Origin of the sequence: Aeromonas sp. FDAARGOS 1410, assembly GCF_019048745.1 — a bacterium.
Classification (GTDB): domain Bacteria; phylum Pseudomonadota; class Gammaproteobacteria; order Enterobacterales; family Aeromonadaceae; genus Aeromonas; species Aeromonas jandaei.
This window is the reverse complement of record NZ_CP077401.1, coordinates 4381581-4437220: the sequence shown is the minus strand read 5'-3', so window position 1 is coordinate 4437220 and position 55640 is coordinate 4381581. Positions and strand designations below refer to the sequence as shown.

Here is a 55640-nt window from a genome sequence, read left to right as displayed (position 1 = left end):
CGCAAGGGTCTTCCAGATACTCGATGCGGTTCGGGTCGAGATGGCCGCAGAAGGTCCATGCCTCCTCGCGGGTCCAGCCCTGGTTGGCATCCAGCACCAGTTTGAGGGAAGGCACCCGATCGCACAGCAGGCGGATCAGTGCCAGCTCGTCACGCATCGGATAGCGGGCTACCTTCAGCTTGGCCTTGCTGGGGGTGCTGTGGAGCCACTCTTTCCAATTTTTCAGCAGCTCTTGCGGCGAGCCCTGAATAAGGGGGTAAGGCGCGGGCAGCGGGTTGCTCTGCTCCGGCCATTTGCGGCGTGCGCAGTCGAGGCCAAATTGCACCGACGGCAGCACGGGATTCGGGGTATCTCCGGCGGCCAGGGCCGCCAGAGCGGCGAGCGCTTCCTGCTCCGCCTGTTGCAGGCTCTCTTGCGAGAAGCCGGGCAGGGGGGCAATTTCCCCCCAGCCGTCGTTGATGCGCACCAACAGCCCCTCTCGCGCCACCTCCACCTTGCCGTGAAAGGTCAGTGGCTGGGTAAAAGGCAGTTGATAGCGATAGAGGGCTAGTGTCATCAGGGGTTCCGCTTGTATTTGGAGAAGTCGGGACGGCGTTTTTCGTTGAACGCGTTGCGCCCTTCCTGACCCTCTTCGGTCATGTAGAACAGCATGGTGGCATTGCCAGCCAGCTCCTGCAACCCTGCCTGACCGTCACAGTCGGCATTGAGGGCCGCCTTCAGGCAACGCAGCGCCATCGGGCTGTTTTGCAGCATCTCGCGGCACCAGCGCACGGTTTCGCGCTCCAGATCCGCCAGCGGCACGACGGTGTTGACCAGACCCATGTCGAGGGCTTGCCGGGCATCGTACATGCGGCAGAGGAACCAGATCTCGCGGGCTTTCTTCTGGCCGACGATGCGGGCCATGTAGGAGGCGCCCCAACCGCCGTCGAAGGAACCTACTTTCGGGCCGGTCTGGCCAAACTGGGCGTTGTCGGCGGCGATGGTCAGGTCACACATCATGTGCAGCACGTGGCCGCCACCGACCGCATAGCCGGCCACCATGGCCACCACCGGTTTCGGGCAGGTGCGGATGTCGCGCTGGAAGTCGAGCACGTTGAGGTGATGAGTCCCCTCGTCATCGCGATAGCCACCGTAGTCGCCGCGGATCTTCTGGTCGCCGCCGGCGCAGAAGGCCTTCTCGCCGAAACCGGTCAGGATGATGGTACCGACCTGATCGTCATAACGGGCATCGGCCAGCGCCTGCAGCATCTCTTTGACGGTGCGGGGACGGAAGGCGTTGCGTACCTGGGGGCGGTTGATAGTGATCTTGGCAATGCCATCGCCGGACTTGTGATAGAGGATGTCCTCGTAACCGGCGGAGCAATCACGCCACTCGACAGGTGCGTAGAGTTCCGCTTCAGTCATTGCTTCAATCATGACTCTTCTCTTCTTGTTGTTGGTTGACCCACTCCGCAAGGAGTCGGGCAAAAGCCTCGGGCTGGTGGGCATGCAGGTTATGGCCGCCATCCAGCTCCAAGTGGTTGATTTTGCGATGCTGACTCGCCATGAGGCAAGCCAGCTGATGGAATTTGTGATCCCGCTTGCCGCTGACATAAGTGACAGGCAACTCGCCTTGCGCCAGCCAGGAAGCGAGAGCCGGCTGCTGGCCAAGGGAGGTGGCGCGCAGCATGGCGGCCACGTCCTTGCCGTCGTTGCCAAGGCGGCGAGCGATCTGGCGAGCACGGGCTGCCTCATCGAGATCGGCAAACACCCCCTGCCGATACCAGTCGGCCAGCACATCAGCCAGGGGCTCGCGCTCGAAGCGCTCTGCCCAGCTCTCATCGTGGGCGATGCGGGCGGCTCGCTCACCGGCTGGCAGCCCCGGGTGGCAGTTCTCCAGCAGCAGTCCCGATAGCCCCGCCGGCTCACGGCTGGCGTGGTAGAGGGCCAGTCGTCCGCCCAGCGAGTAGCCGACCAGCAGGTAGCGCGCGATACCGCGACTGGCTAGCTCGCGGCACAGCCACTGGTGACTCTGCTCGAAGTCGTTGACCCGCAGCTCGTGATGCTGGCCGTGACCCGGCAGGTCGAGGGCAATGCAGTGGTGGCCGGGCAGGCGGTCAATGACCGGTTGCCAGTCGTTTCCATCGCCGAGCAGACCGTGCAGCAGAACCAGCGGTGTGTCGTTACAGCTCACGGATGGTGGCTCCCAATGCCTTGAGATCATCGGCCACCTGCTCGCTCGGTACCCTGATCTCGATCAGGGTAACGCCACCCTTGAGGGCCAAACCGTACTCCTGCTCGAACCCGGCCAGGGTCGTCGGCGCGCGGTAGGCGATGCCAAACATGGCGGCGGCATGTCCAAAGCCGAGGCCATGGGGCAGCCGGTAGTAGCTCTCCAGCAGCTCCCCTTCGGTGGGCACCGGCAACATGCGAAAGATGCTGCCGCCATCGTTGTTGAGCAGGAGCACCACCAGCGGCTGGCTCGCCTTGCTGAGCAGGGCCAGGCTGTTGAGATCGTGCAGGGCGCTCAGATCGCCGATCAGCAGGGTGGTGGGTTGGTTGCTGCTTTGTGCAAATCCGTAAGCGGTGGCGATGAGACCATCGATGCCGGAGGCGCCGCGGTTGGTCATCACCCGGCTCGGCCCCTTGCCCGTTTCGCCGAGCATGTCCATTAACCGGGCCGGCATGCTGTTGCCGACAAAGAGCTGCCCCTCGATAAGGCTATTGATGCGATGGCAGACTCCGAGCTCTGAGAAGCGATCGCAGGCGGCGGCTATCGCCTGACCGACCGGCTGCAGCAGCGCGGGCAGCCGATGCCAAGGGGCCTTGCTGGCGGTGACCGGATGGGCAGAGGCAAAGGTGCCGGCACTGCAGAGCAGGCGGTTGCGCAGCCGGTAGTCGGGATCGAGCCGCGCCGGCTGCGGGTCCACCAGCCAGTAGTCGTGCCACGCCTGCTGCTTGATGAACTGGCCAAGGCGCTTGGAGACCAGTCGGGCGCCAAATTGCAGCAGCACCTCGGCACGGCCCAGCTCGGCGGCCACGGCTGCATTGTTGAGGGCGAGGTCCAGCTCGATCAGATTGCGGCGATCGAAGCGCAGCTGGCTCTGGATATCGGCCAGCAGCGGCCAGCCAAGCCGCTCCGCCAGCTCGGCGGCAGCCTCTGCTTGCTGCGGGTCGGTAATGCGACCGGCAACAACGACGCCGCGTTTTTGCCGAAAGTTTTCCCACTCTGCCTGAGGGGGGCAGGTCGCTTCGCTCTGCTGCCACGGGCTCCAGGGGGTCTGCGAGCTGAGCCAGTCACCGAGGGGGGCCAGATAGTCGGAGAAATCCTGATAGTGTTCGCCCGGGTAGAGGGGCTCCGGGTACATGCAGTTGAAGTGCACCACCCCGGGGGTGAGCGCCTGCCTGGCCAAGGCTTGATCTACCGAACTCAGCACAAACGCCGCCGGAATGGTCGGGGTGGGGCTTGGCAGGTTCTGCTGATAGACGGGGTAGCGGCCGAAGATCCCCTGCTGGTCGATCGCCTGATTGGCGCCGTTGTCGATAAGCTCGTGGGGACGATCGGCGGAGAGAATAATCAGCGGCACACCGGTGAGCTGGGCCTCGGCCACCGCAGGCCAGAGGTTGGCCACCGCGGTGCCCGAGGTCATGATCACCGCCACCGGGCGATTGCTCCCCTTGGCCAGCCCGAGCGCCATAAAGCCGAGGCCACGCTCGTCAAAGTGCAGGTGGCGGCGAAAGCCCTGATGTGCCGCTGCAGCCATGGTCAGCGGCGCGGAGCGGGAGCCGGGAGCCAGCACCAGATCGCGCACGCCAAGGCGAAAGAGCTCCTCCAGCAACAGGGAGGACCAGACGTGGTTGAAGGTGGCGTGCTGATTTGAAAACGGGCGGCAGGCAAACACTTCGCTGGCTGGCTCTTTACGGGTGGGCATAGGGGCTCTCGTAGCGTGAAAAGGGTGAATGACTATCCCAGCAGGGAGAGCACATTGGCGATCTTGTTGTCGAGCTCGGCCCACTCGGCGGCAGGCTCGGAACCGGCGACGATGCCGGCACCGGCAAACAGGGTGACGCTGCCGGGCTGGATGCGGGCACTGCGGATGGCGACCGAAAACTCCGAGGTCTCCCGGCTCAGCATGCCGCAGGCGCCGGCATACCAGCCGCGCTCGTAGGGTTCGAACTCGCGGATAAAGGCGAGCGCCGCCTCGCGCGGGGCACCGCCCACCGCCGGAGTCGGGTGGAGGGCGTCGAGCAGTTGCCAGTCACAGACGCCGGGTTTTAGCTCGGCTTCGATATCGCACTTGAGGTGTTGCAGCAGCCGCAGTTTGAGAATGCGGGGCTCGGTCAGGGTGGCATCGTGGGCCAGTGGGGCCAGTCGGCTCAGGATGTCGGCGTGAACCAGCCGGTTCTCCAGCCGGTTTTTACTGTCGGTGAGCAGCTCGGTGGCCAGCGCTTCATCGGTCGCCTCGTCGCCGGAGCGGCGAATGGTGCCCGCCAGCGCCTCGGTAAAGAGGTGGCGCTCCTCGCGGCGGTAGAGCCGCTCGGGGGAGCAGGCGATAAAGGCCTGTTCGGGGGAGAATTGAAAACCGAAGTGGAAGCAGTCCTGTGCGTGGTTGGCCCACTGATCCAGCATGGCCCAGGGATTGATCTGGCCGGCGTCATGCTGGCTGGTCAGCACGCTTTCGCGCGATAGCACCACCTTGGGGGTGCTGGCCTGAAAGTCGGGGGTGGTGACTCGCTCCACCAGTGTCTGCCAGCGCTTGGGGCCGGGGCAGTCGTGACGATGCCAGCGCTGTTTTTGTAGCGGAGGCAGCGGCGCTTCCGGTTGCAGCGCATCGAGGGCGGTTTCGGCCGCGTGCAGCTCCTGCTCCAGATTGGCGCCGGTCAACCAGAGGTTGAGGCAGAGGCTGACGCACTCGCCGCGGCGTACCAGCTCGATGCGGGGCAGCACGAAACGGCAGGCGCCAAAGCCCTGCCATCCCGGCTGGGTCGGGTCGAACGCCAGACCGCCATAGTAGCGGGGACTATCATCATGGGGCTCTGCCGTGTTGCTGCACACCTGACGGATATCTTCCGGCGCAGTCAGCTCCTGAATGGCGCCCAGCGCGACATATTCGGGGCTGCTCTGGCCACGGGCATGCCAATAGATACGCGGATAGAGGGTTTGCGCCGCGAGCCAGCCCAGAAAAGAGCGGATCTCGAACGTCACGCGCAGCCGCACGAAGCCGCTGGCCTTGCTGTGACGCAGGGCGTCCAGTTGTTGCTTGATATGGGTCTGAGCCAACATGGATTCTTGTCTGAGCCGGATAGTAACGGCCGATCCCGCAGCGGGATGCCGTAGGTTTATGCCAAAGGCGATGATTTCCTATATATTATCTGCCCATTCGTCCATGTAAATCGCCCGAGGGTGCTGCACTCTCAGGGGCCAAGTATACCCAAATCCGGTTCGATAACCCTTAATCCGATCAATATCCGATAGTTTGGCCATCACAATATGACAAATAACGTATCTGTTTGGTTGCTGGCGGCGCGTTTGCGCACCTTGCCGCTCGCCTGCTCCTCCATCCTGCTGGGCTCCGGGCTGGCTGCCAGCCGCGGTGCCTTCGATGGCACCATCATGGCGCTCTCCCTGCTGACCGCCATCCTGCTGCAGATCCTCTCCAATCTGGCCAACGACTATGGCGATGCGGTCTCCGGTGCCGACAACGGTGAGCGGATCGGGCCACAACGGGCAGTCGTTTCCGGCCTGATCACCCGCAAGCAGATGTGCGTGGCGATGGCGCTGACCGCGCTGGCGGCGGTGGCCAGCGGCCTGCTGCTGCTCGGTTGCGCCTTTGGTGGCCAGTGGTTGCAGATCCTCACCTTCGTGGTGCTGGGTGGTGCGGCCATTGTCGCGGCAGTGACCTATACCGTGGGCAAGACTCCTTACGGCTACCGCGGTTTTGGCGACATCTCTGTGTTCCTCTTCTTTGGCCTGCTCGGGGTGCTCGGCTCCTACTACCTCTTTACCAAGACGCTGGAGCTGGATCTGTTGCTCCCTGCGACAGCCTGTGGCCTGCTGGCGACCGCGGTGCTCAACATCAACAATGTGCGCGATATCGAGACCGATGCCGCCAGCGGCAAGATCACTCTGGCAGTTCGCCTTGGCCGCAATCGTGCCATCGCCTATCACTGGGTGCTGCTGGGGGCGGCGCTGCTGGCGACCATCGCCTTTATCCTGACCCAGCCCGCCAGCTTCTGGCCGTGGATCTTCCTGCCTGCCATGAAGCCGCTCACCGATGCTGCCAGAACCCTGCGCGAAAGCTTCGATGGCGAGGTGCTGACCGGTGCCCTCAAGAAGACCGCCATCAGCGCATTTCTGTTCAGCCTGCTGCTCTCCATCGGGTTGGCGCTATCCTGACCTGCTGGATGGAACTGCGATAAATGAAAAGGGCTCCCGAACGGGAGCCCTTTTTGATCGTTATCGAGGCAGCTCAGCTGGCCTTGGCCAGCGCCGGAGTCCGGCGGGAGAAGAGCAGGGTATCCAGCAGCCAGATGGCGACCAGCGAGGCGCCCACCAGCGGGAAGGCAATGCCCAGCAGGATCAGCAGGGCGATGGCGCCACGCATCGGCGGAAGTTTGGCGGGCAGCGGCGGTGCGGCGAGACGACCCTGCGGGCGGCGGCACCACCAGATCCACAGACCGCTCACGGCGCTGGCCAGCACCATCAGGCAGATGAGCAGCATGGCGAGCTGGTGGGGCCAGCCGTAGAGCTTGCCCATGTGCAGCATGACGCCACTCTCCACCGTTTTGGCGACCGGGCCGTAATCCTGCCAGCGCACATCGGCCAGCACCTTGCCACTGTATTGATCGATATGCAGGGTAGCGTCGTTGCGCGGATCATCGGCAAAGATCGCGATGGTATAGACACCGGCGGTGCCGACCGGTGGGGTGATGCTGTACCCCGGACTCACCTTCCGGGCTGTGGCGATATCCACCACCTGTTGCAGCGGGATCCGCTGGCTGGCCATCACCATTCCCTCGTGCTCGCCGTGGTTCATGGCGCTGTGATCGTGCCCCTCATCAACCGGCTGCGAGCTGGGCATGGGGGTGTTTTCCACCGCCCAGGGGACGGTCTGCTCGTGGGCCTGATTCAGGCTGCGGGCCAGCGGTGCCGATTTGGGTACCTCGTTCCACATGGCGGCCGGGAAGCGGTTCCAGACTGCGGCAAACTGGTCGCCCCAGAAGCCGGTCCAGGTCATGCCGCTCAAGAGCAGCAGCAACAGGAAACCTGCACCCCAGAAGCCGATAACGGCGTGCAGATCGCGCCACCAGAGGCGGCCACGCTGGCTGACTCTGGGCCAGAGAATACCGCCCACGCCGGGACCCTTGCGCGGCCACCAGAGATAGAGTCCGCTCAACAGCAACACTATCCCCCAGCCGGCAGCCAGCTCGATCAGCCGATCTCCGGTGGTACCGAGCAGCAGCTCGGCGTGCAGAGCGCGAGCGACTGCCTGCAGATTCCACTTGTTATCCATGGTACCGAGCAGGGCGCCGCTGGCGGGATCGAGGAACAGGGTCAGTTCGCGATCCCCCTGATTGACGATGAACTGGGCGCTGGCATCCGGGCTGGCGGGCGGCAGATATTTGCGCAGGCTGGCGTCCGGCATGGCGATCATCGCCTTGGCCAGCAGCTGGTCGGCACTCAGGGTTTGACTGGCGGGGGCAACCTTCATCAGCTCGGGATACATCAGGTTGTCGAGCTGGGGTTTGAACAGATAGACGATCCCGGTCAGTGACAGCAGGATCAGAAAGGGGGCGACAAAGAGCCCTGCATAGAAGTGCCAGCGCCAGATCCGCTGGTAATGGTTAGAATCCCTGCTTTTCATTGCCCGTCCTTGTTGAGTGTTCAAACATTTCTGTAGGTGGAAGGTTTGTGGTGGCGCGGATAATAGCAGCAACGTTTCGTTAACTGCAATCACACATTCTGGCTATTCATCTGACCATGCGAGACGGTGCCGCCAGCGGGATATTCGAGGCATAACCTGCTCTGGAAGGGCTGGAGGGAGACCGGATTTATCTGGACTTTTTCATATGAATTATTACGTTATGGTAACAATCAGATTTCTGATGCCAATAAAAAGAGGGACGCAAGGATGCAGCCGCACGGTCAATTCGAGATGGAGCGCAGGGGACAGATGATGATCTGTCGGCCGAGCGGCCCCTTCAATCTGGCAGGGGCCGCCGCCTATGAAGCGCACTTTGCCCGTGAGTTGACCGGGTTGGTGGCCCATCCCTGGGGAATCGTCGAAGTGGCGACCGAGTTTGAAGCGGCCGGGCCCGAGGTTTTGACCCGTTTTCGCCGCCAGTTTGGCTGGTGCGCCGAGAACGGTTGTCTCTTTCTGGCGGTTGTGCTGTCGGGGGGATTCAAGCGCTATCTGGCCGATCAAGTTTTCAGCGGCTTGCCGTTTCGGGCGGTGCGCTATTTCGAGCAGGAGGGGGCCGCCATCCGCTGGCTGGAGCAGGAGCTATCGCTCTGCGAAGTGTGAGCAGCCGATCCACTCACGTCAGCTGAGGTTGATAAACCACTTGTCCCGCTCGTCGATGCAGTCGGGTTCCCCCATCTCGAAATCGCGGCAGATCAGCGGCCTGACTTCATAGATGCGGCACATCATGGTGTTGCGGTCGAGCGCCGCGCACCAGCCATCTTCCAGCCGATGCATAACCGGCACCTCGCCTTCCCGCTCCTCGATATAGCGATCCGGCACGCCGGTATCGGTAATGATCATCACTTCGAGACGGCAGCAGCAGGCTTCGCAATTCTGGCAGCTGACGGCTGGCTGGGTTGTCCGGGGCATGTTGTCTCTCTGGCCGGATAGCGGCATTGATGGATATGAAACAGGCGCCGTGACGGCGCCTGTGTCCGGGCAGGATGAACCTTAGCCCAGTTTGCGGGCGCGGTAGCTGCGGCCCTTGATCTTGCCTTCCTGCAGCCGCTTGAGTGCAGCCTTGGCCACGCTCTGTTTGACCGCGACGTAGGAGTACTGCTCGGAGATCTGGATCTTGCCGACGTCGGCGCCGGCAATGCCGCCTTCACCGGTCAGGGCACCCAGGATATCGCCAGCGCGCACCTTGGTCTTGCGGCCCGCATCGATGGAGAGGGTCACCATCTGCGGCGCCAGCGGCTTGATGGCACGGCCGATGGCATCGAGATCCCCCAGCGGCATAGGTGCCTGCTGGTACTCCTCGATGAGGTTTACCCGCTGCGCTTCATTCGGCTGATAGAGGCTCAGGGCCAGACCCTGCTGACCGGCGCGGCCGGTACGACCGATGCGGTGTACGTGCACTTCCGGGTCATAGGTGAGCTCGTAGTTGATGACGGCGCCCAGCTCCTTGATGTCGAGGCCGCGAGCCGCCACGTCGGTGGCGACCAGAATGGTGGCGCTGCCGTTGGCAAAACGCACCAGCACCTGATCCCGCTCGCGCTGCTCCAGATCGCCGTTCAGCGCCAGTGCCGAGAAGCCCTTGGCGGCCAGGTGATCGGCCACGTCATTGCAGGCCCGCTTGGTGTTGCAGAACACCACGCAGGAGCTTGGCTGATAGTGGCTCAGCAGCCAGGTGAGCGCGTCGAGGCGCTGACCGGCCGGTACTTCATAGAGCTTCTGTTCGATGGCGCTCTCTTCATGGAGTGCCTCTACGCTTACCTCGACCGGATTGCGCTGCACGCCGCGGCTCATCTGGGCAATCCCCTCTGGATAGGTGGCGGAGAAGAGCAGAGTCTGACGGTCGCGCGGGGCATGGCTGATGACCCGGTTGATATCTTCGCCAAAGCCCATGTCCAGCATGCGGTCTGCTTCGTCCAGTACCAGCGTCTTCAGACTGTCCAGCTCGAGCGTGCCCTGCTCCAGATGTTTGAGAATTCGACCCGGGGTGCCGACGGCGATGTGGGCGCCAAAGCTCAGGGTGGCCGATTGCGGTGCGGTCGGGGTGCCGCCGCACAGGGTCACCAGCTTGACGTTGGGCAGGGTGCGGGCGAGACGACGGATCTCGGTCGCCACCTGATCCGCCAGTTCGCGAGTCGGGCAGAGCACCAGCGCCTGTACCTCGAGCCGGTTGACGTCGAGGCTGGAGAGCAGGCCGAGGCCGAAGGCTGCGGTCTTGCCGCTGCCGGTTTTTGCCTTGGCGATCAAGTCTTTGCCGTCGAGTACCAGAGGCAGGCTCTGAGCCTGGATCGGGGTCATCTGCAGATAACCCAGAGTGGTGAGGTTCTCGAGCAGGGCGGGGGAGAGGTTCAGGCTGCTAAATTCGCTGTTGTTCACAAAAAGGCTCTATTTCGGAGAAAAACGGGCAGCGCCATGGCGCCAGGGGCGCGCATCATACCAGAATCCGGCGCAGGATGTGGCGGAAATTTGAACGACTGGTCCGCATCGGGTCATCTCGGGGTCATTTGTCGCCAAAGTAACAAACACGAGAGACCGGGAATAAATAGCCGGCATTTTTTAAACGTGTTTTTAATTATTCATCGCAGATAAACGTTTTTCGCTTGGGTTGATTAAATTATCGGGTGAAAAAACGGCGCAAATGGGGGTAGAGCAATTAACTGGCTGTTATGAAAATGATATGAAAATATCGGGTGGTATCGTTGCTTACATCCGTTTATTTTCTATCATTATGTTTTATATGAAGTTTGTTGGTGGTGATGTTGCATGATTAATATGCTTTTATTGCTTAATTAATTTAAAAACGTTTGTATTATCTGGCATGCATATTATTGAGCAGGATTGTGATGGCTATCTGATTTTTAAATATGCAAATGTCTATGATGGCGCCGTCAAAAAATACAATTTACTCAGGTGCTACTGGTATGGAATACGTTCACTTTGTGCTCGGACTGGTAATGGTCCTTGCCCTCTCTCTGCTGGCTAACCGCCACAACTGGAAACAGATCAAGCTGCGTTATATCGGCCAACTGCTGGTGGTCGAACTGGCGCTGGCCTGGTTCATGCTGAACTCCGAAGTGGGTCTGGCAGTAGTGGGTGGCTTTGCCGCCGGCTTTACCAAGTTGATGGAGTTTGCCAAACAGGGTACCGACTTCGTGTTCGGTGGTCTGGTCAACGAAGGGGCCTTCTCCTTCTTCCTGATGGTGCTGATGCCTATCGTCTTCATCTCCGTGCTGATCGGTATTCTGCAGTACATCCGTCTGCTGCCGCTGGTGATCCGTGGCATCGGTACCGTGCTGGCCAAGATCAACGGCATGGGCAAGCTGGAGTCCTTCAACGCCATCAGCTCCATGATCGTCGGCCAGTCCGAGAACTTCATCGCGCTCAAGAACATCCTGCCGCACCTGAACGAGAAGCAGATGTACACCCTGGCCGCCACTGCCATGTCCACCGTCTCCATGTCCATCGTCGGTGCCTACATGCAGCTGATCGAGCCGCGCTACGTGGTCGCCGCGCTGGTGCTCAACATGTTCAGTACCTTCATCGTGCTGTCGCTGATCAACCCCTACGAGCCGGACAATACCGTGACTGACGCCAAGGCGCTGGCCGAGGGTGACGAGCACCATACTCCGAAGAAAGAGAACTTCTTCGAGATGCTGGGCGAGTACATCATGGCCGGTTTCTCCGTTGCCGTTATCGTGGCTGCCATGCTGGTCGGTTTCATCGCCCTGATCGCACTGGTCAACTACCTGTTCGAGATGGCGTTTGGCGTCAACTTCCAGTACGTCATGGGTTACATCTTCTATCCGATCGCCTGGATCCTGGGTATCCCGAGTGGTGAAGCGCTGCAAGCGGGCTCCATCATGGCGACCAAGCTGGTGACCAACGAGTTCGTGGCCATGATGGATCTGGGCAAGGTTGCTGCTCAGCTCTCTCCGCGCACCGTCGGCATCCTCTCCATCTTCATGGTCTCCTTCGCCAACTTCAGCTCCATCGGCATCATCGCCGGTGCGGTAAAAGCGCTGAACGAAGAGAAGGGCAACATGGTCTCCCGCTTCGGTCTGAAGCTGGTATACGGTTCTACGCTGGTCAGCCTGCTCTCCGCAGTTATCGCAGGCATCATGCTCTGATCCTCTAGTGGCACTTGCCACTGTTTAGGCCCCTGATTTCGGTCAGGGGCCTTTTTTGTTTCTGGCTTACAGGTGCCAGCCACACCACCAGCCCGCGACCAGCAGGGTGAGGGTGCAAAAGCCGGTCTCGATGGCGCCACCGCTTTTGAGCGGCCAGCCCGGCAGGCGGTAGCGGCGCTTGATGGGCCAGAAGAGCGGAATGCCCGCCGGGGTGAGCCAATCCCCCAGCAGATGACTCAAGTAGCCGACGATCAGGGCATCCTTGACCCCGACCGGCAAGGTATCGGGCGGCAGCTGCTGGTTGAGCCCCCAGATGGCGGCTGCGACCGCCAGCAGGCTGTGGGTGAAGCCGCGATGGCCAAAGAGGCGCGACAGGGGTTTGGAGATCCACGGCAGTTGCTGCCCCAGCAGCGACTTGGGGTGGTCGAGATCCGGCAGCAGGGCGCTGGCCAGCGCGATCGGGATACTCTGCCACAGGCTGGCATCGGCCAGGGCCGGCGTCAGCTGCAGTTTGTGGGCGATCAGGGTACAGGTAACGGAGAAGAGCAGGTGCCCTTGGGCGGTCATGGTGGCTACAACATGGGAAAATGGCGGCGCATCTTACCAGTGTTGTAGCCCGTTGCAGCAAAAAAGCGGGGCTGGCGGGGGCAACCAGCTCAATCGTTGCGCGGGTCTTCCACTCTGGCGTCGGCAGGCACCCGTTTTTTGCCCACTATCATGGCGTGCAGCAGGTCGCTGCGAGTGAGGCGGTCGGTCAGGATCACTACGGCGGCGTGGACGCCGACGGCTGCCAGCAGGGTGTTGGCGATGGTGCCGTGCAGCTCTTCCAGCCAATCTTCGCCCCAGAAGGCATCCCAGGTGGTGAGCCAGCCGGTTGTGATGGTGCTCACCAGCAGCAGGATCAGCAGCCAGATCATCAGGGCTCCCATCGGGTTGTGGCCCAGATAGTAGGGGTGACGGCCTTTTAGAAGCTGCTGGAGGTAGCTTCGCACCTTGCCCGGGGTTGGCCACCACTGGCCGAAGCGGGCGTAGTAGGAGCCGGCAAAGCCCCATACCACTCTCACCAGCAGCAGCAGGGTCAAGGTATAACCGACATAGCGGTGGGGCTTGCTCCCCTCTTCCAGCACGAAGAAGTTGAGCAGGCAGAGGGTGACGGTGGCCCAGTGAAACAGCCGGATGAGGGGATCCCACACTTTCACTTCAGATGAGGTTGTCATGGCAAAACTCCATGGAGGGGCCGCCAGCGCGGCCCGTTACTGCGCTATTCGTCGATCTCTTCCTTCACTTTCTTCAGGTCGGTCGGATCAAAGTAGATTTCGACTTTGCGCTTCTCCTTGTCCCAGCCATAGATCTCGTAGCAGTTGGTCTTGGTGACCTTGAACTTCTTGATGTCGTAGCCCATCGCCTTGATCTGTTGTTGGGCATCGGCCTCGCTCAGCCATTTGCTCTTGTCGGTCCGGGTACATTGGGGATCGGCCAGGGCTGCGCCGCTCAACAGGGGGATCAGTAACAACAGGGGGTCAGTTTCATTGCTTGCTCCTTGCGGTTGATGTTGCAACAGCGACAAGGTTAGGCGGCAAGACTTAAGAGAGCGTTAAGAGGGGGAGGATATTTTCCCCGGCTTGCACCGGGGCGGCGCTTATTCCAGCTTGCCCTTGACCAGCCACTTGTCGAGGGCATTGGCAAAACGCTGCTTGTCGGCGGCGTTGAAGGGGGCTGGGCCGCCGGTTTGTACTCCGGCTGAGCGCAGCTCTTCCATGAAGTTGCGCATGCCAAGACGCGCCTTGATGGTCTCGCGGGTGTAGATCTCGCCGCGGGGATTGAGCGCCTCGCCGCCGGCATCGATCACCCAGGAGGCGAGAGGGATGTCGCCGGTGATCACCAGATCGCCGGGTTTGACCTGCTGGGCGATGACATGATCTGCCACATCGAATCCCTTCTCCACCTGCTGGGTTTTGATGAAAGGCGATGGAGGCACCCGCAGTCCCTGATTGGCCACCAGGGTGGTCACCACCTGGGCGCGGTGGGCGGCGCGGTAGAGGATCTCCTTGACCGGAATGGGGCAGGCATCGGCATCAACCCAGATAGGCATGGCATGGTTTCCTGTAGTCAAACGGACGACAAAATGGCAGTGCGCATGGTAGCACAATCCTCCCGAGGCTGGCTCGGGGCTGAGTCGGCCCCGCCTTTCGTGTAAGCTGGGGGCAGCATGTGACACGAGAAGGAGACGAGATGGATCGGGTGCCCAGTGATGTAATTTATGCCCTGACCCTGGATGGCAAGGGCGGCATGACGCCGCTGGCGGCGGGAAGCGAGATTCCGGAGAAGCAGCCGGGCTGGCTGCATCTGGACTACGGCAATCCAGAGGCGGCACGCTGGCTGCTGCAGACGCCGCTACTCAACGAGGCAGCAAAAGAGTCGCTGCTCGGCCAGAGCAATCGACCCAAGCTGGTCCGGATGGGGGAGACAGTGCTGCTGATCCTGCGCGGCATCAACCGCAACAAGGATCACCGGCCGGAAGAGATGGTGGCGCTGCGCATCTACATCACCCCGGATCTCATCATCAGCAGCCGACGCCGGCCGCTGCTCTCCGAACAGGATGTCTTCAATCAGCTCAAGCTGGGCGGCGGCGCAGATAGCCCGGCCGACTGGCTGGTGGAGATCTGCGATGCCCTGACCGATCGCGCCGGTGAATTTGTCGAGGAGCTGCACGACCAGATCCTCGAACTGGAAGAGATGGTGCTGATGCGTGACATGCCAGCCAATGGCCGACTGGCGCTAATCCGCAAGCAGCTCATCATGATCCGCCGCTACCTCTCGCCCCAGCGGGATCTGGTGGCGCGCCTCGCCAACGAGAAGATCAGCTGGCTGGATGAGGATGACCGCCGTCGTCTGCTCGACATCGCCGACCGCTTGCGGCGCTGGCTCGACGACCTCGATGCCGGGGTAGCGCGTACTGCCGTGCTGGCGGACGAGATCAACAACCTGATGGCAGAGGCGACCAACCGCCGTGCCTACCAGATGTCGGTGATGGCGCTGCTGTTTCTGCCCGCCAGCTTCCTGACCGGCCTGTTTGGCATCAACCTGGGGGGAATGCCGGGGGCCGAGAGCCCGACCGCCTTCTGGGTCTTCTGCGGATCATTGGTGGTGATGGCGGTGGGGCTGGCGTTCTGGCTCAAACATCGACGCTGGTGGTAGGGAGGAGCGAACCATGTGGCAATCCATCGGTTTGACCCTGCTGCTGTTGCTGGGTCATACCCTGATCCGGCGACTCATCCACAAGAGCCTGATGGCCCTTGGCCAGAGTCGGCAAGTGAGCGAGAACCGGGTCATTTACGTGGCCCACGTTTTCCACTTCCTGCTCGGCTGTGCCACCCTGCTGGTACTGGCCGGGGTGTGGGGGCTCGACTTCTCGCGGCTGGTGGTGCTCGCCTCCTCCTTCTTCGCGGTATTGGGCGTGGCCATGGTGGCGCAGTGGTCGATCCTCTCCAACATCACCGCCAGCATCACCATCTTCTTCGCCTTTCCCTACAAGATTGGCGACCGGATCCGCATCCTCGACAAGGATGATTCGGTCACCGGCGTCATCACCGAGATCGGTCTCTTCTATGTGCGGGTGCGCGATGACAACGGCGATCTGGTCACCTATCCGGCCAACCTGATCCTGCAAAAGCCGGTCAGAAAGCTGGAGTCCAAAGCGCCGGAACCGTTGCAACCGGAATAACGGGAATGGAACGCAACCGGAACAGAAAAGGCTCCCTCGGGAGCCTTTTTCACGATGGATGGTGTTAGCGTTCGAAGAAGCGGTAGAGGTGCTCCACCTGCACCGGGCAGTCCGCCACCAGATGCACATGTTCGCGCGCCTGATCGACCGTGCCGAAGCTGACCGGGCAGCCGAGGGTATCGGTCAGTTCATACAGGGTGCCCTTTTTGTCGCGAAATTCGATGAGCCAGCCGGGAATGGCAACGTCGTGGAGGATTTCGGCTTCTTGCAGGATATGTTGCTGATAGAGCTTACGAAGTTCACTGACTGTCATGATGCTCTCCTGTGAGGGGATATCCGGTTCCAGTCTATGCCTGTCACCCCGCGGGCGGCAACCGGATCATCCGCGCAGGCACTCCCAGCCCCAGCGGATGCGAATAAAGGTCTCGGCATCGCCCCCCCGATCCGGGTGATGCGCAAGGGCCAGCTCCCGCCAGCGGCGACGGATGGCCTCTGGCGTGGCATCCATCGCCAGCCCGAACAGGGCCAGCGCCTCCTCTCGTTGTCCCGCACCATCGCAGGTGCGCCAGAAGCTTGCAAGCAGGGCTTCCACCTCCTCCCGGCCGGTCTGCCAGAACACCTGCCAGTCGAGGTAGTAGCTGCGCAGCGCCTCGCCCCGGACGAGTGCACTCCCCGCATCAGCGTTGGAAGCAAGCGGTTCGAGGCGGATATCCAGCGTGCTTATCACCAGCCACCAACCCTCCTCATAAAGCTCGGCCTGCAGTTGGTAGAGGGCGTTCATGATGAGGAAGTTGAGCCGAAACAGCTGGATCTGCTCATCGTCAGCCAGCTGCGGAATCGCCCCCTGCAGGCGCAGTGCCGCCATCAGCTCGTGCACCTTGTAGCTGCCATCAGCCCGTTGCAGCAGTGCCAGCAGCGGGGCGATCAGCGGGTTGGCGCTCTGGTCGCTCATGGGGTGCGATTCCTCCGGATGAGAGTTGTTGTGACAGCTGGGGCCACCGTACAGGCGAGGGGGTGATGAGCCAGAGTGACATCAGTCAGAGGGTGGGGCAAGACGCAGTGGCAAGGTAGGCGCAGAAAAAGACCGCCAGCAGGCGGTCATGTCATTTCATGTGGCCGGATTAGATGGGGCTCTCCTTGTGGAGTTCGCCGACACAGTCGGCCAGCGCCAGTACCAGTGCGGAGCGCACCATCTGATCGAGCCGGTTGAGCTGCATCTGGTAGAAGGCCCAATCCTCTTCGCTGGCGGGGGGCTCCAGCTTCATCATGCCGCCCTGATTGACCCCGTGCAGGCGGTCGAGCAGATCGCGGATCGGCTTGTCGCTGAAGCGGTAATCCTTGGGGTCGCGCACCAGAAAGTCGCGGATCTTGAGATAGGCTTCCAGATCCTGATAGCGCTCAAGGGAGATGAGGCCGAGGGCGAAGATGAGCTTGAGGCGCACCTCCAGCTGGCCGAGGGGGCCGCTCTGGTTGAGCAGGGGTTCGATGGCGTATTTGACGGCATACTCCTCCTGACGAAAGGCGCGTCGCATCAGGGAGTCGACCGCTTCTTCCAGGATGGTCACGGCTTCGAGAAAGAAGCCGCGAGGGCCATCCTGCTCGTTCAGTCGTTCCAGTACTTCATCTTCCTGGTGTGTGGTCATAGGTGCATTGGGTCCAGCTGACAGGGAGAGAGTCAGCCTCTCTCCCGGTTTTTATCATATGGGGCGCATTTCCTTGCGATTCAATCAATTGGAGCATCCGGTCATGCGCCGCCAGCAGGGTATTACAAGGTCTCGTAACGAGCCACTATGGTGCGGACGATTTCGCTCTCTGCATCCAGTCCGGTGACGCGGGCCAACGCTTTGGCCGGGCCAAACTCCGCCAGCAGCTGTTGCAGCTCGACCGCCTGCGGATCATCGGCATTGCGATAGTGGAGCGCAGCGGCGATCCCCTCCTGCAACTGCTCGTTGGGCAGGCCGTACTCCAGGGTGCCGAGCAGCGGCTTCACCAGTCGATCCCCCGCCGCCAGCTTGCGCAGTGGCTGACGGCCGACCCGGTCAATCTCGTCCACCAGATAGGGGTTGGCGAAGCGGGCCAGGATCTTCTCGATATAGGCGGCGTGCAGGCGCGGGTCGAAGCCATAGCGTTTTACCAGCACGGCACCGCTCTCCTCCATGGCGCGGCGCACCTTGCTGCGGATCACCGGATCTTCGATCGCCTCGCGCACTGTGCGGTAGCCCCTCAGTTTGCCGAGGTAGGCGGTGACGATGTGGCCGGTGTTGAGGGTGTACAGCTTGCGCTCGACGAAGGCCATCAGGTTGTCGGTGGGCTCCATGCCCGCCACCTGTGGCAGCTCCCCCTTGAACTGGGTCTGGTCGACGATCCACTCGCTGAAGCTCTCGACCGTCACCTCCAGCGGGTCATCATTGGCAGCCGCGGCGGGCGGCACGATGCGATCCACCGCCGAGTCGACGAAGCCGATGCAGGATTCGAGCGTGGCATGATACGCGACCGGCAGGTACTTGAGTACCTCCTGCTTGAGGTGACTGGTGCCGCGCACCATGTTTTCGCAGGCGATGACGTTGAGCGGTGTCAGGTTGCCGGCATCGAAGCGGGCCTGCAGCCCCTTGGCCAGGGTGCTGGCAATCTTGTCCAGAATGCTGGGGCCGACCGCGGTGGTGACCAGATCGGCGGTGATGATACGAGCGATCACCTCGTGACCGGCGGAGCTCACCGCTGCCACGTTGCGTACCACGTCCAGCTTCTGATCCGCCCCCACCACATGGACCTTGTACTCCTGACGGTGGTTGAGCTGGTCGATCAGGGTGTCGTTGACGTCGGCGAAGGTGACCTGATGGCTGGCATCCGCCAGCACTTTACCGATAAAGCCGCGACCTATGTTACCAGCACCAAAATGCAATGTTTTCATGATATTAACCTCTTGAACCAAAGACGATGAAAGATGATTACGCAGCCTGTTCAGCACCCAGCAGATCCAGGAAGGCCTGGGGATCCGTGGTGCTGGCCAGCCGGTCGATGAGACCGGGTTCATCCAGTGCATTGGTCAGGCGGGTTATTACCTGCATGTGTTCGTCGTTGCGGGCGGCGATGCCGATCACCAGCCGCGCTACCTCATCGGCAGCCTCGCCAAAGGCGACCCCGGCCGGGTACTGGCAGATGACGATGCCGGTACGCTTCACAAACTCCTTGGCGGCGATGGTGCCGTGGGGCACGGCGATGGATTCGCCGAGGTAGGTGGAGACCAGCTGTTCGCGCTCCAGCATGGCGTTGACGTAGTCGGGCGCCACGTAGCCGCGCTCTGCCAGCAGTCTGCCTGCGGTCAGGATGGCGGCCTCCTTGTTGTCCGCTTTCAGTCCCAGATGCACGTCATGACGGCTCAGGGTGAACACTTCGGCCGCTTGCGGCTCATAGCTGTCGTCGTTGGCCGCCACCAGCAGTTGCGGGTTGGCGACGTCATCGTTGGCGGCCTGAGTCAGGCTCTGTACCAGCTCCTGATAGAGACCGTTGTCGAGGAAGTTGGTCAGTGAAATATGGTGGGCATGCGGCGCATGGCGACGGGCCCGCTCGGTCAGATCCTTGTGGGTGATGACCCAGTCCACCTGATCGTCGAGCTGATCGATAGCGCGGTTGGTGACGCTGATATCGAGGCCAGCGGCCTGTACCCGCTTGCGCAGCATGCCGGCGCCCATGGCGCTGGAACCCATGCCCGCATCGCAGGCGACCACGATATTGCGCACCGCCATCAGTTCACCGCCCGGCTTCTTGGCCGCTGCGGTTTCGGGCTTGCCGCCCTTCATGGCTTTCATCTTGCGGGTGGCTTCACCGAGGGCATCGGCCTCATCGGCTTCCGGCTGCTGGGCGCGGACGAACACTGCGGCGACCAGGAAGGAGACCAGAGTGGCGCTGATGATGGAGAGGGCGACCCCGATCAGGGAGGCTTTCGGCGTCATCAATAGCACGGCGAAGATGGAGCCCGGTGAGGCAGGGGAGACCAGACCGGCATTGAACAGGGTCAGGGTAAAGACCCCGGTCATGCCGCCGGCGATCACCGCCAGAATGAGGCGCGGGTTCATCAGCACGTACGGGAAGTAGATCTCGTGGATGCCGCCGAAGAAGTGAATGATGGAGGCACCAGCCGCAGACTGCTTCGCCGCACCACGACCGAACACCATGTAGGCCAGCAGCACGCCCATGCCCGGGCCCGGGTTTGCTTCAATCAGGAAGAATATAGAGCTGCCGTGCTCGGTCGCCTGCTGGATCCCCAGCGGCGAGAAGATGCCGTGGTTGATGGCGTTGTTGAGGAACAGGATCTTGGCCGGTTCGACAAAGATGGAGGTGAGCGGCAGCATGTGGTTATCCACCAGGAAGCCGACGCCACCGGCCAGCACGCCGGAGAGCACCTTGACGAAGGGGCCGATCACGAAGAAGGCGAGGATTGCCAGCAGCATGCCGATGAGGCCGGCGGAGAAGTTGTTGACCAGCATCTCGAAGCCGCTCTTGACGCGACCGTCCATCGCCTTGTCGAAGCGCTTGATGGCCCAGCCACCGAGCGGGCCGACCATCATGGCGCCCATGAACATCGGGATGTCGGTCCCCACGATGACGCCCATGGTGGTGATGGCACCGACCACGCCGCCACGATCACCGCCCATCAGCTTGCCGCCGGTGTAGCCAATCAGCAGCGGCAGCAGGTAGGTGATCATGGGGCCGACCAGCTTGGCCAAGGTTTCATTGGGCAGCCAGCCGGTGGGGATAAAGAGGGCGGTAATAAAGCCCCAGGCGATAAAGGCGCCTATGTTGGGCATGACCATATTGGACAGGAAGCGTCCAAAATTCTGTATCTTGACTTTGGTATCCGGTGATAACATGTCGGGACCCCGTTTTAAGCCTGTTTGATTAAAAGTGGTAGTTCGGGATGGCCGGTTTTGCCGAACCTCCATCCCTGTCGTCTAAGCAACTTCAATCTACCAGCTTGCGATCAAATTAGGCTGAAAACGGGGTGTCTTGTGATCCACATCTCAGATACCCCGTCATACCCCCTCTCCAACCAGTGATGAAGGTCACATTCGTTCGCTGTAATTCGGCTACATTTCGATCTTTTCTGTTTTTAATGACCATTTTTTGTGATTTATATCACCAACTCAGCTTTGCCGTGCCTTTGTGTAAAAGTGATTTACTTCACAAATTCAGTTTTTGTATTCGAATGGGCCAAATCACTCAATAACTCATCAGCGGGTAGTGACGATGGATCTATCGAAATCTCTCTCTACTCACCAATGAGTCAATAGTTTTGTAACCCTCTTTCAGTTTTTGCAGGCAGTGATGAGGGCTCTTTTGTGGCCGGTTGATGGAGATGATCGGCTGATTGCAGGAGGTTGTGGGACGCAGACGGATCTTTCTTGCCGCGCAGGGCTGACAGCAGATAAAAACAAACCGCCAGCAGGCGGTTTGTCGGTTTTGGCGATCTGGCCCCAGTCGGGAGTGTTACCGCTTAGTAGAAGCTTGCATCCTCGGGGGAGGGGCGGGTCTTGAAGCGGCGATGGAGCCACATGTACTGCTCCGGCGCCTTGCGCACCGCTGCTTCAATCTCGCGGTTGGCGCGAGCCGCATCGATCATGTCATCTCCGCTGGGGTAGTCGGCGAGGGGTGCCCCGATATGCAGGGTGTAACCCTCGCAGGTGCGGATGTTGTAGCAGGGCAGGGTGACGGTGTTCTTCACCCGTGCCAGCGTGGCGGTGCCGGTGATGGTGGCCGCCTGCTCCACCGCGAAGTAGGGCACGAACACGCTGGCGTGGGAGCCATAGTCGTGATCCGGCGCGTACCAGAGGGCGTCACCGTTGCGCAGCGCCTTGATCATCCCCTTCACATCCATCCGGTCTACCAGATATTTGTTGGAGGCGCAGCGACCGTGATACTGGGCATACTCCAGCACCGGGTTGGTGTTGGGGCGATAGACGCCGACCCCTGGCCGTACCAGCCCGAAACAGCGGGCGTTGAGTTCAAGCGTCAGGAAGTGGCAGGAGAGCAGCAGCATGCCCTGACCTTTTTCCATGGCGGCAATGACATGCTCTTCCCCTTCCACCTTCATCAGGTTGCGCATCCGCCAGTCCGGCCAGAACCAGGCGATACCCACCTCGAATACGGCGCAGCCCACGCTCTCGAAGTTTTGCTTGAGCAGCTTCTCGCGCTCGGCCAGAGTCAGCTCCGGCATCGCCAGCTCCAGATTGCGACGGGCAATCTTCACCCGTGACTTGAGCACTTTGGCGGCAAGATGACCGAGCTGACGACCCAGCCACATCTGGCTGCGCCACGGCAGCAGAGTCAGCAGCCAGAGCAGGCCGAGGCCAAACCAGCTTGCCCAGTAACGGGGATGAAACAGGCGGGGCTCGAGGCGGGGAGCATTGTCATGGGCCATGGAGAATCTCTTTGCTTGCGAAAACAATCGGGGGATTCTAGCCGAAAAGGGGGGGCGGGGGCGAATGGCTATCTGCTGGTCAGAGGGGCTGCTTGCATCTTGTCCGTATGGCGCGAAGGGTAACTATGGGTTTCCTTCCGCGTTCTTAAGGGAAACCACGGGTTTGCTTTTTCTCCCTCAAATAAAAGAGTGTGATAAAATCGGCGACTGATTTTTCAGGTTTTGAGAGTCGATACAGATGAAGATCACCCTGCCCGAGTTTGAAAAAGCCCGCGTTCTGGTCGTTGGCGATGTCATGTTGGACCGTTATTGGCATGGCCCCACCGGCCGGATCTCGCCCGAGGCACCGGTGCCCGTGGTCAAGGTTGAACACATTGAGGAGCGTCCGGGCGGTGCCGCCAACGTGGCCCTCAACTCCGCCGCCCTTGGCGCTCATGCCGTGCTGCTTGGCCTGACCGGTCAGGACGAGGCTGCCGATGCCCTGGCTGGCCAGATGGCTGGCGTCAAGGTGGCCTGTGACTTCGTTCGTCTGGCCGACTTCCCGACCATCACCAAGCTGCGCGTGCTGTCCCGCAACCAGCAGCTGCTGCGTCTGGACTTTGAAGAGCCCTTCCACTCCGTCGATGCCACCCTGTTGATGAGCAAGGTCGAGCAGGCACTGCCAAACAGTGACGTGATGATCCTCTCCGACTACGGCAAGGGTGCCCTCAACGATGTGCCCGGCATGATCCAGCGTGCCCGCGCCGCCGGCATTCCGGTGCTGGTCGATCCCAAGGGAACCGACTTCGAGAAGTATCGCGGCGCCACTCTGCTGACCCCTAACATGTCCGAGTTCGAGGCTGTAGTGGGCAAGGTGAAGAGCGAGGAGGAGCTGGTCGCCAAGGGGCTGGATCTGGTCAAGCGCTTCGAGCTGGATGCCCTGCTGGTCACCCGTTCCGAGAACGGCATGACCCTGATCCGCGAAGGCCAGCCGGAGCTGCATCTGCCGGCTCAGGCCCACGAGGTTTACGATGTGACCGGTGCCGGTGATACCGTCATCTCCACCCTGGCCACCTCGCTGGCCGCTGGCAAGAGCCTGGACGAAGCCTGTGCGCTGGCCAATACCGCCGCCGGTATCGTGGTCGGCAAGCTGGGTACCTCTACCGTCAGTCCGGTCGAGCTGGCCAATGCCCTCTATACCGAGCAGGAGACCGGCTTTGGCGTCATGTCCGAAGCCCAGCTGAAAGTGGCAGTTCGTGCCGCCCGTCTGCGCGGTGAGAAAGTGGTGATGACCAACGGTTGCTTCGACATCCTGCATGCCGGCCATGTCTCCTATTTGGCCAACGCCGGCAAGCTGGGGGAGCGCCTGATAGTGGCGGTCAACACCGACGAGTCTGTCCGCCGTCTGAAAGGGCCGGGTCGTCCGGTCAACCCGACCGAGCGTCGCATGGCCGTACTGGCTGCGTTGGGCGCGGTGGATTGGGTTGTGCCCTTCTCCGAGGATACTCCGCAGCGCCTGATCGCCGAGATCCTGCCGGATCTGCTGGTCAAGGGCGGTGATTACAAGCCGGAAGATATTGCCGGTTACGCCGAAGTGACCGCCAATGGCGGCGAGGTGCGCGTGCTCAACTTTGAAGATGGCTGCTCCACCACCGATATCATCAAGACGATTCGCGAGCGCAGCTAACCGCTCCACTGGCCCAGTAATCTGGCGGGGCTCACTATCAGCGGGAGCAAGCCGATAGAAACACGGATAAAAAAGGCGACCTTGCGGTCGCCTTTTTCATTCCCGATAACGGCTATCAGGCTTTGGTCTTGGCTTTTGCGGTAGCCGGCATCAGACCCTGGTTTACTTCCACCAGATCCTGCGCTTCCAGCACACCGGCAGCCTGCTTCAGGCTCAGGATGTTGAGGATGTAATTGTAACGGGCCTCGGAGAGCTTCTGCTTCGCTTCGTAGAGCTTGCGGGTGGAGTCCAGCACGTCGACGATGGTGCGGGTACCCACCTCGTAACCGGCCTCGGTTGCCTTCAGTGCGCTGTCGGCAGAGACCACGGACTGGCTGTAGGCGCGTACCGAGCCGATGCTGGCGTTCACGTTGTTGTAGGAGGAACGCACTGTGCTCTGCACCGAGCGGAAGTTCTTCTCCAACAGCTCGCTGGCTGCCACGTAGTTGAACTGGGCCTGTTTCACCTGGGAAGTGGTGGCGCCACCGCTGTAGAGCGGCAGTTTGAAGGTCAGCCCGATATTGGCCTGGTTGTCGTTGCCACCCGGAATGCTGTCCAGCTTGTAGTCGGTATTGCTGGTTTGCAGGCCGGCACCCAGATCCAGAGTCGGTTCGTGGCCGGTCTTGGCCAGATCGATCTGCTGCTTGGCGATGTCCTTGGCGATGCGGGCATTGTGCAGTTGCAGGTTCTTGTCCAGCGCCAGCTCCAGCCACTTGTCAGAACCGAAAGCGGTCTTCTGCGGGCTGAAACGCTCGGTGTTGAGGATGTCCAGATTGCGGTGATCGACACCGGTCAGCTCGCGCAGGGCTTCGTAGCTGTTGTCGAGGGTGTTCTCGGCATTGATCTCGTCAGCCAGCGCCTGGTCGCGGGAGGCCTCGGCTTCATGGACGTCGGTGATGGCGGTCAGACCCACCTCAAAACGCTGCTGGGTTTGTTCCAGCTGACGCTCCACGGCAACCTTGTTGGCGCGAACAAATTCCAGGGTATCCATCGCCTTGAGCACGTTGAAATAGGCGGTGGCGCTGCGCACCATCAGGTTCTGGACTTCGAGGTTGTAGGCGACATCGGACTGGGTAGCGCCCTTCTCGGTCAGATCCAGATTGACCCAGTTGCTGCGACGATAGATGGATTGATCCAGCGAAATAGAACCGGAGGCTTTGTTGTTGGTCTGGGTATCATTCTTGTTCTGCAGGTAGTTCAGACCGGCACCCAGGTTGATTTGGGGCAAGAGCGCAGCGCGAGATTCGTTGATCTTCTCGAAGGCCTGGTCGCGAACCGCTTTGGATTGCAGCAACTGCGGATCTTTGATCTGTGCTTGCTGGTAGATATCGAGCAGGTTTTCGGCGTGGGCACCGGCACTGACGCCCAGCAACACCATGACGGACAAAAGTGTTCTTTTCATAGATCGTTTTAACCTTATGTAGTAACCCAAAACGGTTGCTGGAGAGGGCAAATATTGTCATCAACCAAGCTTGATTGCAGCTTAATCACTCTACTATAAGCAAAATTTAATGCTAAGAGTCTTCGGTCCGGTAACGGGAACGTCAAGAACCAGCGGCAGTTTTCTCCCCGCGCGCCTAGCCAAATGGTCTGTGGCTGCTAAAATCCACCCCTCATTGCCATGGCACGCCGAGTGAATGAACGTTCATTCATGTTCCTCGGATTTTATGGTCAAACTGATACAAGTCAAGCTGACGGGAGCCCCGGATGTCGCAGCAACCCTTGCCACAAGATCGGCACTATGCCGCTGATGATGTGAAAATCATTGAAAAATCAGCTGGATATAACGGCTTCTTCAAGGTGAACGTCTATCGCCTGCAACACAGGTTATTTGCAGGTGGCTGGAATCAGCCCATCGTCCGCGAGCTGTTCGAGCGGGGCCATGCGGCCGCGCTGCTGCCCTACGATCCGGTGCGCGACCAGATAGTGCTGGTAGAGCAGTTCCGTATCGGTGCCATGGAGACCTGTTCCACCCCCTGGCTGCTGGAGCTGGTAGCCGGCATCATCGACGAAGGGGAAACCGCCGAGGCGGTGGTGCGCCGCGAAGCGGTGGAAGAGGCCGGGATCGAGGTTGCCCGCTGTGAACATGCCATCAGCTATCTGGTGAGCCCGGGTGGCAGCACCGAGCGGATCGAGGTTTATGTGGGCGAGGTGGATGCCAGCAAGGCGAGTGGTCTGCACGGTCTGGCTGATGAGGGCGAGGATATCCGGGTGCACGTGGTGAGCCGTGAGCAGGCCTATGCCTGGCTCAAAGAGGGACGTATCGACAACGCCGCCTCGGTCATTGCCCTGCAGTGGCTGGCCCTCAACCATGGCGAGCTGCGTGCCCGCTGGCTGGCGGATCGCTGAGGTGGCGCTGACCCTGCAACAGAGCAGGCGCTATGTGCCTGACCTGATGTCCTTGCAGCGTACCTGCGAGGTCAACTATATGGCGCTGATGAAGCTGCTGCCTCCGCAGGGGGAGGTGGGAGCCGAGCGCCGCTATCGGGTCGGCAACGATCTGCAGTTCCAGCTCACCATTTGTGGTGAGAGCCGCTTCACAACTCAGGTTCTTTTGAGTCAGCACAACCCCGAATTGCCCGAATATTTACAGGCTCAAATAGAGATTCGTTTGTATCATGATGTGCGGATGGCGGAAGTGTGTGCAGCGCAACAGATTTCCCGTTTGCAACCACGTTATGATTATCCCAATAAAAAGATGCACCAGCGGGATGAAAAGGAGCAGGTAAATCTGTTTCTGGCCGAGTGGCTAAAATTTTGTCTCAGACATGGTACCAGCCCGATCAATATCTCCAGTTGAACAAATATAAAGAAGCGTGATTTTGGAAACAGAGCTCCCCCAGGCGCAGGACGGCAGTGTGCGCCTGTTGCAAATTACTGATACCCATCTTTTTGCCAGTGCCGAGGGTCGGCTGCTGGCTGTGCGTACCGCCGAGAGTCTGGCTGCGGTGCTGGAGCGGGTGCAGGCCAACGACCATCCCTACGAGGTGATTCTGGCGACTGGCGACCTGTCGCAGGATCACAGCCCGGAGTCCTATCAGCGCTTCGCCTCCATGATGGCGCCTCTTGGCCGCCCCATCTACTGGTTGCCCGGCAACCATGATGACAGTCCCCTGATGACCGAGCAGCTCCATGCCGCCGGGATCAGCGAATCCAAGCAGCTGGTGGGCGACCACTGGCAGGTGATCCTGCTCGACACCCAGGTGCGCGGCAAACCCCACGGCATGATCGGCGATCACCAGCTGGAGTCGCTCGACCGCGCCCTGCGTCAGTATCCGGATCGCCATGCCCTTATCGCCCTGCACCATCAGGCGGTGCCGGTGGGTTGTGCCTGGCTGGATCAGCACAATCTCAAGAATGCCGACGATCTGTTTGCCGTGCTGGCGCGTCACCCGCAGCAGAAGACCATCCTGTTTGGCCACGTCCATCAGGAGTTTGACGAGGTGCACCGCGGCGTGCGGCTGATCGCCAGCCCATCGACCTGCATCCAGTTCAAACCGCTCTCTGATGGCTTCGCGCTAGACGAGTCCGGCCCGGGCTGGCGCTATCTCACCCTCTACCCGGATGGTCGTATCGCCAGCCAGGTGTGGCGTCTGCCGGTGGGGCAGTTTGTGCCCGACCCCAATGCCACCGGTTATTGAGGAGTCGCCATGAAGCCCGTTCTCCTCTACTTGCACGGTTTCAACTCCTCGCCCGGTTCAGCCAAGGCGCAGCAGATGGCTGCCTGGGTGGCAGAGCACAGACCCGATATCGAGGTGGTGATCCCAGCCCAGCCCAACACCCCTGCGGCGGCCTGGGCGGCCATCGAGCAGACCATCGCCAATTTGCAGAGCCGCTATGGCAGCGAGTTCAAACTCGGCGCCGTGGGCAGCTCCCTCGGCGGCTTTATGGCGACCCGGGTAAGCGAGCAGTACTGCTGCCGCGCGGCACTGATCAATCCGGCGGTGCGCCCCCACGAGCTGCTTTGTGACTACCTCGGCCCCCAGACCAATCCCTATACGGGTGAGCAGTATGTACTGCTGCCTGAACATATGGACGAGCTGCGGGCACTGGCGGTAGCGGTGACGGCGCCGGAGCGACTCTGGATCCTGCAGCAGCAGGGAGATGAGGTGCTCGACTATCGCAAGGCGTTGGACGAATACCGCTTTGCACGCCTCTCGCTGGAGTGCGGCGGCGACCACGCCTTCGTGGCGTTCGAGCGCTACCCCGCCCAGATCATCCGTTTCCTCGGGCTTTAATCATGCAACCGCCGTTGGCCGCCTATCTGGAACAGGTACTGGCCACGGCGCAAGCTGGCCTCACCTACTCCAAAGACCCCTTCGATATCGGCCGTTTCGAGGCGCTGCGAGCGGCCACCGTGGCCCTTATCGCCAGCCAGAGCGAGCTGGCGCCGGAAGCCATTAGAGACTGGATTGCCCTCGACAGCGGTTATCCCACCCCCAAGCTCGATGTGCGGGCCTTCATTCAGAACGATGCGGGCCATATCCTGCTGGTACAGGAGCGCAGCGACGACTGCTGGACTCTGCCCGGTGGCTGGTGCGATATCGGCGACTCGCCGGCGGATGCCGTGGTGCGCGAAGTGGTGGAGGAGACCGGCCTTGAGTGCCGTGCGGTGCAACTGCTGGCGCTGTTCGACAAGCTAAAACATCCTCATCCGCCCCAGCTGCCTCACGCCCACAAGGCTTTCTTTCTGTGCGAGGTGACCGGCGGCCAGCTGCTGGGCGAAACCGATGAAACCAAAGGGGCGGGTTACTTCCCCATCGACGACTTGCCCCCGCTCTCCTGCCATCGGGTGGTGGCCTCCCAGTTGCGCACCCTCCATGAGCACTTGCAGCAGGGGCGGCGCGATACCCTGTTTGATTGACATCTGAGGAAGTGAACCCGTCTGCAAGGAGGCAGGATGATCAAGCGCATCGGCAATACCCCGATTCAAGAGAAACACAAGGCCAGCTGCCACTGCGGCGCCGTGGTGCTGGAGCTGACCCTGCCGGATGGGGTGGTTGATCCGCGTCGCTGTGACTGTTCGTTATGCCGACGTCGGGGCGCCATCGTCGCCTCGGTGCCGCTGTCCGGCATCCGCATTCTGCAAGGGGAGGAGGTGCTGCGCTGCTACCAGTTCAATACCCGTACCGCCAAACACTACTTCTGCAGTATCTGCGGCATCTATACCCACCATCAGCGCCGCTCCAACCCAGCCGAGTATGGCTACAACCTCGCCTGTCTCGAAGGGGTCAACCCGTTCGAGCTGGGGGAGGTGCCGACGCGCGATGGTGTGCATCACCCAGCGGATCGACAGGTCTGAACAAAAGGGGCTCATATGTTCCTGTTGCGCCCTGCGGGGCAGTGTTAATCTTTAGCGGCCTGTTTACTTTGCCTCGCCCGGGGCAGGGGATGGCCGAACTCTTCTGAACTTCACTGCCAACAGGGAGCACGTTTGTGACAACTCCTTCTGCGCTGCCGGATCTGGTACTGGGCGCCTCTCTCTACTTTCCGCCGCTGTTCAAGGCGGTGCTGCTCGGCCTGCTCTGCTGGCTGCCGGTGCACCATCTGCTGCGTGACTGGCTCTATGGCGGGGATGTCTGGCACCCCTTGCTGATGGATCTCTCCCTCTTTATCCTCGCCGTCAGCGGCGCTCTATGGATGCTGTTACATGGCTAAATCACCTCTCGCGACCCTCAAATACTTCTCCACCCTGCTGGTCTGTGCGCTGGCGCTGGCGGCGGGCTGGTGGCTGTGGAACTACTACATGCAGGGGCCCTGGACCCGGGATGGCAAGGTGCGCGCCGAGCTGGTCAGCATTACCCCCGAGGTGTCGGGCAAGATCATCAAGATCGCGGTGAAGGACAACCAGCTGGTGAAGGCGGGGGAGGAGATCTTTACGCTCGACCCCGAGCCCTACCGGATTGCCCTCGATAATGCCCGGGCGGCGCTGGCCAAGGCGAAATCGGATCTCGACAAGGCCGAGCACGAGGCGAACCGGCGAAGTGGCCTGTCGCGCAGCGTCATCTCCGCCGAGACGATGGACGAAGCGCGCCTCAATGCGCAGGCAATGCAGGCGGCCTATCAGGTGGCGCAGGCCAATCTGGAGAAGGCGGAGTGGTCGCTGGCCAAGACCCGGGTGCATGCGGCGAGCGATGGCTACATCACCAACCTGCAGACCCGGGTCGGCAACTATGCCAGCGCCGGCGTGCCGCTGGTGGCGCTGGTGGATACTCACTCCTTCTATGTGCAGGGTTACTTTGAAGAGACCAAGCTTGGCCACATAGCGCCGGGCAAACCGGCCGAAGTGGTGCTCTACAGTGGTGAGCAGCGGTTGCGCGGCGAGGTGGAGAGCATAGGGCGCGCCATCCACGATCAGAGCGTCGATGGCGGCAACGGCCTGCTTATCGACGTCAAACCCAACGTGCCCTGGGTGCGGCTGGCCCAGCGGGTGCCGGTGCGGATCAAGCTGCTGGATGTGCCGGCGGACGTGACGCTGATCGCCGGCACCACCTGCACCATCACCATTGGCGAGTAGGGTGAGCGAGTCGTTCTGGTTGCGCACCCCTTGGGGGAGGGCGACAGGGGGGCAGTGGCGTTATGCCCTGCGCAATGCCCTGGCAATGTGCCTGTCGCTCTGGCTGGCCTTCGTGCTGCAGCTCGACTCCCCCTACTGGGCGATGAGTTCGGCCGCGGTGGTGAGTTTTCCCACCGTGGGCGGGGTGATCAGCAAGAGTCTGGGGCGGGTGGTTGGCAGTCTGATGGGGGCGATGGCGGCGGTGGTGATCACCGGTCTTGGCATCAGCGATCCCTGGCTGTTCAGCTTCCTTATCGCCCTCTGGCTGGGTTTGTGTACCTACATCTCCAACCACTATCAGAACAACGTCTCCTACGCCTTTGCCCTCGGCGGTTACACAGCCGCCATCATCGCCTTCTCCTGCGTCAATGTGGCGGATCCCCACCATATCTTCGATATTGCCCAGGCGCGGGTGAGCGAGGTGATCATCGGCATCCTCTGCGGTGGCCTGATGATGATGATCCTGCCCAGCACCTCGGACAGCGAAACTCTGCTGCAGTCTCTGCAAAAGAGTCAGACCCGCCTGCTGGAGCATGCCCAACTGCTCTGGCTGGGGGAGATGACGCCCGAGGTGCGCAGCTCCCACGAAGGGCTGATCGGCCAGATCCTCACCATGAACGTGCTGCGTATTCAGGCGGTCTGGAGCCATCACCGGCTGCGGCGCCAGAACCGGCTGCTCAACTTCCTGCTCCATCGCCAGCTGCGGCTCATCAGCCTTATCTCCAGCCAGCGCCGCATGCTGCACAACTGGCCGGAACAACCGGAAGGCATTCAGGCGCTGCTCGCTACCCTGCTGGCCGAGCTTGGCAAGCCGGAGTGCGACAAGTATCGGGTCGCGGGGTTGCTGGCTCCCCTGATGCCGACCAGCGAGCATGATTACCGGCTGCGCACCTTTTTGCTGCGGCTGCGCCACTTCTGCTGGAGCTATCTGGAGTGCCAGCGCTGGCTCGATCGGTTGACCCGCTACGACGATCAGGAGTGGCCGGCGCCGCCCCGTCACACCTCCCTCACCAGCCATACCGACACGCTGGAGGCCGCCTACAACGGCGGGCGCACCTTCCTCTGCGTGCTGCTCGGTTGCACCTTCTGGATCAACAGTCAGTGGGATGCGGGCAGCTCGGCGCTCACCATGCTCTCCATCTGCTGCGTGCTCTACTCGGCGACCCCGGCCCCAGCTCAGGGGGCCAACACCATGCTCAGGGCGATCCTGCTGCTCAGCCTCATCTGCTTTGCGGTCAAGTTTGGCCTGATGATCCGCATCGACGACTTTTGGGTTTTCTGCCTCTTGCTCTTTCCGGCGCTGCTCACCATGCAGCTCTGCAAACAACAGCAGGTGCGGCAGGCGGGCCTCTGGGGCCAGATGATCGTGCTGCTCGGCTCCTTTCTCGCCATCACCAATCCGCCCAGCTACGACTATCAGCAGTTCATCAACAGCAGCCTCGCCCAGATGCTGGGGGTGATGAGCGCCGCGCTGGCGTTTCAGCTGCTGCGACCCAGCTCGGATCGGCGCAAGAGCCGCCGCCTCATCCGCTCCCTGCGCCGCCACTTCATGGATCAGCTGGAGCCGGCCCCGCGCCAGAGCGAGAGCCAGTTCGAATCGCTGATCTACCACTGCATCAGCCAGCTCGGCCAGAGTCAGGATCAGACTGCCCGCCTCTGGGTATTGCGCTGGGGTGTGGTGCTGCTCAACTGCAGCCATATCGTCTGGCAGCTGCGCCAGTGGCGCGGTGACGAGCACCCCCTCTATCTGGTGCGTGACAACTGTATCCGCAGCCTGAAGGGGATCCTCACCGAGCAGGGGGTGCAGCACGCCTCCCTCGACCGCACGCTGGCCGAGCTGCAGCGGATCAGTCAGGGCCTGGCCAACCATGGCGATGGCACGGCGCGAGAGCTGGCAGGCATGGTGTGGCGGCTGCAAAGCTCGCTCTCCCAGCTGCAACAGGCGCTGCCGGGCCCTGCCGAGGGGAGCTGAAATAGCCTCCGGAGGGACACAATCCCCTCCGGATCACCCTTTCCCGCAGCCAAGTTTGTCCAATACCCTCCCAACGAGTAAGATTCTCCCCAAACGTCAATTCGCAAGGCCCTCCATGTCTACTCAATACAATGCGGATGCCATTGAGGTCCTCAATGGCCTTGAACCGGTGCGTCGCCGCCCCGGCATGTATACCGACACCACCCGGCCCAATCACCTCGGCCAGGAGGTCATCGACAACAGCGTCGATGAAGCGCTGGCAGGTCACGCCCGCAATCTGGAGGTGATCCTGCATGAAGACCAGTCCCTCGAAGTGATCGACGACGGCCGCGGCATGCCGGTCGATATCCACCCGGAAGAGGGTGTCAGCGGGGTGGAGCTGATCCTCTGCAAGCTGCACGCGGGCGGCAAATTCTCCAACAAGAACTACCAGTTCTCCGGCGGTCTGCACGGGGTGGGTATTTCGGTAGTAAACGCCCTCTCCGATCGGGTCGAGGTGACGGTACGTCGCGACGGTCAGGTCTACGACATCGCCTTCGAGCGTGGCGAGAAGGTACAGGAGCTGACCATCACCGGCACCTGCGGCCGTCGCAACACCGGCACCCGGGTGCGCTTCTGGCCGCAGGCGAGCTACTTCGATTCGCCCAAATTCTCGGTCACCAAGCTGGAACACCTGCTCAAAGCCAAGGCGGTACTCTGCCCCGGCCTCACCATCAAGTTCCTCGACAAGAACACCGGCATCAAGCTGGAGTGGTGCTATGAAGATGGCCTCAAGGATTACTTGGTCGACGCGGTCAAGCAGTTCACCTGCCTGCCGGAGCAGCCCTTTATCGGCTCGTTCAGCTCCGAACAGTCGGCGGTGGACTGGGCACTCTGCTGGTTGCCGGAAGGGGGCGAATGCCTCGCCGAATCCTATGTGAACCTCATTCCCACCGCGCAGGGCGGTACTCACGTCAACGGTCTGCGTCAGGGGCTGCTCGACGCCATGCGCGAGTTCTGCGAGTTCCGCAACCTGCTGCCGCGCGGGGTCAAGCTGACTCCGGAAGATATCTGGGATCGCTGCGCCTACATCCTCTCCATCAAGATGCAGGATCCGCAGTTCGCCGGTCAGACCAAGGAGCGCCTCTCCTCCCGTCAGAGCTCGGCGTTTGTCTCCGGCGTGGTGAAGGATGCCTTCAGCCTCTATCTGAACAGCAACACCGAGCTGGCGGAGCAGATCGCCGAGCTCTGCATCTCCAGCGCCCAGCGCCGGATGCGCGCCGCCAAGACGGTGGTGCGCAAGAAGATTACCCAAGGCCCGGCGCTGCCCGGCAAGCTGACCGACTGTGGCTGCGCCGACCCCATGCAGGGCGAGCTGTTCCTGGTGGAGGGTGACTCCGCGGGTGGCAGTGCCAAGCAGGCGCGGGATCGCGAGTTTCAGGCCATCATGCCGCTGCGCGGCAAGATCCTGAACACCTGGGAGGTGGAGGCCGGTCAGGTGCTCGCCTCGCAAGAAGTTCACGATATCTCGGTTGCCATCGGTCTTGACCCCGACTCCAACGACCTCAGTGGCCTGCGCTACGGCAAGGTGTGCATCCTCGCGGATGCGGACTCGGACGGTCTGCACATCGCCACCCTGCTCTGCGCCCTGTTCGTGAAGCACTTCCGCGCGCTGGTGGAGAAGGGCCACGTCTATGTCGCCATGCCGCCCCTCTACCGGATCGATATCGGTAAAGAGGTCTACTACGCCCTCGACGAGGACGAGAAGAACGGCGTGCTGCAGCGGGTCGAAGCCGAGAAGAAGAAGGGCAAGGTGATGGTGACCCGATTCAAGGGCTTGGGCGAAATGAACCCGAAACAGCTGCGGGAAACCACCATGGATCCCAACACCCGCCGTCTGGTGCAGCTCACCATGGATCCGGCAGGGGAGAGTGAAGGGGATGCGGCTGACGAGACCCTGCAGCTGATGGACATGCTGCTGGCCAAGAAGCGGGCGAGCGATCGTCGCGAATGGCTCGAAGAGAAGGGCAACCTCGCCCAAGTGATTTAAGATGTTAACTTTATTGATTAATGAGGGGAGATGAGATGATTAAAAGTTTTCGCTTAAAAAACTTTACGCTGTTCCGCGAGGAGGAACTGCATCTTTCTCCCAATCTGAATGTCATCATCGGTGAAAATGGTTGTGGCAAGTCACATCTATTAAAAGCGCTTTATTCCTTAGTGGCAGTGAGTGCGGAACAGGGGCGAAAAATAACAGACCATAATCTTGCAGAAAAAATAAACATAATTGATGCAAAATTACAATTTATTCAAACTATGGAGTTTGAACAAATAGTTTCTTCGCTACCGATACCAGACAGCTTCTCAACTAAGGAGCACTTAGAACAGTCAAAAAATAATTATGGCCTTAGCCTTAAAAGGCAAAGAGAAGATTTAATTAAAGAAATTGAAGGGTCAATAAATAAACCAACAAAAGCTTTTTTAGAAAAAGGTTGTGCCGAGAAGTTAAACAATGTGCTACGTCCAGAGAGGCTGGGAAATCTAACCTCACATCATGTGATTGGGGATGATGATCGGCGAGCCGAGCTATTTATCAGCAATGCTGATGAGCGCACCGATATTGGCATCAGCTTCTCAGCCAACAGCCAATCGGGGGTTCAGGTCGAGTCGTTACCACAAAGCTGGATCCGAGAAAAACCAGTATTTTTCCCGACTCGTGAGCTATTGACGCTCTATCCCGGTTTTGTCTCTACCTATGACAACCACTATCTGGAATTTGAGGAAACCTACCGTGATACTTGCTTGCTGCTGGGATTACCTGCCCTGAAAGGCGAGCGGGAGTTACGTGCAAAAGTCCTGATGAAACCGATTGAGGAAGCAATGGGTGGAGAGGTGATCCTAGATAACAACGGACGATTTTATCTGCAACAGGGGAAAAAACGTATCGAGATGCCTTTGGTGGCTGAGGGTTTACGCAAATTTGCCATGCTGGCACAGCTTATCGCCACAGGTGCTTTGCTGGATAAAGGCTATCTATTCTGGGATGAGCCAGAGGCCAACCTCAACCCCAAGTTGATCAAGACATTGGCCAAAGTCATATTGGATTTGTGTAAGCAGGGTATTCAGGTTTTTATCGCGACTCACTCTCTCTTTTTGCTGCGTGAGCTAGAAATTTTGCAAAAAGGTGAGGAATACAGAACTTTATCGCCGCGTTACTTTGGTTTGAATATTACCAGTGATGGAGTAAAGGTTGAGCAGGGAGATGAAATATACGATCTTAGCCAGATTGTTGTATTGGATGAGTCACTGCTGCAAGCGGATCGTTATCTGGATATGGAATAGCCACAAATGCCCATTTTTACAGAGCGGTTCCTGAATTTTAATTTTCCAGATGAGGCTGTCGTCGAAAAATTTGATGGCTGGCTATTTGTGAGAAATTATCAGAGGACAAATCAGGGCACCAAGGCAATCGATCTGGTTGCTTTGCGACCTGATGATGAGTGTTGCTGGCTAATAGAAGCGACCGATTATCGCATCTTTGCCAATCAGCGCGCCATCGACAAAGTCAACAAACCGAGTGTCTTGGTCGACGAGTTCGAAAAGAAGATAAAAGATTCACTGGTATTACTCGACGCTGCAAAAGTGAGCGCGCCACAAGCGCAGCAGTTATTTGCACAAGAGGTTTTGGCGAAGGCTCAAAAAAGAGCTGTGTTTCATATCGAACCTCATATTAAAACGCCTAACCTTTGCCCTGCGCCAGAACATCTGGCAGACATAAAAAGCGCATTAAAGCAAAGGCTTAGAGATATTGATCGCAATCCTATCGTTATGTCGATGGCTCGCCCGAGCAAACACGTCTTCTGGTCCGTCACATCGGATGAGCCCATAGAGGGGGCGCAATGATGAATGAACAATTAATGAGTCTGGACGGGGTAGAGCGCCAGCCAATGCGCACCTTTACCGAACAGGCTTACTTGAACTACTCCATGTACGTCATCATGGATCGGGCCCTGCCGCATATCGGCGACGGCCTCAAACCGGTGCAGCGGCGCATCATCTACGCCATGAGCGAGCTGGGTCTGTCGGCGCTCTCCAAGCACAAGAAATCCGCCCGTACCGTGGGTGACGTGCTGGGTAAGTACCACCCCCACGGCGACAGCGCCTGTTATGAAGCCATGGTGCTGATGGCCCAGCCCTTCTCCTACCGCTACCCGCTGGTGGATGGTCAGGGTAACTGGGGGGCGCCGGACGATCCCAAATCCTTCGCCGCCATGCGTTATACCGAGGCGCGGCTGTCGCGCTTCTCCGAGCTGCTGCTCTCAGAGCTGGGGCAAGGCACGGTGGAGTGGACGCCGAACTTCGACGGCACCATGAAGGAGCCGGTGGTGCTGCCTGCCCGCCTGCCGCACATCCTGCTCAACGGGGTGACCGGTATCGCGGTGGGCATGGCGACCGACATCCCGCCCCACAACGCGCGGGAAGTGGCCTACGCCTGTGCCGAGCTGCTCGACAACCCCAATGCGGGGCTGGATGTGTTGATGCAGCACATTCAGGGGCCGGACTACCCGACCAACGCCGAGATCATCACCCCGCGCGATGACATCCGCAAAATCTACGAGACCGGCAAGGGCTCCATCAAGCAGCGGGCGGTCTGGAGCGAGGAGGATGGCGATATCGTCATCACGGCGCTGCCTCATCAGGCCTCCGGCGCCAAGATCATGGAGCAGATCGCCGCCCAGATGGTGGCGAAAAAGCTGCCGATGGTCACCGACCTGCGGGATGAATCGGACCACGAGAACCCGACCCGTCTGGTGATCGTGCCGCGTTCCAACCGGGTGGATGTGGAGGGGCTGATGGCCCACCTGTTCGCCACCACGGATCTGGAGAAGAACTACCGGGTCAACCTCAACATCCTCGGCCTCGACAACCGGCCGCAGGTGAAGTGCCTCAAGACCATCCTCAGCGAGTGGATCCAGTTCCGCCGCGAGACCGTGCGTCGCCGCCTGCAGTTCCGCCTCGACAAGGTGCTGGCTCGCCTGCACATCCTCGAAGGCTTGTTGATTGCCTACCTCAACATCGACGAGGTGATCGAGATCATCCGTACCGAGGATGAGCCGGGCAAGGTGATGGTGGAGCGCTTCAACATTACCGAGACCCAGGCCGAAGCGATCCTCGAGCTGAAACTGCGCCATCTGGCCAAGCTCGAAGAGTTCAAGCTGCGCGCCGAACAGAACGAACTGGCCGAAGAGCGCGACAAGCTGGAGCTCATTCTGGGCTCCGAGCGCCGTCTCAACACCCTGCTCAAGAAAGAGCTGCTGGCCGATGCCGAGAAGTACGGCGACGATCGCCGCACCCCGCTGGTGGAGCGTGCCACCGCCGTGGCGCTGACCGAGAAAGAGCTGGTGCCGAGCGAGCCGGTCACCGTCATCCTCTCCGACAAGGGGTGGGTGCGCGCCGCCAAGGGCCACGACGTGGATGTCGAGGGGCTCTCCTACAAGGCGGGGGACAACTACCTCACCCACGCCTTTGGCCGCAGCAACCAGCAGGCGGTGTTCCTGTCGAGCTTTGGCCGCACCTACTCGCTGGAGGCGCACACCCTGCCCTCCGCCCGCAGTCAGGGCGAACCGCTCACCGGCCGCTTTGCGCTGGGTGCCGGTGAAGAGGTGCGTCATCTGGTGATGGGCAATGAAGGCGAGCCGTATCTGATCGCCAGCGACGCCGGTTACGGCTTTGTTTGCACCTATGACGACCTCATCGGCAAGAACAAGAACGGCAAGGCGCTGCTTACCGTGCCGGAAGGGGGTCTGGTGATGGCACCCCAGAAGATTGGCTCGCCGGAGACCGATCTCTGCATGGCTATCTCCAACGAGGGGCGCATGCTGCTGTTCCCGATGAACACTCTGCCGGTGCTCGGCAAGGGCAAGGGCAACAAGCTCATCAGCATTCCGTCGGCGCGCGTCAAGGCGCGGGAGGAGTTTGTGGTGATGGCCGCCGTCATCCCGCAGGGGCAGTCGGTCACCCTGTTTGCCGGCAAGCGCAAGCTCACCCTCAAACCCTCTGATCTCGACTACTACCGCGGCGAGCGCGGCCGCCGCGGCGCCAAGCTGCCCCGCGGTTTGCAGCGCGTCGATCGTATCGAGATTGAACCCGCCGCCGGCGCCGAACCGGTAGCCGGGGAAAATCAGGAAGGGTAATTAATATAAAAGGGCGCGAAAGCGCCCTTTCTTATTCAGGCTTTAGAAATCACTCGGCTTCAGCTGTAGTTTTTTCTTCTTGTTTTGCTTTTACTGGCTTCTCGTCACTTTTAGGTACAGGTATCTTTTTATTTAATTTGGTGTTTTCAGCAAAGCGCCCAGCTTCTTTGGCTAGTGCTGGAACCATATCAATAGCCTTTTTAAAAGCATCTGAGTCAATAAATTCATGCCATGGACTGTTATAATCCTTACCAGACAACAGGCGCAATGGCATTTCATCAAGACGATCTAAAGTTGAATTAAATAGCCGCTCACTGGTTTCTTGATTGAAGTCTTCCGATATTTTTCTAAAGCCAGTAAATGCTTTTGCAACAGTAGCCTTATAAGAATAATCCTCAGAAAGCTTAAAGCGATGATTTATTTGTTGTGTTGAGATCCAAGCAAGCCAAAGAGGTCCACCAATAGAAAAAATGGAAATGATGGTATGTAGTATTGCTTGACCTGCCGTTAAATTGTCTTTTAATGCCGCCGAGAACTCGGTTACTCTTGCAGATCCAATGATTAGACCCACAGATAGAGCAATTAGTAGCCCAACTATCCAAACCCAAATAGACTTCCTAAGTTCAGTCGCTTTTTGGTCAAAGCCTGCAGCTAAGCCCTGTGTTGTTGTTATTTGAAGAGCATCATCGCATTGCTCAACAAGACTAGAAGCGCTTTGCGCATAAGCATTAGTCTTTTCTAACAGACTTTTTATATTATCATGCATTGATATTGACTCTGATTTTTTTGCGCCAATAAATGCTTTTATTTCGCTTATCTCATTCTTATATTTATTAATTTCGTCCCGAGTTTCATTTATGGTTGATGTAAGTTTATTTTTTGCATCATTCAGATCTTGGATTACTGCGGGTAATGATTCTGCCGTTTCATAGGCACTGTTTATAGTTGTTACTTTTTCGTTTATATCGGAACAATCACCTTCTAAAGCATCAAGTCTAGAGTTTAGAGCTCTAAGTCTTGTTTTTATATTTTTAGGTGCAAGCTTGTTGCTGTTAATACTACTCCATGAAAATAGTGATGTGTCTAATTCATTATTGATTAACTGTATTAGAATAAAGGTTGATGTCACTATAGGTGTGATTCTACTCGGGTCTAGAGCAAGGTAAGTATCAACAAGCTGAGTTTGCTGCTTTACTCTTTCAATTAATACATCAATCACATCGTCTAGGGATGATGGTATTGTATCTATCTCATAGCCATCTAATTTTTCAGTGATGTTGTATATGAAATTTAAAATATTATCAGGCGAGATTGCTATAGTGTTCCACCCTAAGCTATCTGTAAAAGATTGCTCTGGTAAACCTTTGTTTAATATGGCGTCATGTAATTTATTTATTGCGGTCTTTAACGCAGATATTTTGGGGTGCATCACAGTTCCTTTTTAATAAAAATATTAATGGTTTTTGATAGTGTACTTTTTTTTGAGTTTTGAATGAAGCTTAGGTTCGCAAACAGGGGGGGGCTAATTAGCGAAGCGTAATCAGACGATCGCGAAAATCGGTTGCCGCAATTCTGCTGGTGCGCCAGCTGCTCTCTTCTCTATCTCCATCGCCACCGAGATTGCGGTACGGACGATTACGCTTCGCTAATCGACCCTACTTTTCTCTGTTTTCTTTAACGTTCTGCTGCTTGTCGGTGGCTTCTGTTGTGATGGTTTGTTCCCCCTCATCCCCGACCCTTCTCCCCTTATCTGTGGCAAAGAGTGGGAGAAGGGAGCAGAGATCGCAGCCATTGATAGCCCGTAGGTCTGATTAGCGAAGCGTAATCAGACGATCGCGAAAATCGGTTGCCGCAATTCTGCTGGTGCGCCAGCTGCTCTCTTCTCTATCTCCATCGCCACGGGGATTGCGGTGCGGACGATTACGCTTCGCTAATCGACCCTACGTGCTCCTGCTTGATTTAACGCACTGCTGCTTGTCGGTGGCTTCTGTTGTGATGGTTTGTTCCCCCTCATCCCCGACCCTTCTCCCCTTATCTATGGCAAAGAGTGGGAGAAGGGAGCAGAGATCGCAGCCATTGATAGTGACCGTGGTATGGCGTGATAGCTAAGGGTGACAGCTATGGCTACAGGTCGGCAGGCGCTGAGCCCCTCTCCCCTTGGGAGAGGGTCAGGGTGAGGGGAGGTAACCGTAGGGTGCAATGAAATTGCACCGCTATTGAATCCGCGAGGTTGCCGCTGCAACGGGCCGGACTTGTTGCGCCTTTTCGGCAATAAATGCGGCAATAAAAGGTGGCGGACTGGCCGCCACCTTGAGGGGGATTAACGCAGGCTCAGCAGCTCATAGATGACGGGATTATCGGCGCACTGTCCCGCGCCACACTCCAGCACGGTAGAGATCAGGTTTGCCGCAATCAGCAAGACAAACAGCAGGGAGGCGATACGCCCCCAGCGCGCCAGATCCAGCTTGGGCAGCGCAATAGCGAGCCCGTCCCGCACCATCAATATCAGGGCGACAGCCAGGATAATCAGCAGGGCGCTGATCAGCGACCAGCTATAAAAGTGCAGCCCGAGAAAGGTGGTACCGTAGCCGGGATCGCCGGGCAGAATATGCAGCAGCACCTGTCGGGCGCCGATCATGGCGGTGGTCAGGGCGCCGACAATCACGATGCCGTAGTGGGCCCCTTTTGCGCCAAATTGCAGGTTGAACATAAAGCCGAAACCGGCGACGACCAGGCCGACCCGCTGCAATAAACACAAGGGGCAGGGGAGTTCGGCCAGATAGAGCTGGTAATAGAAGGCGACGATCAGGGTCAGGCAGATGCCCGCCAGCCCCAGCGTATCGAGCAGCTGGGGCAGATCACTCTTCGCGGCGGTGGCAGAGGTCGAAAGGCTCATGGCGGGCTCCTAGAACGAGAGGGTGAGCGGGTCGGTCACATGGTGCATAAAGGAGAGCAGGGTCACCACCAGCAACAGAGCCCAGAGCAGATAGGAGGCGCCGCGCTTGTTCAGCAAGATGCTGATCCCCGTTATCAGCGCCAGCAGGAAGGGTAAAAACATATACATCTCATCTCTCCTTATCGTGGTGAGTCTGGCTCACAAGGCTTTGAGTATATGGCGGGCGGCATAGGGCGACTCCGATAACTGCGGTCGCTATATGGCTCCGACTTCACTCATCCTACCCCTGTCGGCGGGAAATACCTACCGGGCGGCTGACGCTGTGCAGAATCCCCTTACCCCCCCGATTTGCGCGATTGTTTCATCAGTGCGACAGTAAAAAATAGATTGGTTTCTTTGGTGCAAAAATAACCATAGGCGTCGTACCGCCAGCCAGAAACGAACCCGCCATCTCGCCAAAAGCAGAGGCCCCGCAATCCATGATTGCGGGGCCATTTTCGAGACGATCAGCAGGCGCAGACGTGGCGCCAGCGCTGCTCATAATCGAACTGTTGAAACTCCTCCTTGATAAATTCGATAAACACCCTGGTCTTGGACGGAATAAAGTTTCTGTTCGCATAGGCCATGCCGATGGAGAGATCGGGCAGTGTCCAGTCGGTGAGTACAGGTTTAAGACGCTGGCTGCGCAATTCGTCATAAATGGCATAAACGGGCTGTGCCAGGATCCCCATGCCGTTTTTGGCATTGGCGAGCAGGATCTGGGCGTCGTTGGACTCAATGGTGGGCGTGGTTGGCACCCGTAATTTTATCGAGCCCTTCATCATGGTCAGCTCTCCGGGATTGTGATAGCTGTAGAGCAACAGTTGGTGTTTTTTCAGATCGTGTGGCGTTTCCGGTTCGCCATAATGCTCAATATATTCCGGAGAGGCCGCCAGAATACGTGGTGCAGTGGCCAGAGGTTGAATAATAAGGCTGGAGTCCGGCTCAGACTCTCTTGAGCGAATACTGATGTCGATATTGTTTTCGATAATATCCAGATAGCGATTATTGGCAATCAACTCGACCTGAATGCCGGGATATTTCGCCATGAATTTCGGTATCAAGGGGGAGATGACATTCAGCATCAGTGACAGCGAAGCCGTCAATTTCAAGACCCCGGTTGGCATTCCCGTTTTGATACTGACTTCATCGATGGCTTCTCGCATCTCATTCAGCGCTGTTTTGCAGCGGGCATAGAAGTGCTCACCGATTTCAGTGACAAACAGGCGCCGGGTCGTTCGCTCGACGAGCCGTGCATTGAGTCGCTGCTCCAGTGCGGCCAGATGCCTGCTGGCTGCAGGGTTGGACAAGCCCAGTGCATCTGCGGCCTTGCTGAGACTCCCCAATTCGACCACCTGCACAAAGACTTCATATTCAGTCCATCTATCCATGGATTCTTCCTGATTTTATAAAAGAGATTTCCTGTTATTGCATTTATCATCTCCTGCCGGATTTGTACTATGGCCCCGTCTGGCAGTAACAGATATTCCATGCATCATATTTTCTAGTTAAATTGGATGTCAATTAATAAAACGGGAGTCGCCTGTGAGCAATAACGTCGATACAGTCATTAATTACTTTAAATATTGCGTAGATGGCAAGGATGTTGAACGGGTGAGTGAATATTTCTCGGAAGATCTTTGTATATTCAGACCTGACTGTGCAGAACCTATTACCACCCTTGAGCAATTTAAAACGTCATTGTCAGCCTGTGTGGTCGATCGTTATGAGTCTATTGAAACCACCTTTCAGAAAATAATGAGCTCGGAAGACGAGGTATTCGTTGCATTGACCCACGTCGCCAAAGGCTCAAATACCTGGAAAGGATTCGATGTCACCGGCAAGGATGTGACCTGGAGTGCCTTGACCTATTTCAGATTCAACGCCGAGGGCAAGGTGGTGGAGGAGATCGTCGAACGCAACGAGCTGGCCATGGCCAAGCAGCTGGGGATCGTTGACTTCGCCTGAAACAGGGGGGGGCTGATGATTTCAGGTCTGAACTATCAGAGGAAAGCCAAGGCAGTGCTACGGCTCGGTCTATTGCCTGACGGTCAGTAAAAGAGGGCCCCGCAACCGGAGTTGCGGGGCCCTTGCTCTTGCCTGTTGATCACGCCGCCATTATTGCAGGTGGTGCAAGCCCATCAGACGGGGATAGCTGTCGCCGCCGGAGGCGGGGTGATTTTCGAGGCGATCAGCAGGCGCAGACGGGGCACCAGCAACAGCAGGATGATCCCGCCCGCCATCGAGCCCCAGCCCAGCATGTTGAACACCGAGCTGTAGCCCGGGTTGGTGGCCACCGGAGAGCTGCCGATATTCTGCGGCATAGCGCTGGAGACATAGCCCGCCAGCACTGAGGCAACGCCGGTCACCATCATCCAGCAGCCCATCATCAAGCCTTGCAGGCTGGCGGGGGCCAGCTTGCCGATCATGGCGTAACCGATGGGGGAGATAAGCAGCTCGCCAAAACTCTGCAGCACATAGCTGATGGCGATCCACTTGAAGGCGACCAGCCCGTCGGCCCCCGCCAGATGGATGCCGAGCGGCAGCACCAGCATGCCGAGCCCCATGCAGAACAGGGAGGCGGCAAACTGGGAAGGAATGTCGATATTCCAGCCCTGTTCGCGCAGTCGCTTGAACAGCAGCGCCATCAGGGGGCCACCGATGACGATGACGAGGGTGTTGATGTTCTGGATCCACTGGGGGGCGACCCGCAGCCCGAACACGTTGAGGTTGATGTTGTGCTCGGAGAAGAGCATCAGCCCCATGGGCGCCAGCTGGTAGAGCGACCAGAAGATGAGGGAGCCAAGGGCGAGGATCAGGTAGGCCACCATGCGGCTGCGCTCGGCGGCGTCCGGGTGGCGGGCGGTCATCACGCAGAGCAGCACCAGCACCACGGCGCCGAGGATCTGCACAAAGCTGCCGCTGAAGCTGGCGTGGGTCAGCAGCAGACGCAGCGCCGGCACCAGCATGGCCAGAATGGCGATCCCGGCCAGCATGCGGCGGTAGAAGCCGCTCCCTTTGACATGGCGCAGCGGGGTGCTGATATCCGCCAGAATGGGCCAGCAGGCGAAGGTAGCGATGATGGCGATGATGTTGCCCAGCGTCGCAAACAGGAACAGGGTGCGGTAATCCTCGGTGAGCTGGAAGTAGCCCGCTACCGTGAAGCCGATAAAGAAGCCCAGATTCATCCCGGCGTAGTTCCACAGGAAGGCGCTCTCGCGGCGGTGATCATCCGGGGCGAAGCGCTGGGTCAGCATCATGTTGAGGCAGGTGACGTTGAGGCCGCTGCCTGTAAGGAACATGGCGAGCCCCCAGTAGAGGCCGGTGATCCCCATCTCGGCGATGAAGTAGCAGCCGATCACCTGCAGCACCATCCCCATCACGAACAGGTTGCGGTTGCTGAGGTAGCGCCCGCCGAGATAACCGCCAAACAGGTGCAGGCCATAGTTGAAGGCCCCGAAGACCCCCATCATGGCGTTGGCCTGGGATTCGCTAAAGCCGAGCCGCTTGGTGGCGTAGAGCACCAGCGTGGAGTAGAGCACGGCAAACCCCAGGGTCGAGAAGGTCTGGATAAAGAACAGCGCCCCGGAGCCGGGGGGAATGGTGGGGTGTTGATTCGAAGCGCTCACGGTCTGTCTCCTGTGAGAGAAGAAAGTCATAACTCGTCCTGAGAGCGTACCGGTCTGCTGCCGGCTAGCCTTGTGCGCTTCCATGCTGGTCTGAAGGCCGGTCTGTCATTTAGCGGCCAAGCGGTGCAAATAGCCATACCTGAAATTTAATCTGGCGAGATTAATTGTCTTTTATTGATCTATTCCGGTTTTTTATGCGGTTTTGGCTGCTGAAAAGCTGGCGCTGGCTGGGTAGGTATCAGAATGATCGGGGTTGAATGGAACCTATTTTGGCCTGAACTGATTTGATAGTGAGATCACCATCCCGCTTTTGGCTGCTCTTTCGCCATCGCCGCCGGCATGTTGAGTGGCAGCGTATTTATTCAGTTTCACTGTTTGAGTGAATAAATATTGAAAATGAGGACTTGCTCAGAGCCAGATGGTGTGGGGGATTTTTGAGCGTTTCATCGCAGGGGCTAATATATATTCTTGTTGTAATAACGTGATACAGATTAGTTTCGACAGATAGGTGACTTAAGATAGTCGGACAATATATTAATCAGAGCATTTTGGGGCTGGGAATCGTGATGCTATCCTTTATGAAAATATGTTTATTTTGCATTCCTTGAGTATTTCCCTCAGAGATAAAATCTGATTATGGTGAGAAAAGCTCGTAGTCCGGTGTGATAATAGAACCTTTCCGATAGGTCATATACACAATGGTTCCTTCCTCATCGACCATGGCATATGGCCATTTTCCGTTGGCTCCGTACATGGCCACATAGAGTGGGTTGAAATAATCTTGAGTCTGCCCAGCCGGGTCATACGGGAGTCGAACATGATAGATTGGATATTTACCATCGTTACATAACTCGACTTTTTTTAATATAACGCCTCGTTCCAGTAATACCTTTCTGGTCGGATGTTGCCAATTTTCCAAATCTACATTTTTACAGTTATTGGCAACTTCTCGATAAAGGCGGGTATCTGACAGTTGCGGAGTATTGGCGCTGATAAGCATTAAAAGTGGCAGCAGCATAAAAATCTGACCTGTATTATGACTGGTTTATTCAGCCCTGAATCAGGGGCGCAGTATAGCTTCGAACAAGGTTTGAATGAAGCCATCTGAACTGGTTGCATCCCGATTTGTTACGTCAATCGTGGGAGTTGATGAGGTAGATAGAACAACGCCCGGCGGGCCGGGCGTTGGGTCATCCCACATGGGGGCGCAACAAAAGAGGCGGCGAAAGCGGCCTTAGAAGTTGTGGTAGAGCGGCCAGCCGAGCAGCGGGTGCTTGAGACCGGCGCGCATCTCGATGTTGTCGAGCTTCTCCGGTGAGGCGTTCTCTTTTTGCAGCAGCTGGTACTGGCGCACAAAGCCGAGGGTGTGCAGCAGGTTGGGCACAAAGCCCGGGCTCAGCTCCTGACGCAGGGCGGCGGCCATGTCGGCGGGCAGCGCGCTTAGCATCAGGGCGAGCTGGGCGGCGAGGTAGTCGGTGTCATACCAGCCCTCGTCGAGCTCAATCTCCCGCGCCAGTTTGCGCTTGAGATCCTGCTTCACCTTGAGCGGGGCGGCGCCACTGCCCTTGCCGCAGAGGATGCGGTAGAGCAGCGCTTCGGCCAGCTTGTCCTCCATGGTGGGGTGGTCGCTCTCGCAGGCGAAGAAGTGCTGGTCGATGAGCTCCATCAGGCGGCTCTTGTTGTGCTCGGTCAGCGCCTTCTCGTACTCCTGCCACCCTTGCCACTCCTCCACATCGGGCGGGCTCGAGATCTTGTCCAGCAGGCGGGCATCCACATCACCGTAGAGGCTGTTGCCAGCCTGCTTGGGGCTGACGGTAATGAGCATCGACCAGCCCTTCTGGAACGGCTTGATGGGGCCTTCCGGCGCCTGCAGCAGCGCCAGCGCCTTGGCCGGATCCCGCGCCGAGAGCTCCTGCAGACCGAGGCTCACCACGCCGATGACGTCGTGGGCGGCCTGCTCCAGCAGGTGCATCTTGTACTTGTTGTAGTACTTGTCGGCGAATTTGAGGCTCATCAGCACCGCCTTGCCCTTGATGGCGGCCAGCTGTTGCTCGCTCAAACGTTCATTGTCGCGGCCAAAGCGCAGCACCTGGGTCAGAAAGGGGCCCTGGTTGGCATCGCGAATGACTAACTGCATGAATGGGCTCCTTAATCCAGAAAGCTGAACATGTCGTCGACGTCGCCGTACTCGTCTTCCTCGACCTTGTTCTTCTCTTTGGCCTGCATCACCAGCTCGGCGGCAAACTTGTTGATGATGCCGTCCCAGGTGGAGTGCTCGTTGCGCAGCAGCGCCTTGATGGCTTTCTCAACCTCGGGGGCCAGCTCGCGAATGAGCATCAGGAGGCTGCGCGGGTCATCCAGCGCGTAGTCGTGGACATCCTCGCTCTGCTGGCGCTCGCTGTAGCGCAGGGACTCTTCGAGATCTTCCTCTTCGGCGTGCAGCACGTCGCGGTAGCCTTCGTCCTCTTCATAGCGATCGCCGCGATAGAACTCGATAAAGGGGATGGCGAGGTAGAAGAGACCGGCCGGGTCTTCGGCCACGCACTCGAGGATCTCGCGCTGCTTGGCTTCGCTATCCTGGGTGCGGATCAGGTAGTTGAGGAAGTCGAAGGTGTGCTGTTGCAGCTCGTCGGCGTTGTTCTTGATCGCCTCTTCCCAATAGAGCGGCTGCTGGCAGACGATGTCGCGGATCCGCTCCGGGGTCATCAGCTCGGAGATGATGGAGGGGAAGGAGATATCGTGCTGGCCGTTAATCTGGGTCAGGGTAACGATATCAATGTTTTCAATCACTTCTGCCAGCTGGTCGTCAGACATGGTCTTGGCGATCAGCTCGAACTTCTCGCTGGCCTGCTTCGGCTCGATAACGGCCAGCTCTTTGATCTCGATGGCGGTAATTTCTATCAGACTGTTGCTCATGCCTTGCCCCAATTAGAAACGGACTTCGTCGTACATATCCTGATCGCCGTCGTCATCACCATAGCGGTCACTGCCGCCATGGTAGTCGGCGTCGGCATCTTCCCCGTCTTCATCTTCTTCGTCGCGCAGCTCATAGTCGTCATCCCTGCGGTGGCTGCCGCGCGGCAGCGGGTTATCGAGCAGGAACAGCACGGCGCAGGCTTCCATCAGCTGATCTTCGCTCTGGGCCCGCACCGCCTTGACCAGCTGCAGGGCGGCGTTGTTGAAGCCGACGCTCACCTTGAACTCGTCCCAGCTTGGCTGCTCGCCGCTGGCGAGCCACTTGTTCCACTGCGACTTGGCCTTGGCCGGGAACTGCACCCGGCCATAGAGGGCCAGCGGCAGATACTCGGGCATAAACTCCAGCATGCTCATATCGGCCAGCAGCAGGCTCTTCATCTGATCGGTGAACTGTTCCAGCCCCTTGGGGTCGTCCTGATCCCGGTAGGATTCGATGTTTTCGCTGGCATCGCTTTGCAGCGACTTGAGCCGCGCCTGGTCCCATCTCTTTTGCATAGTTGCTCTTTCTGCCTGCTGTTTCAGGGGTAGAACTGATCCCACATCTCCTGCATGGCGGAGGCGGGGTCGGTCACGATGACGTTGTTGAAATCCTTGATAAAGGCGGCCCGCTGTTTCGGATCGGACAGCACTTCATAGGCCTGCTTTACCTGGTGCAGCTTGATGGCTGCCTGCTCTTTCTCTTCTTCACTGGCCCCGTGCAGCTTGTCGGGGTGGTACTGGTTCGACAGCCGACGATAGGCTTTCTTGATGTCGTTTTCGCTGGCGTTGGACTTGACGCCCAGCACCCGAAAGTAGTTGTTCATGGCAGATCCTGCATCACTGGCATCATAGGATTCACGCTGCGAGTGCCTGATGGTGGGGATTGGCAAACCAGGCACGGCAAAAACCCGTCATTTTAACGGAAACAGCCCGCCAACGCGATGAGTTGGGCGATCAATTAACGGGCGAAATGAAGAGGGGTCAGTTGAGTGCCTATTGTTGCCAGTCGGTCTGGCCAGTGCAAGGGCGGCGGGGCAAAAGCGATGAAAAAACGGGCAGGAAAGGGGCGGGCGGCAGGCCGGGGCGAGGCTGCCGCCGCAGGGGTTACTCCTCCCAGAAGGAGGCGGAGGTGTGGTAGATCATCTTCTTGCTCATCCCGCCATCGACCACCAGATTGGCACCGTTGATAAAGTCGTTGCGAGGATCCGCCAGAAAGAGGCAGGCGCGGGTGATGTCGTCGGGGCGCCCGACCCGGCCACTCGGGTGCTGGCGGTGATCCGCCTCGGTCAGGGTGTGGTAATCCTCCGCCTGGATCCAGCCCGGACTGATGGCATTGACCGTGATGGGGTAGTCGGCCAGCGAGTTGGCGAGGGATTGGGTGAGAGCGACCAGCGCCCCCTTGGAGGCGCCGTAGGCATCCCAACCCGGTTCGTTCTGCTGCCAGCGGGTGGAGGCAATATTGATGATGCGGCCATAGGACAACCCGTGGTTGGCCTGCACAAAGGCGCGGGCGCAGAGCATGGCACCGCGCACATTGACCGTCATCACCTGATCGAACTGGGCTGCACTCAGCTCCTCGAAGCGGGTGTGGAACTTGCTGATGGCGCCGTTGTTGATCAGCAGATGGATGCCGCCGTGCTGCGCGCGCACCTCGGCAAAGAGCCGCGTGATAGCCTGCTCGTCCCGCAGATCGAGGGGGTGAAAGTGGATCTCCGGATGGTCGAAAGCGTGAGGGGCCAGATCGGTGGCGATCACCCGATAACCCGCCTCGGCCAGCCCGATGCAGAGCTGGCGGCCAATCCCGCCAGCGGCGCCGGTGACCAGTGCAATTGGGGTGTGGTTGGTCAGCTCGTTCATTGTGCCGCTCCATTGCGCGCCCGCAGCACCTTGATGAGGGCTGACACCTCCTGCTGACCAAACCCTTGTGCCACCCCTTCCTCAAACAGATCGGCGGCAAAACGCGGGAAGCGGCTGTCGATCCCGGCATCGGTGGCATGACCGGCGAGGCGACTGATTGCGGCGCTCCAGGTTTTCAGGCTGGCGTAGGGGTGATCGAAATCGCCGCTCGCCAGCGTCTTGCCAAGGTGGGCCACATCGCCACCGAGAATGGGCGAGAGCTCGCTGAACTGAGCGCACACCTTGGCTACCGGCAACCCTTCCGCCTCGCAAATCAGCGCGCCGTGCAGAGCACCGAGCAGACCACCGGCAAAGTAGGCGGCGACGGCACAATCTTGTGCCGCGGCTGCGCCTACCGCCTCGGCCACATGGTCGAGGGTGGGGGCGAGCAGGCGCAGCACCGGCTCGGCCTCGCTAAAGGCAGCGCTGGCCCCCGAGCAGATGATGCTGGCATCGCTGGTGCCTATTTGATCCGGGAAACAGAGAATGGCGCCATCGATATAACGGGCGCCACGGGCGTGGCTCCAGCTCTCCAGCGCTCTGGCCCCCTGCGGGCTGCCGGTGGAGAGCAGCACCAGCAGCTTGCCCGCCACGGCGTCGCTCGCCTCATCCAGCAATTGCTGGCTGACGGCGTAGTTATCGACGCAGACAAGGGTGATATCACTTGCGGCGATGGCTGCGCCAGCCGAGGGGGCGAGTGTTGCACCCAGCGCTTGCAGCGGGGCTGCCTTGGCGGCGCTGCGATTCCAGACGGTGACCGGATGGCCCGCCTTGATCAGGGTGGTGGCGAGGGCGGAGCCCATGGCCCCGAGGCCGATGACAGAGAGATGGCGCATGATGGCTCCTGACGGTGTTGATAGACGCTGATATAGAAAATTGGGATGCCTTGTGGCAGGTAAGCCACTATATTTGCCCCGTGTCGCCGTGAAAAATGGCTTTTATGACTGTCTGGTATAGGTGAATTCTATGGGTGTGCGAACCCTGCGTGCGTTTGTAGCTGTCTTCGAGGAGCGCAACATCACGGCGGCGGCCACCCGCCTCTTCATTACCCAACCCACCCTCTCCAACACCATCAAGACGCTGGAGGATGAGCTGGGGGTGACCCTGTTTGTGCGGCAGGCGCGCGGGGTGGAGGGGACTGAAGCGGCGCACCGGCTCTATCCCCGCGCCAAGCGGCTGATCGCCGATACCGACTCCCTCGCCCGCGAGTTTCGTGAAACCTCCCCCTGCCTCGAGGTGACGGTGGGGATTGAGGCGGATCTGGGTGATGGCGTGGTGGGGGCGCTGGTGCAAGGGGCGCTCGCCCACGAGGAGATCCTGCTGACCCTGGAGGAGGGCTGCTGTGGCGATGTGCGGCTGGGGTGTGAATCCCTGCGCTGTGGTGACGAGCTCTTTATCCCCCTGCTGGAGGAGGAGTTTGTGCTGGTGCTGCCGCCGGATCACCCGCTGGCGGGCAAGGGGGCGCTCACCCCGGCAGCGTTGGCGGATGAACCCTGGGTCACCTGCCCGCGCCACGACTCCCACTTGCGGCTGATCGCCATCCTCGGCAATCAGGCGCCGCTCTATCCACGGCGGGCGGGGTCGCTGCGACTGGCGGCGACTATGGTGGCCGCTGGGGCGGGGATCGCCTGGTTGCCCCGTTCGCTTTGTCCGCCCGGTTGTGCGGTCGTCGAGCTGGCGGCCTCTTCCTTCAAGCGGCGGGTGGGGCTCTGCTACGCCCCCGATGCGTTGCGCTCGATGGCGGTAACAGCCCTGCTGGAGCAGGTACGCGGGATGCAGCTCCCCGCCTGATGTCGGGATAATAATGTCGGGCATAAAAAAGGGCCATCCGGTGGGATGGCCCTGTTGCAGGCAACGATGCCGCGTGGCTAGAGCGACGCCCACCAGAGCCGCAGTTGCAGGCCCCACTTCGAGCTCCAGCCGGTGGTGCTGCTCACAAGCATCCCATCCTTGATGACGAGGAACGTCGGGGTGACGCCCACCTGCCACTGGGCAGCCAGCGCTCCCGACTCGTCGTTGTGGGTCGGGAAGGTGAGCCCCTTCTTGCTCATCCCCTTGCCTAACTGCTCGGAATTGCCGGAGCGCAGCGCCACCGTCAGCACGTTTTCCCCCTCCTGCCAGAGCTGCTGCACGGCCGGGGTGGTGAAACGGCACACCCCGCACCAGCTGGCCCAGTAGTAAACCAGCAGCGGCTTGCCGCGGCTCAGGGTGGCGAGATCCGTGTTGCTGCCATCCTGCAGGGTGACGGGGGCGCTCATCGCTCCCTCTGGCAGGGTCGGGCTGCGCCACAGATCGAGCAGGGTCGAGATGACCAGTGCCAGCAACAGCAGCCAGATCGCCTCCTTGCTCCAGCGTCGCCAGCGGGGTTGAGGGTTGGTGCTTGCCATCCCTTACCCCAGCTTGGCCAGTTCGGCCTTCACCAGCTGCTCCAGCTCCTCATAGGGAACGGCGCCCGGCACCAGCTGGTTGCCAATCAGGGTCGCCGGTGTGCCCTGCACCCCCAGAATGGTGCCGATACGCAGGCTGTTGCGCAGCTCTTCGGTCGCCTTGGGCGCGGGCTTGAGCGCCACGTTGCCGGTGGCCGCCAGCGCCTTGTTGATATCCGCCTCGGTCAGCATCCCCTGCTTGCTCATCAGCTTGTCATGCAGGGCGAGGAAGCGGGCCGGATCCTGCTGCCACAGGGTCAGGCTGTACTGGGCCGCCTTGGCAGAGCTCTGCCCCTTGAACGGCAGCAACTTGATCACCAGCCCCAGATCGTCCGGATAGGCCTTGAGCAGCTTGGTCAGCCGGGGATCGAACTGCTTGCAGTAGGCGCAGTTGTAGTCGGTGAACAGCACCAGCGTCAGCTTGGGGTTCTTGGCGCCGAGGCGCGGGCTGGTTGGGCTGTTGAACAGCACATCCTTGTTGCCCTTGATGAAGTTGCCAAGCTGCGCCTGTTGGGCTGCCGCGTTCTGCTTCTCCCAGGATTCGGCCGCCTCGTCGAGGATCTTGGGGTTGGCGATCAGGGTCTCGCGGATCAGCTCCTTGATGCGGGCCTCCTGCTCCGGGGTGAAGGGGGCGGCGTGCAGGGCTGGAGCAGTCAGCGAGCCGGCAAACAGGGCGGTGAACAGGGCGATGGAGCGCAGGTTCATGGAGTTCTCCTTAAAAATGGGTGGCGTTGGTCTGGATCAGACCGGCCTGATTCAAGAGGGAAAGCAGATCGGCCTTGTCCAGCAGGGGGGAGAGGGTCTCTCCCTGTGGCAGGCCGGGGCCGTAGATCTGGTTGAAGGGGACGGCTGCCGCCCCGCGCTGGTGCAGGAAGGCGGCGATGGTGTCGTCCGGTTTGCTCCAGTCGCCGCGCAGGGCCACCACATCGGGGGCCGAGAGTGCGGTTTGCACCTCATCGCGCAGCAATACGTTGTATTTGTTTGCCTTGCAGGTGACGCACCAGTCAGCTGTGACATCGACGAAGACCCGCTTGTTCTGGGCAAGCGCATCGGTGATGGCTCGTTCCGAGAGCGGCTGCCAGACCACCCGGTCGACGTTGCCAGTCCCCTGCGCCGTAAATGCTCCCCCCAGCAGCAGGGCAGCGCCGACAAGCGTCGAGAGGGAGAGGGCCAGCGTGAAGCCGCGCATGCCATAACGCCAGATGATGCCAATCAGCAGTGCCAGCAGCATGGCAACCATCAGCCAGTAAACCTGCATGTTGCCCAGATGGCTGCCAAGCAGGCTCGCCAGCCAGAGGCTGGAGCCCAGCATCAGCAAGCCGAGCAGGATGCGCAGGCGCCCCATCCAGCGACCCGGCTTGGGCAGCCAGAGGGCGAGCCGCGGCAGGGCCGCCACCAGCAGCCAGGGCAGGCTCATACCAATCCCCAAAGCTGTGAAGATAAGCCAGAGCTGGCCGAGCGGCGCAGCCAGCGCAAACGCCACCGCGGTGCCGAGGAAGGGGGCCGAGCAGGGAGTCGCCAGCAGGGTGGCGAAACTTCCCTGCAGAAAGTGACCGCCGAGGCCATTGCCGCCGCTGGTGGCGAGGTGGGTGTTGAGGTTGCTCGGCAGACGAATTTCGAACAGCCCCAGCAGGTTGGCGCAAAACAGCAGGGTGACCAGCACCATAAAGCCGATAAAACCGGCGCTCTGGAACTGGATGCCCCAGCCGACGACCCCTTGCGTGGCGCGCAGCAGACTGCTCATGGCCGCCAGCACCCAGAAGGAGGCGATGATCCCGGCGCTGGCGGCGAGGAACTGCTTGCGCACGGTTCCCTGTTCACGCTCCTGATGTTGCAGCACAGACCCCAACTTGAGCGCCAGCACCGGCAGCACGCAGGGCATCAGGTTGAGGATAAGGCCGCCGAGCAGCGCCGCCCCCAGCAACCAGAAGAGGGGTTGGCTCGGCGCTGGCAATACGAGCGCTTCGCCAATCGAGCCTTTGGTCTGCCACGCCTGCTCGCCACTGGTAAGCAGCAGGCCGAGGGATTGGCCGCGCAGATCCGGCGCATCTCCCTGCCAGCCATCGCTCACCGGAACCCGGGCGATCAGGGTGTTGCCCTCGACCTCGAGCACCGGCTTGCCAAACTCGGCCCCTTCCAGCGCATCGATAAAGAGGGCCGGTGATTGCCAACCCTCCGCCCGCTCGGCGCGCAGTTGCAGCTGGTTGTGCTGATAACCGAGCTCGACCCGGGTGTCGGCAGGCAGCGGCTGGGGCAGGTTGCTGATGGCCTTGGCCCAGCCGAAGTCGAAACCGGCCGGGGCCTGACCATCCACCGCGAGGGTGAAGGGGAAGTCGGTCAAGATGCAGACGTTGCTGCAGGTGGAGAGGCGCAAGGTGCCCTTGAGCGATTGGCCAGCGAGGTAGTTGAGGCTCAGGGGGAAGCGCACCTCACCCTGATAACCCTGGGTACTGAGTCCGGCCACCTCGAAGTGGCGCGGAGCGGGCCAGCGCCACTGAAAGTCTCCTACCGGCTCATCCCACAGGATCTGGGGGGCAATGCCCCCTTCGCCTGGGCTGTGCCAGTAGGTCTTCCAGCCGGACTCGAGGGCTACGTCGAGCAGGATGCGGGTGTGGTCAGGGGCGCTGCGGTCGGCCTGCAGTCGCACCCTGGCGTGATCATTCTGTGGGCTGGTGAGCCAGCCCGTATCGCTGGCCAATCCCGTGGATTGCCACAGCAGACAGGCCATAAGCAGGGCTGCCTTGAAAAAGTTTGTCATCTGTCTGGTCTCGCAAAAAATGAGTAACGGCGAATGGAAAAAGGCCGGAATCATTCCCGCCAGACGCAGAGCGTGAGGTGAAGTCGCCGCTCGGGTGGTGAGATAACCCTTGGCGGTGGTAAGGGAGGGGTATAGCGCCAGAGTGGCGCCAGCAGGGCAATCAGCAGGGCGACGGCAAAGAAGAGTTGTTCGACGCAGAGCAGGCTGGCGGCGCTCAGCCATTTGCCATTGAGCTGGCAGCTGGTGGGCTGCGGGCTGACAGGCTTGCCGTCGTTCTGCTCATCATCGATGCTCTGAGCGGGCAGGGCCTGACAGGTGAGGGCATGATCGAGCAGTGCCAGCCTGGCCAGCGGCTGGGCCGCGCAATTGAGCACCAGCAGGCAGACCAGCAGCAGGAGTCGTTTCGCCACGCGTTGTTGGTGAATCATGCTCGCCCCGTTCATCAAGATGGCCACATCCTAACGGCCA

The 55640-nt window shown here is 59.7% G+C and carries 56 protein-coding genes (1 of these 56 only partly in view); 21 read left to right on the top strand and 35 right to left on the bottom strand.

What is annotated here, in order from left to right:
* The 5 genes in view from menC to I6L40_RS20640 are tightly spaced (at most 32 nt apart) and all read right to left on the bottom strand, a layout consistent with a single transcriptional unit that may run on beyond the window.
* Positions 1 to 556, bottom strand: partial view of an o-succinylbenzoate synthase gene (gene menC / locus I6L40_RS20660; protein WP_041209283.1) — the 5' portion only. Its footprint begins 374 nt before the window's first position; 556 of the gene's 930 nt are visible here — the first part of the coding sequence; the start codon lies at positions 554 to 556; its stop codon lies off the left edge, out of view.
* Positions 556 to 1404 carry a 1,4-dihydroxy-2-naphthoyl-CoA synthase gene (gene menB, locus I6L40_RS20655; RefSeq protein ID WP_197025515.1) on the bottom strand — a complete coding sequence of 283 codons (849 nt, stop codon included), beginning with the start codon at positions 1402 to 1404 and terminating at the stop codon, positions 556 to 558. The genes menC and menB overlap by 1 nt, the downstream gene beginning before the upstream one ends.
* 4 nt (positions 1405 to 1408) lie before the next feature.
* Positions 1409 to 2203, bottom strand: a complete 795-nt coding sequence (gene menH, locus I6L40_RS20650) for a 2-succinyl-6-hydroxy-2,4-cyclohexadiene-1-carboxylate synthase (protein WP_216994800.1) — start codon at positions 2201 to 2203, stop codon at positions 1409 to 1411.
* A complete protein-coding gene (gene menD / locus I6L40_RS20645) occupies positions 2163 to 3911 on the bottom strand; it encodes a 2-succinyl-5-enolpyruvyl-6-hydroxy-3-cyclohexene-1-carboxylic-acid synthase (protein ID WP_216994799.1) in 1749 nt (582 codons plus the stop codon). Before menD ends, menH begins: the two co-directional genes overlap by 41 nt.
* Before the next feature lie 32 nt (positions 3912 to 3943).
* Positions 3944 to 5263, bottom strand: coding sequence for an isochorismate synthase MenF (locus tag I6L40_RS20640; RefSeq protein ID WP_216994798.1), 1320 nt, complete (start codon positions 5261 to 5263; stop codon positions 3944 to 3946).
* A 207-nt stretch (positions 5264 to 5470) separates the two neighbouring features.
* Between I6L40_RS20640 and I6L40_RS20635 the strand changes: the two genes are divergently transcribed.
* Positions 5471 to 6376: a 1,4-dihydroxy-2-naphthoate polyprenyltransferase gene (locus I6L40_RS20635; protein ID WP_041209279.1), complete on the top strand. Its 906-nt coding sequence runs from the start codon at positions 5471 to 5473 to the stop codon at positions 6374 to 6376.
* Between the two features lie 73 nt (positions 6377 to 6449).
* Here the strand turns inward: I6L40_RS20635 and I6L40_RS20630 are convergent, their stop codons facing one another.
* Positions 6450 to 7844 (bottom strand): PepSY domain-containing protein, encoded by a 1395-nt coding sequence (locus tag I6L40_RS20630; RefSeq protein ID WP_216994797.1) that lies wholly within the window; start codon positions 7842 to 7844, stop codon positions 6450 to 6452.
* 267 nt (positions 7845 to 8111) lie between these two features.
* Between I6L40_RS20630 and I6L40_RS20625 the strand changes: the two genes are divergently transcribed.
* The gene (locus I6L40_RS20625; protein WP_216994796.1) at positions 8112 to 8504 is read left to right on the top strand and encodes a hypothetical protein; all 393 of its coding nucleotides are present in this window, start codon (positions 8112 to 8114) and stop codon (positions 8502 to 8504) included.
* 18 nt (positions 8505 to 8522) lie between these two features.
* Here I6L40_RS20625 and I6L40_RS20620 read toward each other — a convergent pair whose 3' ends face one another.
* Together I6L40_RS20620 and dbpA are read right to left on the bottom strand one after the other, a co-directional pair.
* Entirely contained in the window at positions 8523 to 8813 is a 291-nt protein-coding gene (locus I6L40_RS20620) for a YkgJ family cysteine cluster protein (RefSeq protein WP_041209276.1), read from the bottom strand.
* Positions 8814 to 8894: 81 nt separating this feature from the next.
* Positions 8895 to 10274, bottom strand: coding sequence for an ATP-dependent RNA helicase DbpA (dbpA, locus tag I6L40_RS20615; protein ID WP_071912521.1), 1380 nt, complete (start codon positions 10272 to 10274; stop codon positions 8895 to 8897).
* A gap of 545 nt (positions 10275 to 10819) precedes the next feature.
* Here dbpA and I6L40_RS20610 point away from each other — a divergent pair.
* Complete coding sequence (locus I6L40_RS20610; RefSeq protein WP_216994795.1) at positions 10820 to 12025, top strand: NupC/NupG family nucleoside CNT transporter; 1206 nt, start codon at positions 10820 to 10822, stop codon at positions 12023 to 12025.
* Between the two features lie 66 nt (positions 12026 to 12091).
* Here the strand turns inward: I6L40_RS20610 and I6L40_RS20605 are convergent, their stop codons facing one another.
* The 4 genes from I6L40_RS20605 to I6L40_RS20590 all read right to left on the bottom strand — a co-directional run bounded on the left by I6L40_RS20605 (position 12092) and on the right by I6L40_RS20590 (position 14117).
* Entirely contained in the window at positions 12092 to 12592 is a 501-nt protein-coding gene (locus I6L40_RS20605) for a metal-dependent hydrolase (RefSeq protein ID WP_201961747.1), read from the bottom strand.
* 89 nt (positions 12593 to 12681) lie between these two features.
* Positions 12682 to 13242 carry a cytochrome b/b6 domain-containing protein gene (locus I6L40_RS20600; RefSeq protein WP_216994794.1) on the bottom strand — a complete coding sequence of 187 codons (561 nt, stop codon included), beginning with the start codon at positions 13240 to 13242 and terminating at the stop codon, positions 12682 to 12684.
* A 44-nt stretch (positions 13243 to 13286) separates the two neighbouring features.
* Positions 13287 to 13541 (bottom strand): PepSY domain-containing protein, encoded by a 255-nt coding sequence (locus tag I6L40_RS20595; protein WP_245194125.1) that lies wholly within the window; start codon positions 13539 to 13541, stop codon positions 13287 to 13289.
* 123 nt (positions 13542 to 13664) lie between these two features.
* Positions 13665 to 14117: a YaiI/YqxD family protein gene (locus I6L40_RS20590; RefSeq protein ID WP_042032680.1), complete on the bottom strand. Its 453-nt coding sequence runs from the start codon at positions 14115 to 14117 to the stop codon at positions 13665 to 13667.
* A gap of 140 nt (positions 14118 to 14257) precedes the next feature.
* Here I6L40_RS20590 and zntB point away from each other — a divergent pair, with 140 nt between their 5' ends.
* On the top strand, positions 14258 to 15223 hold the full coding sequence (gene zntB, locus I6L40_RS20585) for a zinc transporter ZntB (protein WP_216994793.1): 966 nt from the start codon (positions 14258 to 14260) through the stop codon (positions 15221 to 15223).
* A gap of 13 nt (positions 15224 to 15236) precedes the next feature.
* Positions 15237 to 15749: a mechanosensitive ion channel domain-containing protein gene (locus I6L40_RS20580; RefSeq protein ID WP_043849638.1), complete on the top strand. Its 513-nt coding sequence runs from the start codon at positions 15237 to 15239 to the stop codon at positions 15747 to 15749.
* Positions 15750 to 15813: 64 nt separating this feature from the next.
* On the opposite strand, the gene I6L40_RS20575 is transcribed toward I6L40_RS20580, so the two are convergent.
* The 6 genes from I6L40_RS20575 to lpxL all read right to left on the bottom strand — a co-directional run bounded on the left by I6L40_RS20575 (position 15814) and on the right by lpxL (position 22167).
* Positions 15814 to 16062, bottom strand: a complete 249-nt coding sequence (locus I6L40_RS20575) for a hypothetical protein (protein ID WP_033113006.1) — start codon at positions 16060 to 16062, stop codon at positions 15814 to 15816.
* A 66-nt stretch (positions 16063 to 16128) separates the two neighbouring features.
* Positions 16129 to 16701: a DNA-J related domain-containing protein gene (locus I6L40_RS20570; RefSeq protein ID WP_071912528.1), complete on the bottom strand. Its 573-nt coding sequence runs from the start codon at positions 16699 to 16701 to the stop codon at positions 16129 to 16131.
* Positions 16702 to 16870: 169 nt separating this feature from the next.
* Positions 16871 to 17392 carry an MltR family transcriptional regulator gene (locus I6L40_RS20565; RefSeq protein WP_005354914.1) on the bottom strand — a complete coding sequence of 174 codons (522 nt, stop codon included), beginning with the start codon at positions 17390 to 17392 and terminating at the stop codon, positions 16871 to 16873.
* A gap of 122 nt (positions 17393 to 17514) precedes the next feature.
* Positions 17515 to 18660: a mannitol-1-phosphate 5-dehydrogenase gene (locus I6L40_RS20560; RefSeq protein WP_216994792.1), complete on the bottom strand. Its 1146-nt coding sequence runs from the start codon at positions 18658 to 18660 to the stop codon at positions 17515 to 17517.
* A gap of 37 nt (positions 18661 to 18697) precedes the next feature.
* Positions 18698 to 20620 (bottom strand): PTS mannitol transporter subunit IICBA, encoded by a 1923-nt coding sequence (locus tag I6L40_RS20555; protein ID WP_203132035.1) that lies wholly within the window; start codon positions 20618 to 20620, stop codon positions 18698 to 18700.
* A gap of 623 nt (positions 20621 to 21243) precedes the next feature.
* Entirely contained in the window at positions 21244 to 22167 is a 924-nt protein-coding gene (gene lpxL / locus I6L40_RS20550; RefSeq protein WP_216994791.1) for an LpxL/LpxP family Kdo(2)-lipid IV(A) lauroyl/palmitoleoyl acyltransferase, read from the bottom strand.
* A gap of 238 nt (positions 22168 to 22405) precedes the next feature.
* On the opposite strand from lpxL, the gene hldE reads away from it, so the two are divergent.
* A complete protein-coding gene (gene hldE / locus I6L40_RS20545) occupies positions 22406 to 23833 on the top strand; it encodes a bifunctional D-glycero-beta-D-manno-heptose-7-phosphate kinase/D-glycero-beta-D-manno-heptose 1-phosphate adenylyltransferase HldE (protein WP_071912537.1) in 1428 nt (475 codons plus the stop codon).
* A gap of 115 nt (positions 23834 to 23948) precedes the next feature.
* Here hldE and tolC read toward each other — a convergent pair whose 3' ends face one another.
* Positions 23949 to 25274, bottom strand: coding sequence for an outer membrane channel protein TolC (gene tolC, locus I6L40_RS20540; RefSeq protein ID WP_040067069.1), 1326 nt, complete (start codon positions 25272 to 25274; stop codon positions 23949 to 23951).
* 305 nt (positions 25275 to 25579) lie between these two features.
* On the opposite strand from tolC, the gene nudF reads away from it, so the two are divergent.
* The 13 genes from nudF to parC all read left to right on the top strand — a co-directional run bounded on the left by nudF (position 25580) and on the right by parC (position 38573).
* On the top strand, positions 25580 to 26221 hold the full coding sequence (gene nudF, locus I6L40_RS20535; protein WP_071912539.1) for an ADP-ribose diphosphatase: 642 nt from the start codon (positions 25580 to 25582) through the stop codon (positions 26219 to 26221).
* A 1-nt stretch (position 26222) separates the two neighbouring features.
* Entirely contained in the window at positions 26223 to 26672 is a 450-nt protein-coding gene (locus I6L40_RS20530; protein ID WP_071912921.1) for a DUF1249 domain-containing protein, read from the top strand.
* A 22-nt stretch (positions 26673 to 26694) separates the two neighbouring features.
* The gene (gene cpdA, locus I6L40_RS20525; protein ID WP_071912541.1) at positions 26695 to 27513 is read left to right on the top strand and encodes a 3',5'-cyclic-AMP phosphodiesterase; all 819 of its coding nucleotides are present in this window, start codon (positions 26695 to 26697) and stop codon (positions 27511 to 27513) included.
* 9 nt (positions 27514 to 27522) lie between these two features.
* Positions 27523 to 28110, top strand: coding sequence for a YqiA/YcfP family alpha/beta fold hydrolase (locus tag I6L40_RS20520; RefSeq protein ID WP_071912542.1), 588 nt, complete (start codon positions 27523 to 27525; stop codon positions 28108 to 28110).
* Between the two features lie 2 nt (positions 28111 to 28112).
* Positions 28113 to 28736 (top strand): NUDIX hydrolase, encoded by a 624-nt coding sequence (locus tag I6L40_RS20515; RefSeq protein ID WP_216994790.1) that lies wholly within the window; start codon positions 28113 to 28115, stop codon positions 28734 to 28736.
* Between the two features lie 36 nt (positions 28737 to 28772).
* On the top strand, positions 28773 to 29174 hold the full coding sequence (locus tag I6L40_RS20510) for a GFA family protein (protein ID WP_156853641.1): 402 nt from the start codon (positions 28773 to 28775) through the stop codon (positions 29172 to 29174).
* Between the two features lie 113 nt (positions 29175 to 29287).
* On the top strand, positions 29288 to 29530 hold the full coding sequence (locus I6L40_RS20505) for a DUF1656 domain-containing protein (protein ID WP_033113020.1): 243 nt from the start codon (positions 29288 to 29290) through the stop codon (positions 29528 to 29530).
* On the top strand, positions 29523 to 30389 hold the full coding sequence (locus I6L40_RS20500) for an HlyD family secretion protein (RefSeq protein ID WP_005343109.1): 867 nt from the start codon (positions 29523 to 29525) through the stop codon (positions 30387 to 30389). Before I6L40_RS20505 ends, I6L40_RS20500 begins: the two co-directional genes overlap by 8 nt.
* Position 30390: 1 nt before the next feature.
* On the top strand, positions 30391 to 32400 hold the full coding sequence (locus tag I6L40_RS20495; protein ID WP_216994789.1) for an FUSC family protein: 2010 nt from the start codon (positions 30391 to 30393) through the stop codon (positions 32398 to 32400).
* A 115-nt stretch (positions 32401 to 32515) separates the two neighbouring features.
* Positions 32516 to 34429, top strand: coding sequence for a DNA topoisomerase IV subunit B (gene parE / locus I6L40_RS20490; RefSeq protein ID WP_216994788.1), 1914 nt, complete (start codon positions 32516 to 32518; stop codon positions 34427 to 34429).
* 35 nt (positions 34430 to 34464) lie between these two features.
* Entirely contained in the window at positions 34465 to 35721 is a 1257-nt protein-coding gene (locus tag I6L40_RS20485) for an ATP/GTP-binding protein (RefSeq protein WP_216994787.1), read from the top strand.
* A gap of 6 nt (positions 35722 to 35727) precedes the next feature.
* Positions 35728 to 36282, top strand: a complete 555-nt coding sequence (locus tag I6L40_RS20480) for a hypothetical protein (RefSeq protein WP_216994786.1) — start codon at positions 35728 to 35730, stop codon at positions 36280 to 36282.
* On the top strand, positions 36282 to 38573 hold the full coding sequence (gene parC, locus I6L40_RS20475; protein WP_216994785.1) for a DNA topoisomerase IV subunit A: 2292 nt from the start codon (positions 36282 to 36284) through the stop codon (positions 38571 to 38573). Before I6L40_RS20480 ends, parC begins: the two co-directional genes overlap by 1 nt.
* A 49-nt stretch (positions 38574 to 38622) precedes the next feature.
* Here the strand turns inward: parC and I6L40_RS20470 are convergent, their stop codons facing one another.
* From I6L40_RS20470 to I6L40_RS20455, 4 genes are all read right to left on the bottom strand, one after another.
* Positions 38623 to 40002, bottom strand: coding sequence for a hypothetical protein (locus I6L40_RS20470; protein WP_216994784.1), 1380 nt, complete (start codon positions 40000 to 40002; stop codon positions 38623 to 38625).
* An 891-nt stretch (positions 40003 to 40893) separates the two neighbouring features.
* Positions 40894 to 41469, bottom strand: coding sequence for a disulfide bond formation protein B (locus I6L40_RS20465; protein ID WP_216994783.1), 576 nt, complete (start codon positions 41467 to 41469; stop codon positions 40894 to 40896).
* A gap of 9 nt (positions 41470 to 41478) precedes the next feature.
* Positions 41479 to 41637, bottom strand: coding sequence for a DUF5993 family protein (locus I6L40_RS20460; protein ID WP_005343116.1), 159 nt, complete (start codon positions 41635 to 41637; stop codon positions 41479 to 41481).
* 338 nt (positions 41638 to 41975) lie between these two features.
* On the bottom strand, positions 41976 to 42899 hold the full coding sequence (locus tag I6L40_RS20455) for a LysR family transcriptional regulator (protein WP_041209253.1): 924 nt from the start codon (positions 42897 to 42899) through the stop codon (positions 41976 to 41978).
* Positions 42900 to 43053: 154 nt separating this feature from the next.
* On the opposite strand from I6L40_RS20455, the gene I6L40_RS20450 reads away from it, so the two are divergent.
* Positions 43054 to 43476, top strand: a complete 423-nt coding sequence (locus I6L40_RS20450; protein WP_216994782.1) for an ester cyclase — start codon at positions 43054 to 43056, stop codon at positions 43474 to 43476.
* 173 nt (positions 43477 to 43649) lie between these two features.
* Here I6L40_RS20450 and I6L40_RS20445 read toward each other — a convergent pair whose 3' ends face one another.
* The 8 genes from I6L40_RS20445 to I6L40_RS20410 form a co-directional block, all read right to left on the bottom strand.
* Positions 43650 to 45137 carry a peptide MFS transporter gene (locus I6L40_RS20445; protein ID WP_254204064.1) on the bottom strand — a complete coding sequence of 496 codons (1488 nt, stop codon included), beginning with the start codon at positions 45135 to 45137 and terminating at the stop codon, positions 43650 to 43652.
* 634 nt (positions 45138 to 45771) lie between these two features.
* Positions 45772 to 46155: a hypothetical protein gene (locus tag I6L40_RS20440; RefSeq protein WP_201930485.1), complete on the bottom strand. Its 384-nt coding sequence runs from the start codon at positions 46153 to 46155 to the stop codon at positions 45772 to 45774.
* Positions 46156 to 46371: 216 nt separating this feature from the next.
* Positions 46372 to 47274 carry a hypothetical protein gene (locus I6L40_RS20435; protein WP_041209250.1) on the bottom strand — a complete coding sequence of 301 codons (903 nt, stop codon included), beginning with the start codon at positions 47272 to 47274 and terminating at the stop codon, positions 46372 to 46374.
* A gap of 11 nt (positions 47275 to 47285) precedes the next feature.
* Positions 47286 to 48053, bottom strand: a complete 768-nt coding sequence (locus I6L40_RS20430; RefSeq protein WP_005335887.1) for a hypothetical protein — start codon at positions 48051 to 48053, stop codon at positions 47286 to 47288.
* Positions 48054 to 48065: 12 nt separating this feature from the next.
* Entirely contained in the window at positions 48066 to 48608 is a 543-nt protein-coding gene (locus I6L40_RS20425; protein WP_208737120.1) for a hypothetical protein, read from the bottom strand.
* A gap of 23 nt (positions 48609 to 48631) precedes the next feature.
* The gene (locus I6L40_RS20420; RefSeq protein WP_005343121.1) at positions 48632 to 48916 is read right to left on the bottom strand and encodes a DnaJ domain-containing protein; all 285 of its coding nucleotides are present in this window, start codon (positions 48914 to 48916) and stop codon (positions 48632 to 48634) included.
* 280 nt (positions 48917 to 49196) lie between these two features.
* Positions 49197 to 49949, bottom strand: a complete 753-nt coding sequence (locus I6L40_RS20415) for an SDR family NAD(P)-dependent oxidoreductase (RefSeq protein ID WP_208737119.1) — start codon at positions 49947 to 49949, stop codon at positions 49197 to 49199.
* The gene (locus tag I6L40_RS20410) at positions 49946 to 50824 is read right to left on the bottom strand and encodes an NAD(P)-dependent oxidoreductase (protein WP_208737118.1); all 879 of its coding nucleotides are present in this window, start codon (positions 50822 to 50824) and stop codon (positions 49946 to 49948) included. Before I6L40_RS20410 ends, I6L40_RS20415 begins: the two co-directional genes overlap by 4 nt.
* Before the next feature lie 130 nt (positions 50825 to 50954).
* On the opposite strand from I6L40_RS20410, the gene I6L40_RS20405 reads away from it, so the two are divergent.
* Positions 50955 to 51779: a LysR family transcriptional regulator gene (locus tag I6L40_RS20405; protein ID WP_216994780.1), complete on the top strand. Its 825-nt coding sequence runs from the start codon at positions 50955 to 50957 to the stop codon at positions 51777 to 51779.
* A 77-nt stretch (positions 51780 to 51856) separates the two neighbouring features.
* Here I6L40_RS20405 and I6L40_RS20400 read toward each other — a convergent pair whose 3' ends face one another.
* Genes I6L40_RS20400 through I6L40_RS20385 form a run of 4 tightly spaced genes read right to left on the bottom strand, consistent with a single transcriptional unit; the run spans position 51857 to position 55600 of the window.
* Positions 51857 to 52375 (bottom strand): protein disulfide oxidoreductase, encoded by a 519-nt coding sequence (locus I6L40_RS20400; RefSeq protein ID WP_071912563.1) that lies wholly within the window; start codon positions 52373 to 52375, stop codon positions 51857 to 51859.
* A gap of 3 nt (positions 52376 to 52378) precedes the next feature.
* Complete coding sequence (locus tag I6L40_RS20395) at positions 52379 to 53119, bottom strand: DsbA family protein (protein WP_071912564.1); 741 nt, start codon at positions 53117 to 53119, stop codon at positions 52379 to 52381.
* A gap of 10 nt (positions 53120 to 53129) precedes the next feature.
* Positions 53130 to 55172, bottom strand: a complete 2043-nt coding sequence (locus I6L40_RS20390; RefSeq protein ID WP_216994779.1) for a protein-disulfide reductase DsbD — start codon at positions 55170 to 55172, stop codon at positions 53130 to 53132.
* 50 nt (positions 55173 to 55222) lie between these two features.
* A complete protein-coding gene (locus I6L40_RS20385) occupies positions 55223 to 55600 on the bottom strand; it encodes a hypothetical protein (protein WP_071912925.1) in 378 nt (125 codons plus the stop codon).
* Positions 55601 to 55640: the final 40 nt, after the last annotated feature.

Coding starts and splice junctions, on each gene's coding strand:
- menB (WP_197025515.1), bottom strand. CDS start 1,404: ATGACTGAAGCGGAACTCTACGCACCTGTCGAGTGGCGTGATTGCTCC.
- menH (WP_216994800.1), bottom strand. CDS start 2,203: ATGATCTCAAGGCATTGGGAGCCACCATCCGTGAGCTGTAACGACACA.
- menD (WP_216994799.1), bottom strand. CDS start 3,911: ATGCCCACCCGTAAAGAGCCAGCCAGCGAAGTGTTTGCCTGCCGCCCG.
- I6L40_RS20640 (WP_216994798.1), bottom strand. CDS start 5,263: ATGTTGGCTCAGACCCATATCAAGCAACAACTGGACGCCCTGCGTCAC.
- I6L40_RS20635 (WP_041209279.1), top strand. CDS start 5,471: ATGACAAATAACGTATCTGTTTGGTTGCTGGCGGCGCGTTTGCGCACC.
- I6L40_RS20630 (WP_216994797.1), bottom strand. CDS start 7,844: ATGAAAAGCAGGGATTCTAACCATTACCAGCGGATCTGGCGCTGGCAC.
- I6L40_RS20625 (WP_216994796.1), top strand. CDS start 8,112: ATGCAGCCGCACGGTCAATTCGAGATGGAGCGCAGGGGACAGATGATG.
- I6L40_RS20620 (WP_041209276.1), bottom strand. CDS start 8,813: ATGCCCCGGACAACCCAGCCAGCCGTCAGCTGCCAGAATTGCGAAGCC.
- I6L40_RS20610 (WP_216994795.1), top strand. CDS start 10,820: ATGGAATACGTTCACTTTGTGCTCGGACTGGTAATGGTCCTTGCCCTC.
- I6L40_RS20605 (WP_201961747.1), bottom strand. CDS start 12,592: ATGACCGCCCAAGGGCACCTGCTCTTCTCCGTTACCTGTACCCTGATC.
- I6L40_RS20600 (WP_216994794.1), bottom strand. CDS start 13,242: ATGACAACCTCATCTGAAGTGAAAGTGTGGGATCCCCTCATCCGGCTG.
- I6L40_RS20590 (WP_042032680.1), bottom strand. CDS start 14,117: ATGCCTATCTGGGTTGATGCCGATGCCTGCCCCATTCCGGTCAAGGAG.
- zntB (WP_216994793.1), top strand. CDS start 14,258: ATGGATCGGGTGCCCAGTGATGTAATTTATGCCCTGACCCTGGATGGC.
- I6L40_RS20580 (WP_043849638.1), top strand. CDS start 15,237: ATGTGGCAATCCATCGGTTTGACCCTGCTGCTGTTGCTGGGTCATACC.
- I6L40_RS20575 (WP_033113006.1), bottom strand. CDS start 16,062: ATGACAGTCAGTGAACTTCGTAAGCTCTATCAGCAACATATCCTGCAA.
- I6L40_RS20570 (WP_071912528.1), bottom strand. CDS start 16,701: ATGAGCGACCAGAGCGCCAACCCGCTGATCGCCCCGCTGCTGGCACTG.
- I6L40_RS20565 (WP_005354914.1), bottom strand. CDS start 17,392: ATGACCACACACCAGGAAGATGAAGTACTGGAACGACTGAACGAGCAG.
- I6L40_RS20560 (WP_216994792.1), bottom strand. CDS start 18,660: ATGAAAACATTGCATTTTGGTGCTGGTAACATAGGTCGCGGCTTTATC.
- I6L40_RS20555 (WP_203132035.1), bottom strand. CDS start 20,620: ATGTTATCACCGGATACCAAAGTCAAGATACAGAATTTTGGACGCTTC.
- lpxL (WP_216994791.1), bottom strand. CDS start 22,167: ATGGCCCATGACAATGCTCCCCGCCTCGAGCCCCGCCTGTTTCATCCC.
- hldE (WP_071912537.1), top strand. CDS start 22,406: ATGAAGATCACCCTGCCCGAGTTTGAAAAAGCCCGCGTTCTGGTCGTT.
- tolC (WP_040067069.1), bottom strand. CDS start 25,274: ATGAAAAGAACACTTTTGTCCGTCATGGTGTTGCTGGGCGTCAGTGCC.
- nudF (WP_071912539.1), top strand. CDS start 25,580: ATGTCGCAGCAACCCTTGCCACAAGATCGGCACTATGCCGCTGATGAT.
- I6L40_RS20520 (WP_071912542.1), top strand. CDS start 27,523: ATGAAGCCCGTTCTCCTCTACTTGCACGGTTTCAACTCCTCGCCCGGT.
- I6L40_RS20515 (WP_216994790.1), top strand. CDS start 28,113: ATGCAACCGCCGTTGGCCGCCTATCTGGAACAGGTACTGGCCACGGCG.
- I6L40_RS20510 (WP_156853641.1), top strand. CDS start 28,773: ATGATCAAGCGCATCGGCAATACCCCGATTCAAGAGAAACACAAGGCC.
- I6L40_RS20500 (WP_005343109.1), top strand. CDS start 29,523: ATGGCTAAATCACCTCTCGCGACCCTCAAATACTTCTCCACCCTGCTG.
- parE (WP_216994788.1), top strand. CDS start 32,516: ATGTCTACTCAATACAATGCGGATGCCATTGAGGTCCTCAATGGCCTT.
- I6L40_RS20485 (WP_216994787.1), top strand. CDS start 34,465: ATGATTAAAAGTTTTCGCTTAAAAAACTTTACGCTGTTCCGCGAGGAG.
- I6L40_RS20480 (WP_216994786.1), top strand. CDS start 35,728: ATGCCCATTTTTACAGAGCGGTTCCTGAATTTTAATTTTCCAGATGAG.
- parC (WP_216994785.1), top strand. CDS start 36,282: ATGAATGAACAATTAATGAGTCTGGACGGGGTAGAGCGCCAGCCAATG.
- I6L40_RS20470 (WP_216994784.1), bottom strand. CDS start 40,002: ATGCACCCCAAAATATCTGCGTTAAAGACCGCAATAAATAAATTACAT.
- I6L40_RS20465 (WP_216994783.1), bottom strand. CDS start 41,469: ATGAGCCTTTCGACCTCTGCCACCGCCGCGAAGAGTGATCTGCCCCAG.
- I6L40_RS20460 (WP_005343116.1), bottom strand. CDS start 41,637: ATGTATATGTTTTTACCCTTCCTGCTGGCGCTGATAACGGGGATCAGC.
- I6L40_RS20455 (WP_041209253.1), bottom strand. CDS start 42,899: ATGGATAGATGGACTGAATATGAAGTCTTTGTGCAGGTGGTCGAATTG.
- I6L40_RS20440 (WP_201930485.1), bottom strand. CDS start 46,155: ATGCTGCTGCCACTTTTAATGCTTATCAGCGCCAATACTCCGCAACTG.
- I6L40_RS20435 (WP_041209250.1), bottom strand. CDS start 47,274: ATGCAGTTAGTCATTCGCGATGCCAACCAGGGCCCCTTTCTGACCCAG.
- I6L40_RS20430 (WP_005335887.1), bottom strand. CDS start 48,053: ATGAGCAACAGTCTGATAGAAATTACCGCCATCGAGATCAAAGAGCTG.
- I6L40_RS20425 (WP_208737120.1), bottom strand. CDS start 48,608: ATGCAAAAGAGATGGGACCAGGCGCGGCTCAAGTCGCTGCAAAGCGAT.
- I6L40_RS20420 (WP_005343121.1), bottom strand. CDS start 48,916: ATGAACAACTACTTTCGGGTGCTGGGCGTCAAGTCCAACGCCAGCGAA.
- I6L40_RS20415 (WP_208737119.1), bottom strand. CDS start 49,949: ATGAACGAGCTGACCAACCACACCCCAATTGCACTGGTCACCGGCGCC.
- I6L40_RS20410 (WP_208737118.1), bottom strand. CDS start 50,824: ATGCGCCATCTCTCTGTCATCGGCCTCGGGGCCATGGGCTCCGCCCTC.
- I6L40_RS20405 (WP_216994780.1), top strand. CDS start 50,955: ATGGGTGTGCGAACCCTGCGTGCGTTTGTAGCTGTCTTCGAGGAGCGC.
- I6L40_RS20400 (WP_071912563.1), bottom strand. CDS start 52,375: ATGGCAAGCACCAACCCTCAACCCCGCTGGCGACGCTGGAGCAAGGAG.
- I6L40_RS20395 (WP_071912564.1), bottom strand. CDS start 53,119: ATGAACCTGCGCTCCATCGCCCTGTTCACCGCCCTGTTTGCCGGCTCG.
- I6L40_RS20390 (WP_216994779.1), bottom strand. CDS start 55,172: ATGACAAACTTTTTCAAGGCAGCCCTGCTTATGGCCTGTCTGCTGTGG.
- I6L40_RS20385 (WP_071912925.1), bottom strand. CDS start 55,600: ATGATTCACCAACAACGCGTGGCGAAACGACTCCTGCTGCTGGTCTGC.